Consider the following 54944-nt stretch of genomic DNA (forward strand, 5'->3'; position numbering starts at 1 on the left):
AACTCCGGACTCGTCAGAACGTTGAAGAATTCCACCGCCTGGGTCGATCTCGCCCGGCGTCCAATGCTGCTGCAACGTTGATGCAAGACGCTTTGGGCATTACGATCCATGGTGGCTGGCCTTTGGGAAGATGGTTTGGGTGCTTCGTAAACAACCATCCTATCGACCCTTTGGTCAGCCATCTCCCTTTGCTTTCAAGCACTTACGCACGTCGCCGAAGGCCAACCTGCCAAAGTAAGTGCCATTCGCATTAGCCCGACTTCCACCCCATGCAACTGTCAAAACCCGGAGAGTCCCGTATGAACAAACGCAATTTCCTCGCTGTGGCCGCTGCGGCCGGCATACTGCCGGCAACCTCGGCACCTGCCCTGGCCAAAACATCAGCAAGTGGTCCTGCGCTGCTCACGGTGGCTGGTGCCATCAAAAAGGGCAACCGCGGCCCGCTGGATGCGGCGCTTGACCAGATGATGGCCAAGCATGGCGTCAAGTTCTCCGAGGCGTTTACGCTGGATACCGCGGCGCTTCAGCGTCTGCCGAGCATCACCATCAAGCCCACGCTGGAGTACGACAACAAGGTGCACACTTTGACGGGCCCCTTGTTGACCACGGTGCTGAATGCGGCGGGAGTCAAGACTGATGCTGCGCTGCGTCTTGGCTTGCGGGCTGTCGACGGCTACAACGTGAATATCACTCTGGCTGACGTGAAAACGTACCGGATGATGGTGGCCACCCACATGGATGGCACGCCCTTGGCGCTGGGTGGGTTGGGGCCGCAGTGGGCTGTTTATGATGCCGACACGCTGACCGCATTCAAAGATAAACCCGTCAAGGAACGGTTTGCCCTGTGCCCCTGGGGGCTTTATTTCATTGACGTGAGCCCTGCGTAGAACGCTTCCTGGAACGCTTCGTCAGGCATCACGCAAACACCCTCACACCCTCACACCCTCGTGGCAAGGACTAAAAAAACATGGCCTCGTCTGCTCTCGAATCCTTCGTCTCACAAGCCATGGCGCACGCGCGCGATCTCCCTGAGCCTGCCGACTGCGTGCTGGCGCTCGCCCCGCTGATGCTCGAACTCATCGAACGGGCAACGACGTTTCTTGAACCGCAGCACTATCGAAGCGACCCGAACCACTACGCTCGCAATCTCGTCTACAACGCACCGGATGCAAGCCTCTCGCTCTACACCCTGGTTTGGTCGCCGGGGCAATGGACGCCGGTACACGACCACGGCAGCTGGGGTGTGGTTGGCGTATTGGAGGGCGTGCTGGAGGAGCGTGACTACGTGCGCCTGTCACCCGACAGCGGGGCCGATGAAGGCATTCATCTTGTGCGTGGTGGCGTCATCCTCTTGGGGCGCGGTGCGGTCACGAGCTTTGTGCCAAACCCCGACCACATCCACGTCACGGGCGTTCCACCGGAGAGGCCCCGCGCCGTGAGCCTGCATCTTTACGGCCGAACGATGAACAGCTTCAATACCTATGACATTGCCTCAGGCACACGCCGGCGTGTAAGCGTAGCGCACAACGAAAGTTGAACCGGGACCACGGGCCAGAACACCAAATCCAGGGGCTGCCTGACCCGGCCTGGGGGTTTTATTTCATCGACGTGAGCCCTGCGTAGAACGCGCTACAACACGCGGGCCGCCTGCTGTTTCTTTGAGTTCAGGCGTGGGTTGCCACCAGCACGGCGGCCCACGACAGCAGCGCAACACCAAGCGGCGTGCTGAGGCGTCGGCCCCAGGAAACGTTTTTTTCGATCGCCATCACGGCGGCAAGAACGAGCATCCAGCCGAGGCTGCCGGTGCCGACCGCGAACATCAGCAGCATCAGTGCCCAGCAGCAGCCCACACAGAACAGGCCGTGGTGCGCACCCAGCGCGAACGCCTGCCGCGCCTGCGCATGCCCACGCCAGTGCTCGATCACGAAGCTCAAGGGCGTGCGGCACTTTTCAAGGCACCGGTACTTCAGCTTGCTGAACTGAAAGGCGCCGGCCAGCGCAATCGTCGCTGCGCCAATCAGCCAGCCGTGCCAGGCCAGCGTGGGCACGCTGGCGAGCAGGGTCAGCACCGCGCTGTGCAGCGCATGCGCCAACAGCCCGAATGCGCCCCACACCGCCATGTAGCCCAGGCCGAGCAGCAGCAGCAGGCGCCCATGGTCCGGGCGTTCGGCCGTCAGCCGGTCGAAGGTGTTGAACAGGGGCAGGGTGGTGGGCAGCATCATGGCTGTCGTCATGAGTATCCACGCGGCGGCGTACAGCACCATGGGCACGACCACATCGCCAGCGGGCACGATGCGGCACAGAAACGCCGCCGGGCCGGAGGCTGTCCAGTCAGCGTGCTCGAGATAGCGCCCGTACGGGCTGCGCGCCCACGCCCACAGCGCCATCCACGCGAGCGCAACCAGCGCGACCAGCACGGGCAGGAACACGCGATGGTGGCGCGAGAGGATTGGCGGCGCCGGGCCTGCCACCGGGTTCATTGGGAAATCTCCGCGCTACGCGTTGTTGTATTGGCCCTGGGAGCGGCCCAATGGCTCATGCGTCGAAGACGAAGGTGCTCTGCAGGGCGTTGTGGTTCTTGATGTCGAGGTTAATGCCGAGCGCGGCGTTCTTGGATCGGTAGGTCGGGGCCTTGCCAACAAACACCGGCGCCCCCGGGACCGTCGAGAACACGGTGTCGGATAGCGTGGTCAGCCCACCCATCGCACCACGGTACGGCTCGAGTTCAGCGAAGTAGTTCTTGCCGATCTCGAGTATGCCCTTGCCTTCCTCGACGGTGAATCGGATTGGCGCCCGTTCCACCGACACCACCTCGCCTATGAGCTTGGCAAGATCGGCGACCGGGCCGCCGGCCTGGCCGGTGTAGACCTTGAGCAGTGCCTCTTCCTGTTCCTTGGAGGCCTTGTCGTCGACAAAGATCGCGGCCCTCCAGTTGCCTTCCAGGATATTGCCGGGCACATGGGCCACGGCTGCAATGGTGTTGCCGCCTACATCGACGCCGTCGACCGTTCCCTTGTCAATGCGCCATGCGACGATGGTGTCGCAGGTGCCGTTGTCCGGATCTTCACCGATCCAGCAGGGGCACAGGACGTTGCAGTTGCAAACCTCGAGCAGACGACCTTCCAGGTGATAGCTCATACGAACCTCCATGGGAGCCACATGAACAGGGACTTGTCGTCTTGGCTCGCGGCGGCAAGAGAAAATGATTCTCCGCCGCGGGATGTGCCAAGTCAAGGACGGTGATGGGTGATAAATAGTGATGAAAGGCGATGATGGCCAGCGCAGGGGGGTGAGGGCAGTCCGAGGGGCAGTCCGAGGGGCAGTGGGAGGCCTGCTCTGACGTTCAGGCGCTGACGTTCAGATATTCACCAACGAAACGCCATGCAGGGTTATCCTCCAATTAGAGGATGGACTGGCTGGCTCATCGCTCCCAGACTCGGCTCCTCACGACTGCCGGTTTCAACCAAAAGGAGAACTGACCTATGCGTACCCGAACCCTCATCGGCCGCTCATTGCAGCTGGCTCTGTTGTTTGTTTTGGGCCTTGTCGGCTCATTCGCGCTCGCCCAGGCGCCTGCCCAGGAGCAGGCGCTGACGCGGACGGCCCGTGATGCACAGCTGAAGTGGGGGCCCTGCCCGCCGTTCTTGCCCAAAGGATGCGCGATCGCCGTGCTTCATGGCGATCCTGCGAAAGAGAACGTGGATGTCTTCTTCAAGGTGCCCGCCAAGTCGACCATTCCGCTCCATTGGCACACGTCGGCGGAGCGCATGATCCTCGTGGCAGGTGAGCTTCATGTCACCTATGACGGCCAGAAAACAGCCGTTCTCAAGCCCGGAACTTACGCCTACGGCCCACCCAAGGCACCGCACAAGGGCTTCTGCGCCAGCACCAGTGCCTGCGTCCTCTTCATTGCCTTTGAATCGCCGCTGGACGCAGTGCCCGTCGAGAACAAAGAGAAGTAACGCACCGCTGCCCAATAAATCGTTCGAGCGGACGCGCTAAACGCGCGGATATTGAGGATCGCAAGCTGGGGTTGCGAGGTGGTGTGCTGGCCGCCTGCAGAGGCCGGCATCGGCCCGATATGAGCCGGATGGCCTTATGCGCCTTGCCCGTCTGTTGATCCAGTTGCACACCGTCCGAGATGAGCGCATCCTTCAACACCAGTTGCTACTGCCACGCAGTAAGGAGGTCGTATGAAGCCTGCAAGACTCACCGTAAAGGATGTGCGCGCCCGACCCGTGCTCGTGCCCTTGAAAAGGCCAATCGTCTCGCGGGTCGGCTTGTTCCAAGATTGGCCACTGATCCTCATCGATCTGGAAACGAATGAAGGAATCGTTGGCCGCAGTTATCTCGAACCTTATCTGAAGCATTCTGCGCGTTACATCGTGCCGATGATTGACGATCTTGTTCAGGCCATCAAAGGGCGCGCCGTAGTACCTTTTGATGAGTACCGCAAGGGAATCAACTCGCTCCACCTCGTTGGACGGGAAGGCCTCTCGATGATCGCGGTTTCGGGTCTCGATATGGCCGCCTGGGACGCGCTCTCACAGGCGGCGGGCATGCCGCTCGCCGAGTATCTGGGCGGATCCATAGGGCCCGTGCCTGCATATAACAGCAACGGTTTGTGGCTCACTCCGCTCGAATCCATTGGAGCCGAAGCTGACGAACTCGTACGAGAGGGTAACTTTTCAGCGCTCAAGCTTCGTCTCGGTCGGGACAAATTGGAGGACGACATTGCCTGCATTCACGCTGTTCGGGACGCGGTAGGCAGCGACGTCAAACTCATGTGCGACTTCAACCAGGGCCTGTCTTTCGGCGATGCGCTCCTACGCTGTCACGCATTGGACGATCATGGTCTGTATTGGTTTGAAGAGCCTATCACCTATGACAACATCTCGGGCTACGCGCAACTGGCTCGCGAGCTGAAGACACCGCTACAACTCGGCGAGAACTTCTACGGGCCGCGTCATATGTACCAGGCACTTCTCGCCGGTGCAGGCGACCTTGTGATGCCGGACATGATGCGAATTGGAGGCGTCAGCGGCTGGCTGCGTGCAGCAGCCATTGCGGGCGCCGCAGGTGTTCCCATGTCAACTCATCTGTATCCGGAAGTCGCGGCACACCTCATGCGAGTTACTGAAACGGCGCATTGGTTGGAGTGGCAAGACTGGGCAGATCCCGTGTTGACGGAGCCGTTCAAGATCGAGAATGGGTTTCTCTGCATACCGGACCGGCCTGGGCAGGGCATCACGTGGGACGAGAAGGCCGTTGCCAGGTACTTGTATTGAACGAGCCCCTGCTGCGTACCGCGCCTTAACCCTTGCTTATGTGACCGCAAAGGGCACCAGGCGGTCTTGCCCCGCTTGTTATTTGACCAGCAGCCCGTCAATCTGGCGCAAGTCCTCTGGCGTCAAGGTGCCGTTGGCTTGCCGCAGGCGCAGGCCGCCCAGCAGCACGTTGTAGCGCGCCTGGGCCAGGTCGCGCTTGGTCTGGAACAGCTGGCTTTGCGCGTTGAGCACGTCGATGTTGATGCGCACGCCGACCTGGTAGCCCAGTTTGTTGGCGTCCAGCGCGCTCTGGCTGGACAGCTCGGCCGCTTCCAGGGCCTTGACCTGGCCCTGGCCCGACAGCACGCCAAAGTAGGCGGTGCGCGTACTTTGGGACACGGTGCGTTTTGCCCCCTCGAGGTCGCTGCGCGCCTTGTCCTTCAGTGCGAGGGTTTCTTTCACGCGGTTTTGCGTGGCAAAGCCGGCAAACAGCGGGACATTGAGCAGCAGGCCGACATTGCTGGAATTGGTACGCGTGGACAGGATGCTCGTAGTAGTGCCTGACGGACTGCGGGTGACGTTGTAGCTGGCGGTGGCGTCGAGTGTGGGCTTGTGACCGGCTTCCGCTTTTTTGACTTCGAGCTCGGCAATGTCCAGCCCGCTTTGCGCCTGGCGGATGCTGGGGTGTACCGCTTCGGACTGCTGCACCCAGGCATTGACGTCGGCCGGCACCACCGGCGGCAAATTCACTGGGGCCAGCAGGCCCTTGGGCTGCGATTCGGTTTTGCCGACCAGCTGGTCCAGCGCGATTTTCTTGACGCGCAGGTCGTTCTCGGCGGCGATTTCCTGGGCAATCACCAGGTCGTAGCGTGCCTGCGCTTCCCGGGTATCGGTGATGGTGGCGGTGCCCACCTCAAAGTTGCGTTTGGCCGAGGCCAGCTGCTCGGCCACCGCGGCCTTTTGCGCCGTCACAAAGGCCAGCGTGTCCTGCGCGGCCAGCACATCAAAGTAAGCCTGGCTGGTGCGCACGATCAGGTCCTGTTCGGCTGTCTCCAGCTGTGCCTTGGCCAGATCCACCTGCCGGGCACCCTGCTCGTAAGTGGCCCAGTTGAAGGGACGGTACAGCGGCTGCGTGGCGGTCAGCGTGGCGTTTTGCGTGTTGAAGCTGCGGTCGACCACCGGGTTGGTGTTTTCGAAGCCGGTGCGTGACGCGCCCGCCGCAAGGCCCGCCGTCGGCAGGATCCCGGCCTTGGCCTGTTCGGCCCTGGCAAGGTTGGCGTCGTATTGCAACCGGGCCGACTGGTAGGTTGCGTCAAACGCACGGGCTGATTCGTACAGTTCTACAAGACTCTGGGCCTGCGCCTGCTGGGCAACAGCCATCAACGCCAGGGCGATTGCCATCGACAGGGGCGCTATCACAGGAGGCAACGCAAGCGCCTGAAGTTTCTTGGGCGTGGTCATAAGGGTCCTGAAGAAGTGATGAATCGGCAAATAAAAGGCGAGATGGAAGGCGAGAAGGCAGGGAAGGTGGGCAATCGGCTCAGCGGGCTGTCAGCCGGTCGGCAGCAGTCATCAGTAAATCGGCACGGAAGGGTCGACCTGCTGCGACCAGGCGTCAATGCCGCCTTGCAGGTTGACGACCTCGGTGAAGCCGCTTTGCGCCAGGTAGTTGGCCACCTGCAGGCTGCGCATGCCGTGGTGGCACAGGCAGGCGATCGGCTGGTCGGTGCCGCCGGCTTCCTGCAATTCGGCCAGGCGCGCTGGAATCTCGCGCATCGGGATGCGCATCAGCCGGAAGCCGTCCTCCTTGATCGATGCGGTCTGCAACTCCCAGGGCTCGCGCACGTCGAGCACCACGGGCGGGGAGCCGGGCGCGGCAGCCTGTGCGCTGTCACGCCAGGCGGCGAAGTCGGAAGGATTCAGTTGGGAAATCATTGCGGCGCCCTTGGTTCCTGATATTGCTGGTGTTGCAAGTGTTGCTGTTTGGCAGGTGGTGGCAAGAAAGCTTGTCAGAAGTTGAATTTCGAAGGCTCGGCGAAGTTCAGCAGCCGCGGCGCCACCGTGTCCCAGGCCTGGGTGGTGCGCCAGGATTCTTCGGCGACACGCGTGACCAGGGTGGCGCGCATTACGGGCTCAAAACCCACGATGGCGCTCAGGCGTCCGCCGACCTTGAGCAGCGACAGCAGCGAAGCGGGCACCTCGGCGACCGAACCGCTGAGCACAATCACGTCAAACGGCCCGCGCAGCGGATCGGTGCTGGACACAGCCTGCGCAATGTTGGCGGCGCCGTCGCCGGTGCGCACTTCGGCGTTGTAGATGCCGGCTTTTTGCAGGTTGTCCCGTGCCATCTGGGCCAGCGTGGGGTCGATTTCCAGCGTGATCACTTGCTGCGCGCGGTGCGCCAGCAGCGCCGCCATGTAACCGGAACCGGCGCCGATTTCGAGCACTTTTTCGTGCTTTTGCACGGCCACATCCTGCAGGATGCGGGCTTCGACCTTGGGCGCCAGCATGCACTGGCCGGGGTTTTTCTGCTGCGCCGCTTCGGCGGTCAGCGGGATTTCCATGTCCACAAACGCCAGCGCCCGGTAGGCGGCCGGTACAAAATCCTCGCGCTTGACCACGGCGAGCAGTGAAAGGACCTGGCTGTCCAGCACTTCCCAGGGGCGGATTTGCTGCTCAATCATGTTGAATCGGGCTTGTTCGTAGTTCATGGGGGACCTGTGGGTTGGCGGGGTAAGAAGGGAAGGGGAGTGCACGAGATAAACCCTTGATTTTAGCCGGGGCTGGAGACGGAAGCCGGGCCGGCGGGAGCCGCTTCAGCCGGGGCGGCCGCGTGCGCTTTTCGGCGGAATTTGCGCTTGAACCACTGGCCCAGGTCGTCCAGGTAGCAGTAGGTCACGGGCACCACCACCAGGGTGAGCAGGGAGGAGGTGATCACGCCGCCGATCACCGCCTGGCCCATGGGGGCGCGCTGCTCCGAGCCTTCGGTCAGGGCAAAGGCCAGCGGCACCATGCCGAAAATCATGGCCAGCGTGGTCATCAGGATGGGGCGCAGCCGCACCCGGGCCGCCTCCAGCAGGGCCTCGCTGCGGTCCAGGCCGGGCACCTGGCGGCCGTCTGCGCCGGTCCAGGGCCGGCGCATGCGGATGGCGAAGTCGACCAGCAGGATGGCGTTTTTGGTGACCAGGCCCATCAGCATCACCACGCCAATGACGGAGAACATCGACAGCGTGGAGCCAAACAGCAGCAGGGCCAGCACCACGCCGATCAGCGTGAGCGGCAGCGAGGTCATCAGGGCCAGCGGCTGCAGAAAGCTCTTGAACTGGCTGGCCAGGATCATGTAAATAAACACAATGGCCATCACCAGCGCCGAGACGGCATAGCCAAACGACTCGGCCATGTTCTTGGTGGAGCCGCTGAACTGGTAGCGGTAGCCCGGCGGAAGATCGATGCCATCCAGCACGGCCTTGATGTCGTTGGACACCTCGCCAGCCGAGCGGTTGTAGACGTTGGCGTTGATGGCTACCTCGCGGGTCAGGTCGCGCCGGTTGATCTGGTTGGGGCCGGTCGATGCCTTCACGCTGGCCACCTGGCTGAGCCGCACCACGCGCGTGGAGCCGTCTGCATTGCTGCCGATGGCGCTGCTCATGAAAGGCAGGCGCTCCAGGTCCTGCGGCGCGTTGCGCGCATCGGGCGCCAGGCGCACGTTCACGTCATAGGTCTGGTCGTCGGGTGCGCGCCAGTTGCCGACGGTCTGGCCGGCCACCAGCGTGCGCAGCGAGGCCGCAATCTGCGACACCGACAGCCCCAGGTCGGAGGCGGCATCGCGCCGCACATCCACTTCGATCACCGGCTTGTCGGCCTTGACGCTGGAGTCCAGGTCGACCAGGCCGGGAATGCCGCGGATTTTGTCGGTGACGAGGCGGCTCAGGCGTTCCAGTTCCTTGAGGTCGGGGCCCTGCAGCGAAAACTCGACCTGCTTGTTGCCGCCCACGGCGTCGAGCAGGCCAACGTGGGTCACGGTGATGCCGGGCACCTGCTTGAGACGCTCGCGCAGCACGCCCGACATCTGGTCGGCATTGCGGCTGCGTGCCTTCCGGTCGACCAGCCGCACATACACGCTGGCGTACATCTTGCCCTGTGCGCTGCCGGTGTTGAGGGTGGCCAGCGTGTAGTTCACCTCGGGAAATTCGCGGATGATGGCTTCCACCTGCCGGGCCTTCGCCTCGGTGGCTTCCAGCGATGAGCCCACGGGGGTGTAGAAGTTGAGCGAGGTCTCGGAAAAGTCGGCCTTGGGCACAAACTCCGTGCCCAGCAGCGGCACCATGACGAGACTGACGAGGAAAATCACCACGGCCAGCGCCAGCGTGGCCAGCTTGTGCAGCAGCGACCAGCGCAGGATGGCCTGGTAGCTGTTGCCCAGCGAGTCGGTGGCATGGTCGAACCAGCCGGTCACGCGGCCAATGGTCTTGTCATACCAGGTGACCGGCGCGCGGTGCCGGCCGTGCGCCTCGATGGACGGGTCATGCCAGATGCTGGAGAGCATCGGGTCCAGCGTGAAGCTCACGAACATCGAGATCAGCACGGCCGCGACGATGGTCACGCCGAACTCGTGGAAAAACTTGCCGATGATGCCGCCCATGAAGCCGATGGGCAGGAACACCGCGACGATGGAGAACGTGGTGGCCAGCACCGCCAGGCCAATTTCCTGCGTGCCATCCATCGAGGCCTGGTAGGGCGCCTTGCCCATCTGCACGTGCCGCACAATGTTTTCGCGCACTACGATCGCGTCGTCGATCAGCAGGCCCACGCACAGCGACAGCGCCATCAGCGTGATCATGTTGATGGTGAAACCGAACATGTTCATGAAGAGGAAGGTGCCGATGATGGAAATCGGCAGCGTCAGCCCGGTGATCACTGTGGAGCGCCAGGAGTTGAGAAACAGGAACACGATCAGCACCGTGAGCAGGGCGCCTTCGGTCAGCGTGCGGCGCACGTTTTCCACCGCGACGCGAATCGGCCGCGAGCCGTCGGTGATCAGCTCCAGCCGGGCGCCGGGCGGCAGCAGCGGCTGCATTTCCCGGATGGCCTTGTTCAGCCCGTCGACTACGGCAATGGTGTTTTCATCCTGGGCTTTTTGCACCGTCAGCAGCAGGGTGCGCTCGCCGTTGTAGAGCGCCAGGCTGTCGAGTTCCTGCGCGCCGTCGGCAATGCGCGCGACCTGCTCGACAGTGACAGGCGCGCCGCCGCCCGCGGCCATGCTCTTTCGTGCCACGATGATCTTGCCGAAGTCCTCGGGCCGTTTCATGCGGGCGTCGATCTTGACCACGCGCTCCTGCGCCAGCGAGCGGATGGCGCCGACCGGCAAATCCTGGTTTTCGCTGCGCACCGCGTTGACCACCTGGTCGGCGGTGATGCCCAGCGATTCCATGGCCTGCGGGTTCAGGTCGATATTGATTTCGCGTTTGGTGCCGCCTACCAGCGTGACCGAGCCCGCACCGCGCACGTTTTCCAGGCGCTTTTTCAGCACCTGGTCAGCCCAGTTGGTCAGGTCCACCGCAGACATGCCAGCCCCCACGCTTGTCGCTTCGCGTACTGCGCTGCCCCCCGAGGGGGCTGAACTTGCTTGGGGCGGCCCGGCGCTGCGTTCGGCTATTTTTGATCGGGCGGGGAGTACTGCTACCGACCAGATCGCGCGGCTGGCCGGGTCAAAGCGCAGCACGCGCGGCTCCTTCACCTCATCGCGGAAGCTGGGCCGGATCGCCGCTATTTTTTCGCGCACATCTTCGGCTGCCTTGCGCCCATCCACATACAGCTGGAACTCGATGATGACGATGGCCTGGCCTTCGAAGCTGCGCGAGGTCAGGGCATTGATGCCGGCGATCGAGTTGACGCCTTCTTCAATCTTCTTGGTGACTTCGCTTTCCACAATCTCGGGCGAAGCGCCGGGGTAGTCCGCCGTGACGACCACCACCGGGAAGTCGATGTTGGGGAACTGGTCCACCTGCATGCGCTGGTACGAGAAAAGCCCCAGCACGACAATGGCCAGCATGACCATGGTGGCAAACACGGGATTCTTGAGGCTGACCTGCGTGAACCACATGGTTTGTGCCGTTCAGGGGGCCAGTTTGGCGGGGGCTGGCGCAATGGCCGGTGCATTGCTGGCGGGATTCACCGCGGCGCCGTCCGGTGTGCCCGGCATCTTCGTGAACCGGACGCGGGTTCCTTCACGCAAGGCCGGAATTTCGCCCCGGATCACCAGCGTGTTTTCCGCCAGTCCCGTGATGGCCACGACCTCTTCATTACCGGACGTTCCGCGCGCGCCAGGCTCCACCGCCCGGTGCACCACCCGACCGTTTTCAATCGCCTGCACATAAGGGGCCGGCTTGTCGGTGCGCACCGCGCCGACCGGGACCGCCAGCAGCGATGCCCGCACCGTACCCAGCGTGCCCTGTGCGAACAGGCCCTGGCGCAAGGGCAAGGCACGGCCTTCGCCGGCGCCGGTGCCGGCTGATTTGTCAATGTTGTCAATGTTGTCGATCGCCAGGTAGGCCAGCACGCTGCGGCTGCCCGGCTGCGCACTGGGGTTGATGCGTACGACGCGGGCGCTGATGGGCCGCCTGCTGCCTTCGATTTGCAGCTCGGCGCGCTGGCCCACCCGCACGTTCAGGGAGTCGGTGGCGCTCAGGGTGGCCTCGAGTTCGAGCCGGCTCAGGTCGACCACTTCCACAATCTTCGCGTCGATGCCCACCCGTTCGCCCGGCTGCGCCAGTCGCTGCGACACCTGGCCCGAGATGGGCGACCTGAGCACCGTGTCATCCACCGATTTGGCCGCAACGTCGGTGGCTGCCAGCGCTGCCCGATAGGTGGCTTTGGCGGCATTGAGGTTGGCCAGTGAGGCGTCCAGCGCGGTTCTGGAAATAAAGCCCTGGTCTACCAGCGCCTTGTTGTTGTCGTACTGGCGCTGCACCACCTCGACCTGCGCCCGGGCCGATTCGGCCTGCTCCCGCGCCTGCCGCACGCGCGACTGGTATTCGCCGGCATCAATGCGCGCAATCACCTGGCCGGCCTTGACGAAGTCGCCTTCGCGCACTGCCAGGCCCTGCAGTTCTCCGGCCACGCGGGCCTTGATCACGGCGGAGTTGACGGCCTTGAGCGCGCCCGAGACCGCCAGGCCCTGCAGCACCTCGCGTGGCGCCGCCTTGACCACGTCGGTCGCCGCGAGTTCCACCAGGCTCTGGTCTTTGGCCGCGCTGGCGGCGGCCAGCGCCTGCTGCTGGGCCTTGCGGGCCGACAGGGCACGCAACACGCCGCCCGCGACAAGCAGGACGATGACGAGGGCCACAGCCCATTTGACCCAGCGTTTCGTCATCAGGCTGGTTCCAGGCTCCGACCCGACTCACCCGGGCGAGCGCTCACGCCGTACAGAATGGTGTTGACCTGCATGGCCACGTATTTTTTGGGGTCCATGTCAATGTCGTCGCGAACGCACACGCCCATGGAGTGCTTTGACAGCATCAGGAAAATCATGGGTGCGATCACGGTGTAGACGCCGTAGTCGAGGTCCATGTCGCGGAACTCGCCGCGCTCTATGCCTCTTTGCAGGATGCGGCGAATCAGGCTTTGCCCGGGCTGGATCACTTCCTGCTGGTAAAAAGCCGCGATCTCCGGAAAGTTCTTTGCTTCGCTCATCATCAGCTTGGTGATGCCCGAGGCTTTGGTGGCGCCGACGCGGTCCCACCAGACATTCATGCAATAGGTCAGCATCTCTGCGCTGGTGCCTTCGAAGTTCTCGAGTTCCTCGTTCCATTCCTTGAAGCGGCCCGAAATGTTTTCGCGCACCACCGCCTTGAGGAGTTCTTCCTTGCTTTGAAAGTACAGAAAGAGGGTGCCCTTGGACACGCCGGCACGCGCCGCCACTTCTTCAGCGCGGGTGGCGGCAAAGCCTTTTTCGACGAAAAGATCCAGCGCGGCGTCCAGCAGTTCGCCGGGCCGTGCTTCCTTGCGGCGTTCGCGCTTGGCGGCGACCGACGGAGTGGGTGGGCGGACGAGTTTGGAAAGTGGCATGATTACTGACTGACTGGTTAGTAATATAGCCACTTGCTTTCTGACCGTCAACCAGGTTGATCGGGTTGATTGGGTCAATCGGGTCAACCCGACGCCATCCCCGCACCCGGACGGGGCGGGTCGGTAGACGCCTCGGGTGTTAACTGCGCTTCAAAGGCGTGCCAGCGCGAGCGCCAGCCACTCGCGCAGCACCTGGCGCGAGGCCATCAGCCCCTGCGCAGAAGGCATCCATTCCAGGATATCGCGCTCCAGCGGGACCACGTAGCCCATGGGCGCTGGTGTGACCTGCAGGCCGACAGCCTCAAAAGCGGCGACGGAGCGCGGCATGTGCCAGGCGTGAGTGACCAGGGCGATGCGCTGCACGCCATCGCGCCGGAGCAGGGGCGCCATCAGGCGGGCATTGCCTGCCGTATCACGCGCCTCGGCTTCGTTCCACCGCAGTGTGATGCGGTAGTCCTGCAAGGCCGCGCGCCTTGCCACCTCGGCTTCAGAGTCCCGCTGTGCATCGCTGGCCGCCCAGCCCATGCCGCCGCTGAACCCGAGGGGCAAGCCCGACTGGCGTGCCAGCCAGACGCCATAGCGCAGGCGTGCCGCCGTGTGTGCATTGGGTTGGGCCTCGCCGTATTCAGGCGCCTGCGGCAGCGCCCCGCCGCCCAGCACGACCACAGCCTGCACCTTGCCGGTTTTCAGCGCGGCCACGGGGAGCGGGGCGAATTGCGGCAGGATGGTGCGCGCCAGCCAGACCGACGTGCCATGGCAACTGAGCAGCCCCAGCAGAATCAGCGACACCAGCGCCAGCGAGAGGCCGCCGCGCCGTCCCCGGAAGGCCAGCAGCAAACCGAGCAAGGCGAGCAGCAAGGGCGCCACGGGGGGCAAAGCCAGGCTGGCCAGCAGCGGTCTGAGGGTGCCGAATTCCATCAATTGCTATAAAAATAGAAACTGATGGTACCCCGCGCGCCGGGGCGGCCGTTCCTGAGCGCTCAGTAAAAGCTCAGTAAAAAGCCTGCAGGCCGGTTTGCGCGCGCCCCAGGATCAGCGCATGCACATCGTGCGTGCCTTCGTAGGTGTTGACGGTTTCCAGGTTGATCATGTGGCGGATGACGTGGTATTCGTCATGGATGCCGTTGCCGCCGTGCATGTCGCGCGCCATGCGGGCGATGTCGAGTGACTTGCCGCAGGAGTTGCGCTTGATCAGCGAAATCATTTCAGGCATGGCCTTGTCCTCGTCCATCAGGCGGCCTACGCGCAGGCAGGCTTGCAGGCCTAGCGTGATCTCGGTCTGCATGTCGGCGAGCTTCTTTTGAATGAGCTGGTTTTGCGCCAGCGGGCGGCCGAACTGCTGGCGGTCCATGGTGTACTGGCGGGCGCGGAACCAGCAGTCTTCGGCCGCACCTAAAGCGCCCCAGGCAATACCGTAGCGCGCCTTGTTCAGGCAGCCAAACGGGCCCTTGAGGCCGGACACATTGGGCAACAGGTTGGCATCGGGCACAAACACGTCGTCCATGACAATTTCACCGGTGATGGAGGCGCGCAAGCTCATCTTGCCCTCGATCTTGGGAGCGGAAAGGCCCTTCATGCCTTTTTCCAGCACAAAGCCGCGAATTGCTTCCTGGCCGCCGACCTTGCCGTCCTCATCTTCCAGCTTGGCCCAGACCACAAACACGTCCGCAATCGGGCTGTTGGTGATCCACATCTTGGAGCCCTTGAGGATGAAGCCGTCTACCCCGTCACGCGTCGCGGGCTTGGCCCGCGTCAACATGCTGGCCGGGTCCGAGCCGTGGTTGGGCTCCGTCAGGCCGAAGCAGCCGACCCATTCGCCGGTGGCGAGCTTGGGCAAATACTTCTGGCGCTGCGCCTCGCTGCCATAGGCATGGATCGGGTGCATGACGAGCGAGCTTTGCACGCTGATGGCGCTGCGGTAACCGCTGTCCACGCGCTCCACTTCGCGCGCCACCAGGCCGTAACTGACGTAATTGAGGCCGGCGCAGCCGTAGCCTTCAATGGTCGAACCCAGGAAACCCATGGCGCCCGCTTCATTCATGATCTCGCGGTCGAACTTTTCGTGGCGCGCGGCCATCAGCACGCGGGGCTGCAGTTTTTCCTGGCAGAACTCGTGCGCGGCGTGCACGATGGCACGTTCGTCGTCGCTGAGCTGCTCCATCAGGAACAGGGGGTCTTCCCAGTTGAATTTGGTTTTCATGGTGAGTCTCCTTCTGGATGCATTCGAGATGCGTTGAGGTGCGCTGAAGTGCGTTGGGGCTTTTGCAAAGTGTAGGACTTGGGGCGCCGCCATTGCGCCGCCTTTCGGCCCACCGTAAGTCACCCATTGTTTGACAAGCATGAATAGTTGTCTAATATCAAATAACGATCCAACGATACATTTTTCATATTCATGGAATTCCGCCACCTCCGCTATTTTCTGGTCCTGGCCGAAGAATTGCACTTCGGCCGGGCCGCGCAGCGCCTGTCGATTTCGCAGCCGCCGCTGTCGCTGAACATCCAGCAGCTGGAGGCCTCTGTCGGCGCGAAGCTGTTCACCCGCAACAGCAAGGCGGTGCAACTGACGGCCGCAGGGCTGGCCTTTGTGCCGGCGGCGCGTGCGCTGATTGACCAGGCCGCGCAGGCTGCCAGCCACGCGCGCGACGTGGGGCAGGGCATGGCCGGCAGCCTGGCCATCGGGTTTTCCGGCACCATGCTTTACAGCGGCTTGCCCAACATCCTGGAACGCTTCCAGGCAGAGCATCCTTTGCTGCGCCTGACGCTGAAGGAGCTCAGCTCCAGCGAGCAGCTCATTGAACTGGCGCATGACCGGCTGGACCTCGGCTTTGTGCACACCACGCGCGTGCCGCCCGAGTTGTCGCAGATCCTCGTGTCCAGCCAGGCGTTTGTGTGTTGCCTGCCGGCGGGCCATGCGCTGGCGCGCAAGCGCTCTTTGTCACTCAAGCAGTTGCATGGCGAGGCGTTTGCCGTGGTGTCGCGCGCGGTGTCGCCCGACTACCACGAGCGCATCCTGGCGATCTGCACCGAAGCCGGCTTTTATCCGGAATTCCGCTACGAACTGCGGCACTGGCTGAGCGTGGTGTCGCTGGTGTCGCAGGGCATGGGCGTGGCGCTGGTGCCGGCGGCGCTGCGGCAATCGGCCATGGCCGGCGCCGCCTTTGTCCCGCTGGATGCCGCCACCACGCCTTACGACACGCACTGCCTCTGGAAGACCGCGCGCGACCACCAGTCGCTGGCGGCCTTTGTGAAGGCGGTGCGCGCCATCGCGCCGCCTGTGTCTGAAAAGGCCTGAAAAGGCTTTCCATACCGGCAGGCGGCCGCCAAAAAGCAAAGAGCAAAAAGGCCCTTGCAAAAGTATGTCCCGCGCACGGGACCTAAAGCTGTCACCATAGGGCAGTTCATGGACTTCAAGGAGAACGGCATCAACCCGTATATCTGGTGTGTGGTGGGTGTGCTCCTTGGCGGGCTGGCCTGCCTGCTCGCGAACACCCGCGAAAAAATCATCATCCTCGAGAACCTGGGTGTCGGCGTATTCGGCGCCTACATTGGCGGTGACTTTGTGGCCTCCCTGCTCAGCCATGGCGCTACCAACGACAAGACTTTCAGCATGGGCTCGCTCGGCCTGGCTGTCGCGGGCGCGGTTGTCTCGCTGATCCTGCTGCGGCTGATGCGCCGCGCTGTCGGCCCCATGCACCAGACCAAAGGCCCGCGCCGCCGGGATTGAGCCGCTGCCCGGCAAGGGCAAGGGGGCCGCGCACGGCATTCGCGCGGCCTGCGGCGTAAGATCATCGCTCTCTTTACGACTAACGATGACCAACGGTTTCAAGCGGAGATTTCCATGCCCTCATCCCCCCAAACCATCACGCTAGGCGGCGGCTGCTTCTGGTGCACCGAGGCGGTGTACGTCAAGGTGCGAGGCGTCACCGACGTCGAATCGGGTTACAGCAACGGCCAGGCCGAGCGCCCCAGTTACGAGGACGTGTGCACCGGGCGCACCGGCTGCAACGAGGTCGTCAAGCTGACCTATGACCCCGAGGAAATCTCGCTGCGTGAAATCCTCGAAATCTTCTTCGTGATTCACGACCCGACCAGCCTGAACCGGCAGGGCAACGATGCGGGTACCCAATACCGCAGCGGCATTTATAACTCGACGCCCGAGCAAAAGCAGGTGGCCGACGACTTCATTCGCCAGGCCAGCCAGGACAAGCTGTTTGGCAATCCCATCGTGACGGAAGTGCTGCCGCTGGCCAATTACTGGCCGGCCGAGGCTTACCACCAGGACTATTTCGAGAACAACCCCAACCAGGGCTATTGCGCCTTTGTGGTGGGCCCGAAGGTGGAGAAATTCCGCAAGACCTTTGCCTCGCGCGTGAAGGACTGAGGTCCAGCTGAGGGGCACGCTGAGGGGTCAAGCGCATCGCTTGGTGATGTGGCTCCTTCCCCCGCTGGGGGAAGGCAGGGATGGGGGCTCCCTGCGCATGGGCACCCCGCACCGGTCAATCAGGCCGGAGGCCCCCATCCCAACCTTCCCCCAGCGGGGAAAGGAGTAAGAAGTAAGAAGGGGCGGGACATCAGGCGCCAGCTCACGGGCCGCATGGGCCGGGCGCCAAAAAACAAAAACCTGCAATCCCTAAACCCGGCGCTGTGCGAGATAAAACCACTCCTGGCCCGCGTCGCCGTGCGGATTGGGGAACACCACAAACCCGTCTGCCGGCGCCTTCACCTCCGAGCCGTCGTGGCGCACGCCAATCACCTCGCCGGCCTGCACCGCGTCGAAACTGCGCCACTCGCGGCTGAATTGGTCGTCGGCATGTTCGCGGTCGATGACGTCGACCAGACGCAGGATTTCCGGGTTCACGGACACCGGCGCGAGTGGCAGGGAAGCAATTCCGAGCAAGGCCAGCGTTTGCAAAATGGCATGCCGGGCGACCTGAACCGCCTGCGGGTCGTCGTGCTGGCCGCATTCCAGCGTCACCCCATAGCCGCCGCGTGAACGCATGTATTCGGTGGTGCCCACACCGTAGTTGGGGTCGATCACCAGCGTCTGGGTGCGGGCATTGCCGACCGCGACCGGAGCCGCGCCGCGCCGCTGTACGCCGCGCGCATAGGTTTCCAGCCAGCCCTCCACCATGCGAGGCGCTCCGGTGTGCAGCGCCAGCTGCATTTCCTCTTCGGCCCTGCTGAACGGCTCGAGCGTGCCGCTGTTGTTTTGCGGGCCAACCATCACAAAAGAAGCGCCCCCGGTGTGAAACGAGTGCAGGTCCAGCAGCGCGTCATGCGATTCGAGCAGCGGGCACAGCACATTGGCAATCCGGTCCTCGAAATCCTGCGGAATGGCGCTCGGCGCCATGTTGCGGTTGAGGTTGCGCTCGCCAGTGCGCTGCCTGAGCTGGTAGGCGAGCGGATTGGTGACCGGCACAAAGGTCACGCTGCCGCGTTCGATGGCGAATTGGCCGTTGTCGATTTCTTCCAGCAATTGCGCGATGGCCCGCGCGCCGCAGACTTCGTTGCCGTGCACCGCGCCAGTCACCAGCAGGCGCGGGCCGGGCGCCAGGCCGTGGTAAGTGTGGGCGCGCAGGTGGGTGGGGCGTTGTTCGCGCGCCTGCAATGTGCCGCTCTTGATCGTGTCATTCATGGGTTTGTTTATACAGCGGTTCGCATAAGGCGTGGGTCTCCATCACTGGCCAGTCCCTCATGCATTCAGGGGATAGGCGCTGCTCAGGTCCATCGACATACCCACACCGTTCGCCAGTTTCGATGACTACTGGCAACCGTTCCTGGGCGGCCAGGGTCCCGCTCCGGCCTATGCCATGTCGCTGACCGAGACGGCCAGGGCGGAACTCCGGGAATGCCTGCGAGAGCGCCTGCCCGTACAGCCGGATGGGTCCATTCCCTTAACTGCGCGCGCCTGGGCCGTTCGCTCATTCGTTCCCGCGAAGTGACGCCTGCAGCGGTCAGCGGGCAGTCGTGCCGCTACGGCTGAAAAAAAAACGGGCGAATGGCCGAAAGGCTTGCAAACCCGGTAATAATGCAACTCGATTGCGTTATTGCGCAAAAAAGCAGAACCGAAAAAAACCTACGGAACCATGGCCTCCGCGCTTCCCACCCTTGCCCGCACTGCGGACCCCATCGATGCACTGCTGTCGGCCCATGGCCTGCGCCGTACCAGCGGTGCCCGCCTGGTGCTGGGCTGGTTGCTGGCGCATCCCGATACCAGCTACACCCACGGCCAGCTGCAGGCGGCGCTGTCGGTGGCGAGGGACGGGGAGGGTGAGCAGGTTCAGGGTGGGGCACTGGACCGCGTGACGCTTTACCGCCTGATTGACCGCCTGACGCAGGTGGGCCTGTTGCTGTGCCGGGTGGATGTGAACCGGGTGCGCCGCTACCAGGCCATGCCCGCCAGCGTGCATGCCATCCCGCACTTTGAATGCCAGAGCTGCCACCGCGACAGCCCGCTCGCGGGTGCGCTCGAAGCCAATGCCAGAGACCTGGAACGCGCCGCGCAAACCGCACTGGAGGCGCTCCAGGCTTTGGGCTACCAGGGCACGAGCATGGACTTTGCCGTGCGGGGCGTGTGTGCCGACTGTGTGGCCGCTACTGCTACCGCTGATTCGCAGGGCATGACCGCGTGATCAGCACCCGCCAACTCGCCTACCGCTACTCCGGCGGCCCGGAATTACGGTTTGACGATGTGGACGTGGCGCAGGGTGGCGTGCTGCTGCTTCGCGGCGCGTCGGGTTCGGGCAAGTCGACCTGGCTGGCGCTGGCGGCGGGTTTGCTGAGCCCCAGCGAGGGCAACATGACCGTGGCGGGGCAGTCCATCCAGGCGCTGGGGAAGGCTGCCGGTGATGCGTGGCGCGCGCAGACCATCGGTTTCCTGCCGCAACGTCTTCACTTGAGCGCAGCACTGACGGTCCACGGCAACCTGGCCCTGGCGCAATGGGCGGCCGGCCAGCCGCTTCAGGAGGGCCGCATCGCCGAAGCGCTGGCAGCGCTGGATGTGCAGGCGCTGGCCGACCGCAGGCCGGCGCAGCTTTCGGGCGGGCAGGCCCAGCGGGTGGCGCTGGCCCGGGCGGTGCTGCTCAAACCGTCGGTGATCCTGGCCGACGAACCCACGGCGAGCCTGGACGATGAGGCTGCTGCGGCGTCGTTGGCCTTGCTGCAAAGCACGGCGCAGCAGCAGGGCGCCACGCTGGTGATTGCCACGCACGATGGCCGGGTGGGCACTTTTTTCAAGGATGAAAAAGGCCTTCAGTCCCTGAAAACCGGGGCTGGCAGGCCATGAAAACAATAGCACTTGCCTGGCGTTACCTGTGGTCGAGGCCGCTGGCCGCCACACTGAACCTGCTGCTCTTGAGCCTGGGGCTGGCCTCTGTCACTTTCCTGCTGCTGGTCAGCCACCAGATCAGCCGGGCCTTTGAGCGCGACCTCGCCGGCATTGATGTGGTGGTGGGCGCCAAGGGCAGCCCGATGCAGCTGATCTTGTCGGGCGTGTTTCACCTGGATGTGCCGACGGGCAATGTGCCGCTGGCCGCTGTCAAGGCGCTGGAGAGTCATCCGCAGGTGGCCAAAATCATCCCCATCAGCCTGGGGGACAGTTTTCGCGGCTTCCGTATTGTGGGCACCACGCCGGCCTATATCTCGCATTACGACGCCCGGCTGGCGCAGGGCGCGCTGTGGGCCCAGCCCATGCAGGCGGTGGTTGGCGCGCAAGTCGCCCGGCAAACCGGCCTGAAAGTAGGTGACACCTTTGCGGGGACCCATGGCCTCGGGGGTGGCGGGGATGTGCACGGACAAACTCCCTACACCGTGGCCGGGGTGCTGGCGCCCAGCGGCACCGTGCTGGACCGCCTGGTGCTGACCGCGACCGAGTCGGTGTGGAAGGTGCATGAAACCGACACGGCCCTCGATGAAGAAGACCAGAAGATTCTGGAAGAAGAGCGCGAGGTCACGCTGGCGCTGATCCAGTACAAGTCGCCGCTGGCGGCGGTGACCTTTCCGCGCTACATCAACAGCAGCACCGACATGCAGGCGGCGGCCCCGGCGCTCGAAATCACGCGCCTGCTCAACATGGTGGGCGTGGGCACCGATGTACTGCGCGCCCTGGCCGGCGTGCTGCTGCTCACCGCGGCCCTGAGCGTATTCATTGCCTTGTGGGGTGCCGTGCGCGAGCGCCGCGCCGACCTGGCCCTGCTGCGCATGCTGGGTGCGCCGCCGCGCAAGGTGGCCGGCCTGCTGTTGTGTGAGGCCTTGTGGCTGGCCATGCTCGCCACGCTGCTGGGTGTGCTGGCCGGGCAGGGGCTGACGGCGCTGATTGGCTGGACGCTGCAGCTGGAAAAATCGGTGTTGATCGGTGCGCTGTCGTGGCCGGTCGAGTTGGTCAGTGTGCCGGTACTGGCGCTGGGTGTGGCGCTAGCGTCCGCGTTGCTGCCCGCCTGGGAGGCCTACCGGGTCAACGTGTTTGAACTTCTTCAACCAAGGTGAAACTTCTTATGAAAAACTTTGCTTTCCTTCAGAACGTCCTTCAACAAACGCCGTCCATTCTTGCCGCCGTTGCGCTGGGTGCCGTGTTGTCAGTGGCTTCAGTGGCGTATGCGCAGCACAGCGACAAGGAAACCAAGGAAGACGTCCAGCGACACCGCGCGATGGCCGCGGCCCACGAAGCCGCGGCCAAGTGCCTGGAATCGGGCAAAAAGGAGGAGGTGTGCGAGAAGGAACTGCAGGCTGCTTGCAAAGGGCTGGCGGTAGGGAAATACTGCGGCATGAAACACGTTCATTGAGGCAGGTGAATAATCCGGCTTGGCACCGCGCTACAACTTCTGGAGCACCGCGTGAAAAATCGTCTTTGCATTGAACCTTCGACGGGCTCGTCGACAGGGCGTTTGGCGCTTCGACTGGCGTGCGCGTATTCGCTGGGTTCCGCACTGCTTCTGGCCGCAACCGGCCTGCCGGCGCAAACGCTGTCATCGCCGCTGGCTTCGGGTACTGCGAAATCCGCAGCGCCTGCTGCGCCCGGTTTTGAACTTCCGGCAGGTCGGGGGCCGGGGGTGCATGGCGTCAACAGCCCTTTCCCGAATCTCTCGGCCAGAGACGACGTGGTGCCCTGGTCGGTGTTGACGGCGGTCAAAACGAAGACCGAAAAAAACCGCATTCTGCCGGTCTTCAGCATGGACCAGCTGGCACTGAACCAGAAAACCCAGCGTATCCAGGGCTTCATGATGCCGCTGGACCCGGGCGAAAAACAGCGCCATTTCCTGCTGTCGTCCGTGCCCCTCACCTGCGCCTTCTGCACGCCGGGCGGCCCTGAAAGCATGGTCGAGGTCAAGACCAAAACGCCGGTGAAATACAGCATGGAGCCGGTGGTGGTGGAGGGCCGCTTCCTGGTGCTCAACGACGACGCCTACGGCCTGTATTACCGGATCACCGATGCGACCAGCATCAAGTAAGGTTTCGGGCCGGCTCGCATGACGCGGTTGCCACGCGCTCCGGCCAGGTCCCTGGCCTGGTTACTCGTGTTCGCGCTGTTGCTGGCGCAGATGCTGGGCCTGATGCATGGCGTGGTGCACGGGTCGCAGATGCAGGCAGTGGGCAGCGGGCAGGGGCACCATCATGCCCACGATCACGATCACGATCACGATCACGATCACGATCAAGGCCCACATGCCGACCATGGCAATGGCTGGCTGGAGTCACTTTTCTCCTCACATGACGCCGATTCGGATTGCCGCCTGTTTGACCAGGCCAGCCATGGCAATGCGGCGCCCACGCTGCCGGCATTGAGCTTGCCGATACTGCTGTCATCGTGTGTTGTTGATATTCCCCAGGGCGAAGCACTCGCCCGCTGGGCGGCGCTGTTCGACGCGCGCGGCCCGCCCTTGACCAGCTGAATCCCCCCAGGTTGCGATGCGCTGGCCTCCAGGCCAGGGCGCAGCTTTGCCCCTGCGCCTGAGCAGGTTCGCATTTTCCCGATTCAACAAGGTCATCATGAACCCATCATTTTTGAACGGTGCCGCCGGTACCGTCGTTTACGCCCGTCCGGGCGCTCCCTTTTTTCCGCATCACTTCGTTCAGCGGGCTGTGCTCATGCTGGGCGCCGCGGCTGCGCTGCAATGCGGCGTTGCAAGCGCGCAGACGCCTGCAACGCCTGTTATGCCTGCGATGCCTGAAGTGGGCAGCCTGAAAGAAGTCACCATCACGGGCAACCCGTTAGGTGCTACTGATTTAATAGCGCCTGCCGCCCAGTATTCGGGAACGGGACTGCTGTTGCGCTCCAAGACCACGCTGGGTGAGACGCTGGACGGCGTGCCCGGCGTGAGCAGCACCTACTTCGGGCCGAACGCCAGCCGGCCCATCATCCGCGGGCTGGATGGTGACCGCATCCGCATCCTGGGCAACGGTGGCGCCACGCTGGACGCGTCCAGCCTCAGTTACGACCACTCGGTCACGACCGATCCGATCAGCATCGAGCGCATCGAGGTCCTGCGCGGGCCCGGGGCCTTGCTGTATGGCGGCAGTGCCGTGGGCGGTGTGGTCAACGTGATCGACAACCGCATCCCGCGCGAGGCGCTGTTCGATGAAAAGGGCGGCGTGGGCGGCAAGGTCGACCTGGGCCTGGCGACCGGCAATCGCGAAAAAAGCAGCGGCGCTTTGCTCGAAGGCGGCAACGATCGCTATACCCTGCATGTGGACGCATTCAACCGCGAAACCGGTGATGTCAAGGTGCCGGCCGACCTGGCCTGCACCAAGGACGGCGTCAACACCACCACTAACCGCATCTGCAATTCAGCCAGCAAGGTTCGGGGCGGTGCGGTGGGGGGCTCGGTGTTTTTTGACCAGGGCTACCTGGGCGCGTCGGTCAGCACTTACCGCAGCAACTACGGCACCGTGGCTGAAGACGACGTGACCATCGACATGAAGTCCGACCGTGTCGCGCTGGAAGGCGAGGTGCGCAACCTGGGCGGGCCTGTCCAGAGCATCAAGGGCCAGTTGAGCCATACCGACTACATGCACACCGAGTTTGAAGGGGCCACGCCCGGCACGGTGTTCAAGAACAGGGGCAGCGACTTCCGCCTGGAAGCGCGCCACGCCCGCTTCGGAAACCTGGACGGGGTGGTGGGTTTTCAGGCGGAAAACAACCGATTCTCGGCGGACGGCGCGGAAGCATTTGCGCCTTACAGCAAGACCTCGCAAAACGCGGTTTTTGCGTACGAAGAATACGGCACAAGCTGGGGCAAGCTGAGCTTTGGCGGTCGGCTGGAATCGGTCAAGGTCGAATCGCTGGGCAACCCGCTCGTGGCGCGGTTTGCGCCCTTGACGCGCGACTTCACGCCCCACAGCTATGCGCTCGGCGCCCTGTGGAATACGGCGCCAGGTTGGCAGCTCACAACGAACCTGGCTTACACCGAACGGGCGCCCAAGGATTACGAGCTTTTCGCCCAGGGCCCTCATGTGGCGACCAACGCCTGGGAAACCGGCGATGCGACGCTGGGCAAGGAAAAGTCGACCAGCCTTGATGTGGGCACCAGCTGGAAATCGGGGGCCAACCGCTTTGCCGCCAACGTCTACATGCATCGCTTCAGGAACTACATCGGCCTGATGGCAACGGGCAACACCTATGGCCAGGAAGATGGCGCGCTCAATCCGGCCGATGCCGACGGTGATGGTGTGGATGACAACGATCCGGACAACAAGCTCCTGCCGGAGTTTGCCTACACCGGCGTGCGTGCGCGCTTTGTGGGCCTGGAAGCCAGCGGCAATATCCGCCTGCTGGAAGGCGCTTCCACGCTGGACCTGGCTTTGCGCGGTGACCTGGTGCGTGCCACCAACCTGAACAACGGCCAGCCGTTGCCGCGCATTGCACCGGTGCGGCTGGGTGCCAGCCTGTTGTGGGCAAGCGGGCCCTGGGGCAGCAGCATCGGTTTTGACCATGCCATGGCGCAGAACCGCGTGGCTGCGGGCCAGCGCGCCACATCGGCTTATACGCTATGGAACCTGGCGGCGACTTACCGCACGAAAGCCGGCCCTTCCAGCCTGCTCTGGTATGCCAGGGTGGACAACCTGACCAACCAGCTGGCCTACAGTGCTTCGTCGGTGCTGACCACCACAGCATTTCCCAAAGCGCCTTTGCCGGGTCGCAGCCTGAAGGTGGGATTGCAGGTCGCCTTTTAAGCGCAGGCAGATGGAGCACCAGGAGGCGGGACGCCAGGAGCGCGCACGGTGGAGGGCGCGCTAAGATTGCCCCGGATGAACCAGCCTGTCTTTGTGTCCCTGCTCCCGGTTGTCTTGTTGATTGCTGCAGGTTTTATAGCTGGTCGCGCAGGCTGGATAAGGCCTGTGGCCATTAAAGATCTTTCCAGCCTGGTTTTTCTGCTGCTCGCGCCGGCGCTGCTGTTTCGCACCATGAGCCGTGTGCGCGTCGAGCAACTTGACTTCAAGCCGGTCGCAGCGTATTTCCTGGCCGTCATCATCCTGTTTGCCGGCACGCTGCTGGTGCAGGGCTTCAATCGCCGCGCAGCCGTGCTGGCGCTGGCCAACACGTTTTCCAACACGGTCATGATTGGCATTGTGCTGGTCGGCCTGATGTACGGGCCCGTGGGCCTGGTCACGCTGCTCACGCTGGTTTCCGTGCATTCACTCGTGTTGCTCACCAGCGCCACGGTGGTGCTCGAGCTGGCTGTGGCCTACGAGCAAAAGCGGGGCACTTCGGACGAAGTCACAAGGGCACCGCGCCACCCGGTGACCACGGTGCTGATGGCCGTGAAAAACGCGTTGCTGCATCCGGTGCCGCTGCCCATCATCGCGGGCCTGCTGTTTGCGCAAACCGGGCTGGCGATTCCCGCCGCGATCGACAAGCCGCTGGAGTTGCTGGCCAATGCCTTCGGACCGCTCGCGCTGGTGATGGTGGGCGTGACGCTGGCCTACACACCCGTGGGGCCGCACTGGCGCCAGGCGCTGTTGCTGGCCGGGGTGAAGAACCTGTTGCATCCCTTGCTGGTGTTTGCCCTGTGCCATCTGCTGGGCGTGGGCGGCGTGCCCATGGCCGTGATGGTGGTGGCGGCCGCCTTGCCGATCGGCGCCAATGTATTTCTGTTTTCGCAGCGCTACAAGGTTGCCGAAGAACTGACCACGGCCAGCGTGGCGGTTTCCACTGTGCTGGCGCTGCTGACCCTGACCCTGGTGCTGCTGCTGGTCGGGCAGCCCGTATGAAGTATGAAGTATGAAGTATGAAGTATGAAGTATGAAGAATAGGAGTGTGATCTGATGCAATTCCTGCAATCGTTTCCGGTGTCGGCCCAGGCCATTGGATTGTTGCTGCTGTCCAATGTCTTCATGACCTTTGCCTGGTACGGGCATCTGAAAAACCTGGCGACCTCGCCCTGGTATGTGGCCGCGCTGCTCAGCTGGGGCATTGCCTTGTTCGAGTACCTGCTGCAGGTGCCTGGCAACCGGATCGGTTTTACCCAGTTCAGCGTCGGGCAACTCAAGATCATGCAGGAGGTGATCACCTTGGGCGTGTTTGTTCCTTTTGCCGTGTTTTATCTGAATGAGCCCCTCAAGCTTGATTACCTGTGGGCTGCGCTGTGCATGATGGGCGCGGTGTACTTCATCTTCCGATCCGCCTGAAAGGCTCTTCAGCCAGGCAGGGGCCGCGGAACCGGCTTAGCCGGGCCGCAGGCGCAGCGGCCCCTCGGGGGGGAGCGCAGTACACGAAGTGACGAGCGCGGGGACTCTGTAGCCAAGCAGGGGCCGCGGGACTGGCTTTGCCAGACCGCAGGCGCAGCGGCCCCCTCGGGGGGCAGCGCAGTACACGAAGTGACAAGCGTGGGGGCTCTATCCCACCCCGGTTAAACTCCCCCGCAGTTACAAAAACGTCATAGTTCTGACATATTCCCTGAGGATTCGATATGCTGTTTGGCAAATTGCTGCCGCGCGAAGGCAATTTTTTCGAGATGTTCAACCAGCATGCCAGCCGCATTGTCGAGGCTGCCCATGCCTTTTCGGACCTGGTGGCCAACTACAGCGACGTGCAGAAGCGGGAGTCCTACAACCTGGCCGTTGACAACGCCGAACGCGCGGCCGACCGGATTACCCAGGAGGTGAACCGGATGCTGCACAAGACTTTCATCACGCCGATTGATCGGGAACAGATCCATTCCCTGATCAACACCATGGACGACGTGGCCGACCTGATCCAGGACTCTGCTGAAACCATGGCGCTGTATGACGTGCGCCACATGACCGAAGAGATCGTGCGCCTGACCGACCTGAGCGTGAAGTGCTGCGAGCGGCTCAAGGATGCTGTGGCCCTGATCGGCAAGCTCAATGATGCGGCCACCGCCGAGGCGGCGCTCAAAACCTGTGAAGAGATTGACAAGCTGGAGTCCGATGCCGACCGTGTGATGCGTTCGGCCATGAGCAAGCTGTTCCGTGAAGAGCCGGATGTGCGCGAAGTCATCAAGCTCAAAGCCATTTACGAGTTGCTCGAAACCATCACCGACAAGTGCGAGGATGTGGCCAATCTCATCGAGGGCATCGTCCTCGAAAATTCCTGATCGCCGGCTCCGCTATGCAAACCGTACAGACCGCCCTGTGGGTCGTAGTGCTGCTGGTGTTCCTGGCCATTGCCTTTGACTTCATGAATGGCTTCCACGATGCGGCCAATTCGATCGCCACGGTGGTGTCCACCGGCGTACTCAAGCCGGCTCAGGCCGTCGTCTTTGCGGCCGCGTTCAACCTGATCGCCATTTTCATCTTCCACCTCAGCGTGGCCGCAACCGTGGGCAAGGGCATTGTGCAGCCCGGTGTTGTCGACACACACGTGGTGTTTGGTGCGCTGACCGGCGCCATCACCTGGAACTTCGTGACCTGGTATTACGGCATCCCGAGCAGCTCGTCGCATGCCCTGATAGGCGGCATTGTGGGCGCGGTGATTGCCAAGGCCGGGGCCGCTGCCCTGATTTCGGCGGGCATCCTCAAGACGGTGCTTTTTATCTTTATATCGCCATTGCTGGGTTTTCTGCTCGGCTCCCTGATGATGGTGCTGGTCGCCTGGGTCTGCCGGCGCGCAACGCCGTCAAAAGTGGATGGCTGGTTTCGTCGCCTGCAGCTGGTGTCCGCCGGGGCCTACAGCCTGGGGCACGGCGGCAATGACGCGCAGAAAACCATAGGCATCATCTGGATGCTGCTGATTGCCACCGGCTATGCGTCGGCGAGCGACGCCGCCCCCCCTGGCTGGACGATCGTGAGCTGCTACCTCGCCATTGCGGCGGGCACCATGTTTGGCGGCTGGCGCATCGTCAAGACCATGGGCCAGAAAATTACCAAGCTCAAGCCCGTGGGCGGCTTTTGTGCCGAAACCGGCGGTGCGCTGACGCTGTTCCTGGCGACCGGGCTCGGTATTCCTGTCTCAACCACGCACACCATCACGGGCGCCATCGTCGGGGTGGGTTCCACGCAGCGGGCTTCTGCCGTGCGCTGGGGCGTCGCCGGCAACATTGTCTGGGCCTGGATATTCACCATTCCCGCCTCCGCCTTTGTGGCGGCCATTGCCTACTGGTTCAGCCTGCAGATTTTCTGAACGGTTTTCCGCAGGGCCGCCCCAAGCAAGGTCAGCCCCCGGGAGGCATCCTTCGACAGGCTCAGGACGAACGGAGTTCAGTGAGCAAACCTTGGGGTCATCCCCCTTCAGCCGGGGCCGCGGAACCGGCTTTGCCGGGCCGCAGGCGCAGCGCCCCCTCGGGGGGCAGCGCATTACACGCAGTGAAAAGCGTGGGGGCCCATTTCGACGCCGGGCCGCCCCAAGGCGAAACCGCCCCCTCGGGGGGCAGCGCATTACACGCAGTGAAAAAGCGTGGGGGCCCTGTTTACTGGCTTATTTTCCTCGCCTCTTCCACCTGGTATTCGAAGTAGCGCTGGAAGCTGAACGCAATGCTGGACATCAATGAAACGGTGCCAAACAGCAAGGCAAACACCACGGCGCCTATGGTGAGCCAATTGGTGTAGCCGGCGGGGGCCTCGGGTGCCTCCGGATTGTGGCGTGCATTCCATTTTTCGAACGGCATCAGGCCGTAGTAAATGGCGGTCAGCGCGGTGCCGGCCAGCATGAAGCCCAGCAGCGGAATCAGCACCCAGGCGAGCTGATCGTCCTGGCCATACAAGCGCACGCGTTCAACACCCCACCAGCCCAGGGCTGCGGCGATGGGGTGCACCCACAGCCAGCGGTCTTTCATGCCAAACAGGTACAGGCGATGCAGCCCCAACTGGCCGCCGATGAAGGCCAGCCAGGCGGCGGCTGTTTTGTTTTTTGAGGTGAATGAGTGCATGCGGGGATTATGGAGCGGGCAGTTGGGCGGGCGGTTGCGTATCGCCCGCGCCCAGGGTTTTTTGCATGATGACGATGTCGCGCCAGGCGCCGAATTTCCAGCCACAGGACTCGATGAGGCCGACTTGCGTGAAGCCCAGCGCGAGATGGACGCCGACGGACCCGGCATTGGCCGAGTCACCAATAATGGCCATCATCTTGCGGATGCCCACAGCCTCGCAGCGTGCCAGCAGTTCGGTGAGCAGTGCGCGGCCCAGGCCCTTGCGGTGCAGGTCGGGAGCCAGGTAAATCGAATCTTCCACCGAATACCGGTAGGCCGGCCGCGGCTTGAACCAGTTGCCGTAGGCAAAGCCGGCGATCCTGCCGTCCTCCTCGGCGACCAGGTAAGGCAGGCCCTTGGACAGCACATCGGCCCGGCGGGCCGTCATGTCGGCCACGCTGGGGGGCTCGGTTTCAAAGGTGCCCGTGCTGTGGAGCACATGGTGCCCGTAAATGGCGGTGAGGGCGGGAAGGTCTTCGTCGCGGCTGGGGCGTATGAGAGGCATGGGGTGCGGTAATTCTGGCTAAAAAATCGGTTAGGCGGGTGCCGGGAGGAATCCATTTTCCGGTAAAACCGTCGGAAGCGGGTCAGCGGGTTATAATGTCAGGCTTTGCAGCATTTCGCTGGCCGGGTGGCCATGTCGTGTGTCTCAAGCGCTGCAGGAATATTTGGGGTGTGTATTACCCGTCACATCCCACCACCCGAAGGATAAATCATGGTCGTCATTCGACTTGCACGCGGCGGTTCCAAACACCGTCCTTTTTTCAATATTGTTGTGGCTGACAAACGCGTTCGCCGCGATGGCCGCTTTATCGAGCGCATCGGTTTTTACAACCCGATCGCCAAAGGCGGTGAAGAAGGTTTGCGCATTGCGCAAGACCGTCTGACCCACTGGCTCGGTGTCGGCGCTCAGCCGTCGCCTACCGTTGAGCGTCTGGTCAAGCAGGGCGCCGCCAAGGCTGCCTGATCTTTTCAGACGTCTTGATGTTGCCCGGCCGTGAGCCGTCTGCAGGCTTGACGCCGTCAAGCCTTCCGGACGACGCCATTGAGGTCGGGCGCATCCTGGACGCCTGGGGTGTCAAGGGCTGGGTGAAAATCCTGCCGCACAGCACCGATCCGGAGGCCCTTTTTTCGGCCAAATCCTGGTTTCTCCAGGCACCGGAGGCCAAATTCCGCCCGGGCTTCAACGCGTTCTCCGGAACCGTTTTGCTCAGCGTGGACGAAGCCAAAATCCACTCCGACACTGTCGTCGCCAAAATCAGCGGCCTGGACGACCGCAATGCCGCAGAGGCCTTGCGGGGCGCCCGCATTTTTCTGCCGCGCAGCAGTTTCCCGGCTGCCTCCAAAGACGAGTATTACTGGGTCGACCTGATCGGCCTGAATGTGGTCAACCGCGAAGGTGTGACCTTGGGGCAGGTGCGCGACCTGATGGCGACCGGTCCCCATTCGGTGCTGTGCGTGGAGTACACGGCGCAGCAGGAAGACGGCACGTCTGTAACCGCCGAACGCATGATTCCCTTTGTCTCCGCCTATATCGACACGGTCGATATTGCGGGCAAATGCATCACGGTTGACTGGCAGCCCGACTATTGACGCCGGTGCAGGCTCTCGGGGTGGATTGCCCTGAGTCGGCCGGTGCGCGCAAAATAGCCTTTCCATGCGCTTTGACGTCATCACCCTGTTTCCCGAGCTTTTTGCGCCATTTCTGGTCAGTGGCGTCACCCGCCGTGCCTACGAAACGGGCCTGGTCGAGGTCAAGCTCTGGAATCCCCGCGATTTTGCCGAGGGCAGCTACCGCCGTGTGGACGACCGGCCGTTTGGCGGCGGCCCCGGCATGGTGATGATGGCCGAGCCGCTCACGCTCTGCCTCGAACAAATACGTGCCGAGCGTACCGCTGGCGGCGTGGCAGATGTGCCCACCGTGCTGTTCTCCCCCATAGGCGAGGCGCTGAACCATGCGGGCGTCGAAACCTGGTCAGCCAGCAGCGGTGCCGTGCTGGTTTGCGGCCGCTATGAGGGCCTGGACCAGCGGTTCATTGAAACCCATATCGATCGGCAGATCAGCCTGGGCGATTTCGTGTTGTCCGGCGGTGAGATCGCCGCCATGGCCCTGCTGGACGCCGTGGCGCGTTTGCAGCCCGGCGTGCTGAACGACGAAGGCAGCCACCAACTGGACAGCTTCAATCCGGCGCTGGACGGCTTGCTGGATTGCCCGCATTACACCCGGCCGGAATCCTGGCGCGGCCAGCCCGTGCCGCCCATCCTGTTGTCCGGCAACCATGCCCAGATCGAGCGCTGGCGGCGTGAGGAGCGGCTGGCGCTTACCCAGCGCCAGCGTCCCGAACTGGTGCAAAAGGCGCGGGTGGCCGGCCATTTGACCGCTCGCGACGAAGCTTTTCTGGCTGATTTGTTCGAAAATCCTGAAAAAGATGCCTAGCTGCTATAATCAAAGGCTTTTCGATCCTCTGGCGGCCACTGCAACCATCTGAATCATCTGCGGATGAATCCTTGGATTTGCGGTCTTTAGCGTAGCGCGTGAATGAACGAAGAAGTTAGATGGAAAAATCATGAATCTGATTCAAACCCTCGAGCAGGAAGAAATTTCCCGCCTGAACAAAACCATTCCCGCTTACGCTCCTGGCGACACCGTCATCGTGAGCGTGAATGTGGTTGAAGGCACCCGCAAGCGTGTGCAGGCTTTTGAAGGTGTGGTGATTGCCAAGCGCAATCGCGGCCTCAATTCGAGCTTCATCGTTCGCAAAGTGTCGAACGGCGAAGGCGTTGAGCGTACCTTTCAGGTCTATAGCCCGCTGATCGCGAAGATTGAAGTCAAACGCCGCGGTGATGTGCGTCGTGCCAAGCTGTACTACCTGCGTAGCCGCAGCGGAAAGTCTGCACGTATCAAGGAAAAACTCGGCGCCTGATCAACCGGTCGGGTTGTGCTTGCAGCTCAACCCGGCGCGGGGCGGCCTCAAAGGCAACCTGAAAATTCCCTTGAAAAAGCCGCTCCGAGAGCGGCTTTTTTTATGTCTTGCCAGCTCCCGTGATCGCCTCATCAACAGTCCCTCAACCTCAGCCGATGCGCTCCCATGAAGTTCAGCAAGCCCTTGCCGAAATTTGACCCCCGCAGCATCCCGGTGCAGGGCGTTGATGACCATCTTGCGGGTGTGCCGCTGGAGCGCCTGACGCCGCCGGCCCTGCGCGAGCGCTTTCGGCATCCGCCGGTCTGGACCCCGGAGCACAGTGTCGAAAAGAAATTTGCCGACCGCGAGCCGGCGCTTGCGGCGGTGCTGTTGCCCCTGGTGATGCGGGACGAGCTCACCTTGCTGTTGACCGAGCGGGCGACCAATCTCTCCACACATTCCGGCCAGATCGCGTTTCCGGGCGGCCGCACGGACGAGTCCGACCAGGATGCGGTGGACACTGCCCTGCGTGAAGCCCACGAGGAAATTGGCCTGCCGCGCAACCATGTGGAAGTGCTGGGTACCTTGCCCACCTACGTGACGGGAACCGCGTTCATCATCACGCCGGTGGTGGCGCTGGTGAGGCCGGGGTTTGCGTTGCAGCCCAACCCCGGCGAGGTGGCTGATGTTTTTGAGGTGCCGCTGGGCTACCTGATGAACCCTGCCCACCACCGCCGCCATGAATTCGAATTTGACGGCATGCTCCGGCAATGGCTCTCGATGCCCTACACCGAGCCGTTGGACGAGGCTGACGGCGGCGAATCACGGGAGCGCTACATCTGGGGCGCCACGGCCGGTATGCTGCGCAATCTTTACCGCTTTCTAAGCGCCTGAGTTTATAAGCCCACCCCCGTCCAGGCTCACTGCGTGTAGCCTGTTCCCCCTCAAGGGGGAGGAGAAACAGCCCCACCCCCGTCCGGACTCACTTCGTGTAGTCCGTTCCCCCCTCTAGGGGGCGGTGCCTGCGGCCCGGCAAAGCCGGTTCCGCGGCACCCTGAAATACCCTTCCGCTGGGTTACGCCCACTGAACTCTTAAACCCAGCATGAGCCGCAGGACCGGCTTTGCCGGACTGCAGGCGGGCGGCCCCCTCGGGGGGGCAGCGCATTACACGAAGTGAAAAGCGTGGGGGCTCGCCTCACCGTGGGGGCAGTATGATTCCGCATGAGCTTTTTTGCCGTTTTGTTTGCACTCATCATCGAACAGGCCCGGCCCCTGGCCCGCGGCAACTGGGTTCATGCCGGATTTCGGGGATGGGCGCGCTGGGCCAACCGCAGCCTGGATGCCGGCAAACCACACCATGGCTGGATTGCCTGGACGGTCGCCGTGGTGTTCCCCGCGCTTGCAACGCTGCTGGTTCACTGGCTGCTCTGGAGCATCAACGCCTTGCTGGCCTTTGCGTGGAGTGTGGCGATTTTGTATGTCACGCTCGGCTTCAGGCAGTTCAGCCACTATTTCACCGACATACGCGACGCGCTGGACGATGGCGATGAGACCACGGCGCGCGAGCTGCTCGCGCAGTGGCGCCAGGTGGATGCCAGTGAATTGCCGCGCAGCGAAATCGTTCGTCACGTCATTGAATACTCGGTGCTCGCCGCCCATCGCCATGTGTTTGGGGTGTTGGGCTGGTTTTCGGTGCTGGCCGCACTCGGCCTGGGGCCGGCGGGGGCGGTTTTTTACCGCATGAGTGAGTTTGTGTCGCGTTACTGGGTCTACAAAAGCAAGCGGGCGGAAGCCGCCGGTGAGGGCGCCAGCCCCGCGCTCCAGCAGGCGGCCACGCGCGCGTGGGGCATCATCGATTTTCTGCCGGCCCGCGTCACCTCGCTGGGGTTTGCGGTGGTGGGCAGTTTTGAAGATGCCATTGACGCCTGGCGCAGCTACACACAGCGCTTTCCCGCCAATACACCTGTAGCCTCCGAGAATCGCAATGACGGACTGATTCTTGCCGCCACGTCGGGCGCCGTGAATGTGCGGCTGGGCGGCGAAGCGCTCAAGACCGCTTATTCGTCCGAGGCCTCCCGGGGCGGTGGACTGGATGCCGAAGTGGTGGAGGGGTCTGGAATCATCGAGACCACGTCGGGACGGGAACCTGAAGTGGCGCACCTGCGCAGCATTGTGGGCCTGGTGTGGCGCTCCGTGGTGCTGTGGATGGTGCTGCTCGCCTTGCTGACGCTGGCGCGCCTGCTGGGCTGAGAGGGTCCGAACGACCCCTGCAGCGCGATCCGATCTCGGGTCGATCGCCAAGTTCTGTCGGTGCCCTGAGGGCGCTGTTCAATAACGGGTCTGCGACAGCTCCGCAAACAATTCGCTATACAAACGATAGCGATTTGCGCTGATGCTGCTGGGGCCATCTGCCAAATTCACTTCTGAAATCACGCCGCAGCCGGGCTCATGAAGATGCGTGCAGTTGTAGAACTTGCAGTTCTGTGCGTGCGCCTTGAGGTCGGGCATATAGCCGGCCAGCTGCATCGGGTCGATGTGGTGCAGGCCGAACTCCTGAAAGCCTGGTGAGTCGATGAGTGCGGTGGTCTTGGCGCTGTCAACCCAGTACAGCGTGGTGCTGGTGGTGGTGTGCTTGCCGGAGTTCAGGGCTTGTGAAATCTCGGCCGTCAGCACCCGGGCCTGGGGCACCAGAAGATTGGTGAGGCTGCTTTTCCCGGCCCCGGAGGGCCCGAGCACCAGCGTCTTTTTGCCTTGCAGCAATTCGATGAGCCTGGCGGCCTGCGTTCCGTCGATGTCGGTGTCGGCCTCGGGCTGGGCGGCCTTGGGCTTGATGGCCAGCGGCAGCATCTGGTAGCCCATGGCTCGGTAAGGCGCGAGTTTGGTCCATGCGCGCTGGAACGGCTCGGTCAGGTCGCTTTTGTTCAAGGCAATGATGGGGGTGATGCGCTCGGCTTCAGCCGCGATCAGGGCCCGGGTCAGCTGGCTTTCCGAGAATTCGGGCTCAGCCGCGATCAGGATGAGCACCTGGTCCAGGTTGGCGGCAAACGACTTGGTGCGCATCTCGTCCTGCCGGTAAAACAGGTTGCTGCGCTCCTCGATTTTCTCGATGGTGCCTTCATCCTGCGAGGGCAGCCAGCGTATGCGGTCACCGACCACGGCCTGGCTTTTCTTGCCGCGCGGGTGGCAAATCACACGGTCGCCCGACTCGGTTTCCACCAGCACATGGCGGCCAAACCCGGCCACCACCAGACCCGGCCGGGTGCCCGAGACCGGCGCCGCCCCGGCGCGAGCCGGTTTGCTCAAGCGAGCAGGGCGTCAACCTTGGACGCGCAGAAGAAGTCGCTGGCGGAAATGCCGTTTACGTCGTGCGTGTTGAAGCGGACCGTGCATTTGCTGTAACTCACCGTCAGGTCGGGGTGGTGGTCTTCGGCATTGGCAATGAAGGCCAGTGCATTCACAAAAGCGATGGTCTCGTAGTAATTCTTGAAGCTAAAGGTCTTCTCCAGCGCGCCATCGATCAGTCGCCAGCCCAGTGGCTGCTCGCCATTGAGCTTGCTCAGTTGCGTGACGATTTCGGTGGCGCTCAGGGCACGGCGGTTTTGATGAACAGGATGGCTCATGATGCAACGCTTTGGGTTGAAGGGTTCATGCGTCCCAGCCGCTCGGAGGCGGGCGGGTGCGAGTAATAAAACTTCACAAACACCGGGTCGGGTGTCAGTGTGCTGGCATTGTCCTGGTAGAGCTTGAGCAGGGCGCTTTGCAGATCCTTGCCATCCGTCTGTGCGATCGCATAGGCGTCGGCCTCGAACTCATGCTTGCGCGAGAACTGGGCAAACAGCGGCGAGATAAAAAAACTGAACAGCGGAACCACCAGCATGAACAACAGCAGGGCCAGCGCGTCGTTGGCTCCGGTCATGCTCGGCCGCACGCCGAGCCCGGTATAAAACCAGGCCTGGGATGACAGCCACCCCAGCAGCGCAAAACCGACCAGGCTCAATGCAAACATCGAAACGATGCGTTTGATGATGTGTTTGTGCTTGAAGTGACCGAGTTCGTGGGCCAGCACCGCGTCCACCTCGCCGGGGGTCAGTTGCTTGAGCAGGGTGTCGTAAAAAACCACGCGCTTGGCCGCGCCAAAGCCGGTGAAGTAGGCGTTGGCGTGGGCCGAGCGTTTGCTGCCATCCATCACGAAAAGCCCCTTGGCTGCAAAGCCGCAGCGCTGCATCAGTGCTGTCACCCGCGCCTTCAGCACTTCATCTTCGAGTGGTTTGAATTTGTTGAAAAGTGGTGCGATCACGGTGGGGTAGAGCACTAAAACCAGCAGGTTGAAACCCATCCACGCCCCCCAGGCCCAGAGCCACCACCATTTGCCGGCGCTGCCCATCAGCCAGAGGATCAGCGCCACAATCGGCAGGCCGACGACGGCGCCGACCAGCGTGGATTTCACCAGGTCGGTCAACCAGAGCCGGAAGGTCATTTTGTTGAAGCCGAAGCGCTCTTCAATCCTGAAGGTGCTGTACAGGGTAAAAGGCAAGTCGAGCAGGCCGCTGATGACGCCGAATGCCGCCAGCAGTGCAAGCTGGGTCACCAGGCTGCCATAGGCTGCCAGGCCGGAGTGGAGCAGCGCCTGATTGAGCGCATCGATGCCGCCCAGCAGCGTCCAGCCCAGCAGCAAGGCGGCCGCGAACGCCGTCTCCAGCATGCCGAAGCGCGCTTTGGCGACGGTGTAGTCGGCTGCCTTCTGGTGCGCCTCCAGCGAAATGGTGGCCGCAAATGCCGCAGGGACGCTGCTCCTGTGCCGCATCACATGGTGTATTTGCCGGGACGCCAGATAAAACCTGACCAGCAACCCGATCACCAGCAAGGCGGCAAACACCAAGGTAAAGACAAGTGAATAGTCGGTCATGATTCGCAGTTTAGGCTATCGGCGAGAATCGGGAGATGTCTGAAATTGAATCCACACTCAAAAAATCCGACCAGAACCTTGTCTGGCTTGACTGCGAAATGACCGGCCTGGACCCGGAAAAAGAACGGCTGATCGAGATTGCCGTGGTCGTGACTGGTCCGCAGCTCACGCCGCGCATCGAAGGCCCGGTGCTGGCCATTCACCAGTCCGATGAGCTGCTGGACCAGATGGACAATTGGAACAAGGGCACGCACGGCCGCAGTGGGTTGATTGACAAGGTCAAGGCCAGCACGGTCACCGAGGAGGCTGCCGAGGCCCAGTTGCTGGCGTTTTTGGCCCAGTACGTACCCAAGGGCGGATCTCCCCTGTGCGGCAACAGCATCAGCCAGGACCGCCGCTTTCTGGTCAAGTACATGCCGAAGCTGGAAGCGTTTTTGCACTACCGCAACGTGGATGTCAGCACGTTCAAGGAGTTGGCCAAGCGCTGGCGGCCCGAGGTCTATAGCAGTTTCAAGAAACGCCAAAGCCATACCGCGCTGGCCGATGTGCATGAATCGATTGACGAGCTGGAACACTACCGGCAGCATTTTTTGAAGTGATGCTCTCAAGCGAGTTCTGGCCATTTCCCCGCATTGATGGCGTTTGTAGCTCCTGAAATAATAGCAAACAGCCTGGCGAGCGCCTCCCGCGGAAAGCCGTAATGGCCTTGGCTGAACCGGGGGACTGGTAGAAACCCGTAAACCGAGCTATAATCAAAGGCTTGCAGTTGCACAGGGTGCGCTGCATTTGTACATCTACCTCACACTTTTGGACTCTACCGACAGAGTCACCGCTTCGGGCTGATTCGCCTGAACCGCATATTCGTTTGATGGTTGGTGTTTTATTAACCATGAACGAATCCTCTCGCATCGCGGGGGGTGAAGTTTCCTGTCCTTCGCTAACAAAGCGTTGCGCACGGGTGATGATTGAGAATAAACATGACTGACTCTTTTGAGGCTCGCGGCGACTTTTTGCCTGAAGCAAACACCGATACCGACATCCTGGGCGTTCCGGATTTTTCCGATGCGCCTGCCACCGCCGCCACCTCGCTGGACGCCATTGCGCCCCAGCCCAATGGTTTCGTGAAGCTGGGCCTGGCCCAGGAACTGCTGCAGGCCGTGGCCGACATGGGTTTTACCCAGCCTACCGCCGTGCAACTCGCCACCATCCCCAAGGCCATGCAGGGCCTGGACGCAGACGGCACAGACCCGAAAGCCAAATTCACCGACCTGCTGGTTTCCAGCCAGACCGGCAGCGGCAAGACCGCCGCTTTCCTGCTGCCCGTGCTGCACACCCTGTTGATGCAGCAGGAAGAAGCCGAGCGTCAGGAACGCGCTGAATTTGAACGCCTGAGCGCGGAAGCCATCGCCAAAGGCGAAGCTCCTCCGAAAAAGCCCAAGCGCAAAGACCCGACCAATGCCCGCAATTTCAAGGCCGCCACCCCTGGCGCGCTGATTCTGTGCCCGACGCGCGAATTGGCCCAGCAGGTTTGCGCCGACGCGATTGACCTGGTGCGCCATTGCCGCGGCCTGCGCATTGCCAATGTGGTGGGCGGTATTCCTTACCAGCTGCAGATTGCCAAGCTGCAAAACGCCAATCTCGTGGTGGCCACGCCGGGCCGCCTGCTGGACCTGCAGCGCAGCATGCAGATCAAGCTCGACCAGGTGCAATTCCTGGTGGTTGACGAGGCCGACCGCATGCTGGACCTCGGCTTTGCCGACGACCTGACCGAAGTCAACCAGCTCACCATTGAGCGCAAGCAGACCATGATGTTCAGCGCCACGTTTGCGCCGCGCATCATGCAGCTGGCCACGCGCGTGATGCGCCAGCCGCAGCGCGTGGAAATTGATTCCCCGCACGAAAAACACCTGTCCATCACGCAGTCCCTGCTGTGGGCCGACAACATGACCCACAAGCGCAAGCTGCTGGACCATTGGCTGCGCGACACCACAATCAACCAGGCCATCGTGTTTGCGAGCACGCAGGTCGAGTGTGACGGCCTGGCCAATGACCTGGTGCAGGACGGCTTCAGCGCCGTGGCGCTGCATGGCGCCCTGGGCCAGGGTTTGCGCAACCGTCGCCTGATGGCTTTCCGTGACGGCCGCGTGCAGGTTCTGGTCGCTACCGATGTGGCCGCCCGCGGCCTGGACGTGCCCACCATCACCCACGTGATCAACTACGGCCTGCCGATGAAAGCCGAAGACTATGTGCACCGCATCGGCCGCACCGGCCGTGCCGGCCGCTCGGGCCAGGCCATCACGATTGCCGAGTTCCGCGACCGCCGCAAGATTCAGGATATCGAGCACTACACGCAGCAAAACCTCAAGCCCAGCGTCATTGCCGGTCTGGAGCCGCAGCAGCGTTTCGCGCCGACGTCCGAGCGTCCGCGCGGCAATTTCGGTGGTGATCGCGGCGGCCGCAGCTTCGGCGGCGGCGGTGGTGGCTACGCAGGCCGCAAGCCGTCAGGCGGCTTTGGCGGTGGTTCGGGTGGTGGGTTTGGCGGCAACCGCGATGACCGCGGCGGCTCCTTCCCGGCGCGTCCCGCGCCGCAGGGCAACGGGTATGCCGATCGCACCAGTTTCAATGATCGCGGCCCACGCCGCCAGGACGACCGCAGCTTTGGCAACAACAACGCTGGCTTCGCCCCACGTGACGATCGCAACTTCGGCGCCCGCAATGAAGGCTTCGCGCCGCGCCCTGACTTTGCAAACCGCAAACCCGCGTTCGCCAAGCCTGCGGGCAAGGTGTTTGTGCCGCGCGATGCTGCCAAGAAGGCTGGCAAGTTCTCCAAGCCTGCACGCGACTGATCGCGGACCGGCCTCGATAAAAGCCCCGGCGACGCCAAGTCGCCGGGGCTTTTTTTGTATATGATCCGCAGGCCGCGCGCCTTTCGGCGCGCATCCGGAAAACAGATGACCGCAGCCGCCTGGCCACCCCTCTCGAAGCACTGAACGCAAGCCACGGTCGCACGCCCTGAGCGCGCGGCCGCTGCCTTGCCTGAACGCCTGCCGGATCGTCCCGGCCGGGCGTTCCCTTTCGACCACGCACTCATCGCGAAGCGGCCCGGCGCCGCCCGATGTCTTGCGCCGTCCGCTTCATTCTTTTTTCGGAAAAAATCATGTCCCTGTTCAATACCCTGATGGCGTCGGCCATCTCCCTGGTTCCGCGCGCGTTGATCCGCAAGGTCTCGCGCCGTTATATTGCCGGCGAAACCGCGGCCGAAGCGCTGGCGCGCGTTCGCGCGCTCGATGCCCGAGGCTTCTCGGCCACGCTAGACGTGCTCGGTGAGACGGTCTCGTCGCTGTCGCAGGCCGACCGCACGACCGATCAGTACCTGCAGATGCTCGACGCAATCGGTCACCACGGCCTGCGCGCGAATATCTCGGTCAAGCCGACCGCGCTGGGCCTGTTGCTCGATGAGGCGCATTGCGAAAGCAACTTCCGGCGCCTGATTGCGGCGGCCGAGCGGCACGGGATTTTTGTGCGCATCGACATGGAAGACGCAAGCATTACCCAGAAGGAAATCAATCTGCTCGCGCGATTGAAATGCGATCATGACCGCGTCGGCATCGTGCTGCAGGCCTACCTCAAGCGTACTTACGGCGACATCGGGCCGCTGCTCGGCGAGCGTGAAAATCTGCGCCTCTGCAAGGGGATCTACGTCGAAGGCCGCGAGCACTTGGTCGACCAGGCATGGCGAGACCGGCGCGCCATCAACGCGCATTTCCTGAACCATGCGGCGCGTTGCTTCGACAGCGCGACCTTTGTCGGCCTCGCGACGCACGACGAAGAGTTGATCGACCAGTTGATCGAACTGTCGCGCCGCAAAGGTGTGGACAAGGACCGGTTCGAGTTCCAGATGCTGCTCGGTGTCTGCGAAAACCTGCAGGGCAGGCTGCTCGGCATGGGTTACGCAGTGCGCATCTACGTGCCTTACAGCAAGGACTGGTACGGCTACAGCATGCGCCGGATCAAAGAAAATCCGCAGATCGCGGGTTACCTGATGAAGGCCGCGCTGACCCGTTGAAGCTCAGCTCATGCCGTTGCGGCTGGCCAGTTCCACAAAGAGTCCCGACTGGTCGAGGTCTGTCAGGCCGTGTTCCACACCCTCGGCGTAGAGCTGCTCGAAGAGCCCGGTGATGGGCGCATCAAAGCCGATTTCCTGAGCGGTTGCCAGCGCATTGCGCATGTCCTTGAGCTGTATCGACAAGCGGGCGCGTGGCGCGAAGTCCCGCTCCACCATGCGCTGGCCGTGCAACTGCAACACGCGGCTGTCGGCAAAACCGCCGGTGATGGCTTCCTTGACCTTGGCCATGTCGGCGCCGCCCTTGGTGGCGAACAGCAAGGCTTCGGCCACCGCGCCAATCGTGATGCCGACAATCATCTGGTTGGCCAGTTTGGTGAGTTGCCCGCTGCCGTGCGGGCCGACATGCGTGGCGCGGCCAAACACCTGGAGCAGGGGCAGGGCGCGCTCGAAGTCGGCCGGCTTGCCGCCCGCCATGATGACCAGCGTGCCCTGTTCAGCGCCGACGGTGCCTCCGGACACCGGCGCATCCAGGTGCGCGATGCCCAGGGCGCCCAGCCGCGCGGCGTGGTCGCGTGCTTCACGGGGCGTGATGGACGCCATGTCAAGGAAGAGCGACCCTGGTTTCATCGCTGCTGCAACGCCTTGCGCGAACAGTACGTCTTGCACCACGGCGCCGTTTTCCAGCATGCTGACCACGATGTCGGCCCCGCGCGCTGCCGCACTGGCCTGGGCGTGAACTGTCGCGCCCAGGGCGGCCAGCGACGCGGCCTTGTCGGGGGTGCGGTTCCACGCCTGCAGCGCATGGCCGGCTTCACACAGACGCCTGGCCATGGGCAGCCCCATGCTGCCGGTGCCCAAAAAGGCGATTTTTTTTGCGTGCGGGTCGCTTTCAACGGTCATTCAGGTTCCTGGTTAATGGCGGATGTACCCATCATCCGGCACGCAGCGCAAGAAGGCTGTCAGGCGGCTTTCTTCATGGCCGGCGAGAACATGGTTTCCATCTCATGGCGCACCTTGTAGGCGGGTGTTGAGGTGTCCATGGCCACGTCGGCCCAGCTCAGGCTCTGGCCTTTCTTGACCGCCCGCACCACCTTGACCTGGTGCGCCAGGCCCAGGGGCAGGCCACCCATCTGCAGGGAGGTGTCGGCCGGCAGCAGCTTGCCCCAGACCGTGTAGCCGCCTTCGCCGTCCAGCATGTCGCCGGGTTTGAGGTCGCGCTTGGCGGTGGCCACCACGTCGGCGTTCCAGCAGGTCGCCACGCCGGTCGGTTCGCCGCGCAGCGCCACGCTGGCCACCGACACGCCGACCTCCAGCCCGATCAGGTGCCAGCGCTTGTACAGCGTGAAATAGCGGCCGCTCGGATCGGTATGTGCGTTGTACTCTTCAAAGCAGTTCTTGATGTAGTCGGTTTCGGCCTCGACCGTGACCCAGACCCCCATGCGGATGTCGTAGGGAATCTTGCGGCCATTGGCTTCCAGCGAGGAGATGACTTCGACCATGCCCTTGCGCTCCAGCACGCCGCCCTCTTGAATAGGTCGCGTCACAAAGGGAATGTCTTCGATGCTGGCGGGCGGGTAGAGCAGGCCGTTGCTGGGCACGGTGAGGCCGGTAGCGTTGGCCACGGCGGTGCATTCGATGGAGGGTTTGGAGCCATCGAGGAAGCTGTTGAACATTTTCGGGTTCAGTCCGCCACGCAGGGCCTGCTCGGGCGTGAGGCCGTAGTTGCCCCACACCGTATCGGGCGTGGATTCGCAAAAATGCGGCAGCCATTTGTGGCCACGGCCTGCCGCCACCACCGGAAACCCGCAGGTGCGGGCCCAGTCCACCAGGTCGCAGATCAAGGCCGGCTGGTCACCGAAGGCCAGCGAGTAAACCACCCCGGCCTCAGCCGCCTTGCGCGCCAGCAGCGGGCCGCAAAAGGCATCGGCCTCCACCGTGACGTTGACCACATGCTTGCCATGCGCAAAAGCCTGCAGGCAGTGCTCGACGGCCGCCACCGGGTTGCCGGTGCATTCCACAATGATGTCGATTTGCGGATGCATGACGACCGCCTGCCAGTCGTCCGTGATCCAGGTCGCGCCTGTTTTGATCGCCGTTTGCGCCGATTCCGCCTGGCTCATTTCGGGTTTCCAGCCGACGCGGGCGAGGTTGGTGCGGGCCGCGTTGGGCGACAGGTCGGCAATGGCGACGAGGTGTATGCCGGGGGTTCTGGGAATCTGCGCCAGGTACATGGAGCCGAATTTTCCGGCGCCTATCAGGCCGATGCGCACGGGTTGGTTGTCGGCGGCGCGTTGCTGGAGTTTGGTGTAGAGGTTCATGGTGTTTTGTTCGTGAAAACCGCTCTTGCCGAGCCTGTCGACGTGCCGCTTGCGCAGCGCGCTTCGACAGGCTCAGCCCGAACGGAAAGGGGGTGGAAAGTTCTCAGGCCGCCTTGCGTTCAGGGGCGATTTCGTCCGTCGACGTTTGCAGCGCGGTGGCCGGCACGCCATCTCTCCAGGGCAGGTCCACCGGGTAGTCAGCCAGCAGGCAGTCATCCGGCAGGCAGGTGATGGGGGTGAAGTCGCGGTGCGCAATGTACTCGGGGCGCTTGTGGCGGCGAATGTGGTTGCTGACGGCGCACAGGCTCAGGTAGACGCTGACGCGGTTGAAGGGCGACAGGTTGCTCCCCGAGGCGTGGACCAGGCAGGAGTGGAACAGGATCATCGAGCCGGCCGGGCCTTTGGGGCTGACAATGCCACCCTGTTTGCCGCCGGCACGCTGCACCAGCTGGCGAATCAGGTCGTTGTCCACCGTCCACAGCGGGTAGCTGGTGGTGGTGAGGTCATGTCTGGCGTCCACCACGCCCTTTTTGTGGCTGCCGGGAATGAACATCAGCGGGCCGTTGTGCTCGGTGACATCGTCCAGGAAGATCGCCACATTCATCGCACGTTCGGTCGGCATCATGTCGTCGTTCAGCCAGGTGCCGTAGTCCTGGTGCCACTGCCAGACATCGCCTTCAAAGGCCATCTTGCCGTTGATCTTGAACTGGTGCATGTAGAGTTTTTCACCCAGCAGGTCTTCCACCGGCTCGATCATGCGCGGATGCCGGCCCAGTTTGGCAAACGGCTCGCTGTACATGTGGGCGGCGAAGTTGGTGCGCACCGCGTCCTTGCCTTTTTCGCGCACGTTGTAGTCCTCGCGCCGGCTGTAAAGGTCGGGCACGGCGTTGTTGAGCGCCTGCGTTTCTTCCGGCGTAAAAAGGCCGGGGAAAAACAGGTAGCCGTCGCGGTCGAATTGGGCGAGTTGTTCGGGCGTCAGTTTCATCGTGTGTCTCCATGGCTTTGGCGGGGCAGAACGGGCTGGGCTGTGATGTTCGCGGAAGGGGCAGGCTGCTTGAGTGCGCTGGACAGCAGGCTCGCCAGGTTGTGGCTGGCGTCCTCGTCATGCTGGCGGATCAGGGTTTCGGCCGTGTCTTCATCTCCGCTGGCTATCGCCCTGGCAATCGCCTCGTGCTCATCCCAGATCGATTCGCGCATGGTCGACACCTGCAGCACCGCGCCCATGGCGCGGCGGATGTGGTGCCAATGCAGCTGCGCGCTCTGGGCGATCAGCGGGTTGCCGGATGCGGCATAAATCGCAGCATGAAACTGCGCGTCCGCCGCCATCATGGCCTTGACCTTGTTGCTCCGTGCGGCAGCGCGCCCCTGGCTGATCAGACGCGGATCCAGCGGGCTGCGGGCACGTGCAGCGAGCCGGGCGGCCAGCGCGTCCAGAGCGCCGCGTACCTGGTAAATCTGCACCAGCCAGGCCACGTCGAGCGGCGCCACCAGCACTCCGCGGCCGGGCGCGTCCAGCACAAAGCCATCTTTTTTCAGCAGCCGCAAGGCCTGCAGGACCGGCTGGCGCGACACCGCCAGCCGCTCCGCAATATCTTCCTGCATGATGCGCGAACCCGGCGCCAGGGAGCCGTCGCTGATGGCGTCCAGCAGGCTGCGATAGACCTGGTCCACCAAGTCGGGGGTTGATTCGATTTTGATGAGATGGGAAGTCATTTTTTGTACTCTGTATACAGAATACGCCGAATGGCAAAAAAGCTACTCCGGGTTTTCCCGTGGGGTCAGGGGCGTGCGCGACTGTGCCAAGATGGCGGCAGTTTGAGCAGTTTTGACGACTTGATTTTCAGGAGCATCCATGAACCAACCTGACCCTGCGTGGCTAGACAGCATGTACAACAACCGGGCGCGCGTGGCGGAGCACGAGGCGCATTTCACGCACTGGGCCGAGGCTTCGGCGCAGGCCAGGAGCACGCTGCCTTGCACGCTGGACGTCCCCTACGGCCAGGGCAGCGGTGAAAAGCTGGACGTGTTTCCGGCTGCGAAGCCCGGGGCGCCGGTGGTGGTGTTCATTCACGGCGGTTACTGGCGGTCGCTGGACAAGGCCGACCACTCCTTTGTCGCTCCTGCCTTCGTGGAGGCGGGCGCCTGTGTGGTGATTCCCAATTACGACCTGTGCCCGGCCGTGACCATTCCCGACATCGCGTTGCAGATGGTCAGGGCGCTGGCCTGGACTTACCGCAACGTGGCGCGGTTTGGTGGCGACCCGAAGCGCATCACCGTGATGGGGCATTCGGCCGGTGGCCATCTGGCCGCCATGCTGCTGGCCTGCCGGTGGCCGGTCCATGCCGGGGACCTGCCGGCCGAGCTGGTCAAAAACGCGCTGTCGATTTCGGGCCTCTATGAGCTTGAATCCATCATGCATACGCCGTTCCTGCAGGAGGCGCTGCGCTTGACCCCGGCGCAAGTCCTGCAGGCCAGCCCGGCGTGGATGCCGCCGCCTGCGCGGGGCGTGCTCTACACCGTGGCCGGGGCCGACGAGAGCGAAGAATTCCTGCGGCACAACGCGCTGATCGAGCAGGCATGGGGCCCCCGGGTGGTGCCTGTGCGCGAAGCCTTGCTGGGGCTGAATCACTTCAGCATCGTCGAGGCCCTGGTGCAGCCTGGTCACCGGCTGAACCAGCTGGCCCTGGATCTGTTGCGGGCTACGGCCTAGGTGTGATGTTTCAATAGGGTGAACAGGCCCTAAATATTGACGTCGTACTCCAGTGCGACGTCAGACGCCGGGATGCCGCCGCGAATCGCCCAGTTCTCGCGTGGCGCTTCCCGCACCACCACCTTGATGTGGTCGGCGGGGACGCCGCACAGGCCCAGGTTTTGCACGATGGCCTGGTACAGCGCGCGTTTGGTCTCGACGGAGCGCCCGATGAAGCAGTCGATGCTGACCAGGGTGTATTGGTCGCCCTTGTCTGGAGGCCCGACAAAGCGGTGCGGCTCGTGGACGAAAAGGCGAATCATCGTGGTCCAGTGCGGGACTTTAAGCACCGCAATCATCGCGGCCTGCACGGCATCGATGAGGGCCGTTTCTTCTTCGCGTGAATATTTTCGACGTATTTCAATGGCTGCAGTGGGCACGGATCCTCGCTTTCATGGTTTGGCGATGACTGTACTCCTGCAGCAGCCTGGACCGGCAAAGCCTCACATCAGCAGGTGTTCGCCTGCGTTGTCGCCGCCCAGGATCACGTAGTTGACCTTGCGGATGTCCATCAGTTTCTTGCCCCCGGCATAGCTGATGGAGCTCTGGATGTCTTCTTCCATCTCGCGCAGGGTGTCCGCCAGCGTGCCCTTGATGGGTTCCAGGATGCGTTTGCCTTCGACGTGCTTGTACTCGCCCTTGTTGAAGTCCGAGGCGCTGCCGTAATACTCCTTGAAGAGCTTGCCATCGACCTCCACGGTTTTGCCGGGGCTTTCTTCCAGGCCGGCGAGCAGGGAGCCTATCATCACCATGGTCGCGCCAAAACGGATGGACTTGGCAATGTCGCCATGCTCGCGTATGCCGCCGTCGGCAATGATGGGCTTGGTTGCCACGCGGGCGCACCACTTGAGCGCCGAGAGCTGCCAGCCGCCGGTGCCAAAGCCGGTTTTCATTTTGGTGATGCAAACCTTGCCGGGGCCAACGCCCACCTTGGTCGCATCGGCGCCCCAGTTTTCCAGGTCAATCACCGCTTCGGGCGTGGCCACGTTGCCGGCAATCACGAACGATGCGGGCAGCTTTTGCTTGAGGTAGCCGATCATTTTCTGCACGCTGTCGGCATGGCCGTGGGCAATGTCTATCGTGATGTATTCGGGGGCGAGACCCTCGGCCACAAACTGGTCCACCGTGTCGTAGTCGGGCTTTTTAACCCCCAGCGAGATTGACGCGTAAACGCCTTTGGCCGTCATGTCTTTGACAAACTGCAGGTTGTCCAGGTCAAAGCGGTGCATGACGTAGAAGTAGCCGTTCTTGGCCATCCAGGTGCAGATGTTTTCATCGACCACCGTTTTCATGTTGGCCGGCACCACCGGGATGCGGAAGGTGCGCCCGCCCAGCGTCACACCGGCATCGCACTCCGAGCGGCTTTCTACCCGGCATTTGCGGGGCAGCAGCAGCACATTGTCGTAATCGAAAATTTCCATGTTTCCCAAGCTCCTGAAGACTGTTGATAACCAGGGATGCTCTGCCTAACTCGCGCCGCGCGCGGCGGGGCTTTTGCGGGATGAGCCGCAAGGCGCAAAACCCAAGGCAAGGCTGGACGCCTTGCCTGGTTTTGCAACGCGGCGGATCGCCCGCAAAACCACGCCCCTTCGGGTTCGACCCAAAACGGGCGCTTTGCCCACCAAACCGCTTGCGTGTGCCTTCGGGCACACGACGCGCGGTGTTGGCGGACAAATCATCCCGTTTTGGACTCGAACGCGCATGGCGGGAGTTAGGCAGAGCATCCCCAGGCACTTGGACTGGACCGGTTCTTGTCCGCATTGTCCCCATGGAACGCAGAAACAAAAAACCGGGCGCAATTGCTTGGGCCCGGTAAGTGATTCTAGGCGCGCGGGTGTCCGGCGATGATGCCGTGACCTGTATACCCTTTATATGGGCAGTCCCATTCCGGGATGCTATTTCGAGCTCCTATTTCGGGCCCTGGCTGGGCGTCGGGGGGCTTGCCTCGCAGCGCGACTGGGCCGCAGCCCGCACCCGGTTTTTCTCATCCTCAACCCAGCCAATCACACGCAGCCGGCCCGCATTGGCGCCCTGTGCAATGGCCATGGAGCGCGCTTCGAAAAAGCGGTTCTGGTTCTGCTCTGTGTTTGACAGCTTTCGACCATCCCAGGAGACCTGGAGCAGGTTTCTGACAAGGTTCCGCTCGGTGGGCGAGCCCTCGGTGCCGGCTGGCAGGGTGTCAACCAATGCCAGCCAGGCCGTCCAGCGTTGCCCCTGCGCGGCGGGCGGGACGGGCTTGAGCTCTATCGAAGCACCCAGATAGTCGGCCAGCGGCAGGCCGTGGGCCACGCGCAGCGTGCTGCCCTTGAGGTGGTTGACGGAATGGGTGCGGCTGCTGCTCCTGGCGGGAACGGGTTGCCTCGAGGCCTCCAGACGGGCCAGCGCATCGCGCGTTGCTACCGCGGAAAGCGGCGCGTCGTCGCCTTTGCTACCGGGAACGACCCAATCCAGCGCGATCTGGCCGGCGCTTGCCCGCGGGGTGGCCGGGTCGATCCAGCAGCTGTCGCAGTCGGCGTTGATGAAGCGCTCGATGAGTTGAGTTGGCCGGGGCTGGCCGTCGCTGGCGCAGAACGATTGGGCCCAGGTGCCGGACGCGGCGCAACTGAACAAAGCGGTTAACAGAACAAGGTGTTTCATTTCAGGGGCTCCTGCAGCACAGGCATTTTCCCAGATGTCGTTTGGGGCGCCTGGCTCTTACACCCGTTACACAGCCTGGCCGAGCCTGAGCGCAGTCGCTATCAGGTGATCCCTGAAGTCGCTGGCCAGCGTGCCGGGTGATTGCCCCTGCAGCGTCAGCACTTGCAGGCTGCGCTGGCGAAATTGCGGTTCGCTCACCGGCACGGCCACCAGCTCACCTGCCCGAACGGCGTGCGCGGCGCTGACCAGGGCCGAGAGCGTCAGCACCTCGCCCTGCATGACCAGCGCCAGCAAGGTGGGGTAGTTGCCGGTGTAAGCCACCTGGTAGTGCAGGCCCTTGAGGCTGCAGCACAGGTCCAGCATCTGCCGCACCGTGGTGCCGGCCTCGGGCACGGCCAGCGGATGGCGCACGATGTCAGCCACCGACACACTGCGTCGCCGGGCCAGTGCATGGCCGGGTGCCGCCAGCACCATGATGGGCGCGGGCTGGTTGTGTTCGATCTTCAGGCCCTTGTCCGGGGCGACGGAAAACTTGATCCCCAGGTCCACCTCGCCGCGCAGCAGGTGCCGGCTCACTTCGTCGGGCGTACCCACCTGCAGGTGAATGCCGCAGCCGGGATGCGCTGCGCGAAAGGAAGACATCACCTCCGCCATGAAGCCGCAGGCCAGGCCTTCGGTGCAGGCGAGGCGGATGCGGCTGGCGCGTTGCCCGCCCAGCCCCTTGACCTCGTCGACCACGCGTTCAGCATCGAGCATGGTGGTGCGCACATAGGCGGCCAGCCGCTCCCCGGCAGCGCTGAGCGCCATGCCGCGGGCCTGGCGCTCGAACAAGGCACAGCCCAGGCTGTCTTCGAGTTTGGTGATCTGGCGGCTGACGGCCGATACCGCCACATGCAGCTGCTCCGCCGCCTGAGTCACCGAGCCGGTGCGGGCGACTTCCAGAAAGTAGCGGGTGGCTGTGCCCAGCAATGACAAGGACATCGTATGGCTTCCCGTGTGGCTTGCGTGCATTGCCGCCAGCGCAAGGCTGAGTTGCTTATTCTCAAATTGTGAAAGCTCTTTGAGTTTATTAGACTTTTGGCAATGCTCCAAGGAAGCCAAAACATGACGCGCGACCAATTACTCGAATCTGCCTCCGCCTGGTTTGACGCCGGGCATTTCCAGCGCGACCTGGCCCGCCGCGTGGCCTGGCGCACCGAGAGCGACAGTGGGCAGCCCGGCCCAGCCTTGGGCGACTATTTGCGCGATGACATCGTGCCGTCCCTGATCCGGCTGGGCTTTGACTGCGAGGTGAAGGCCAATCCGGTGGCTACCGGCGGGCCGCTGCTGGTGGCGCGCCGCGTCGAGGGCCAGGACCTGCCTACCGTGCTGACCTACGGGCATGGCGATGTGGTCAACGGCCAGGACAAGCACTGGCGCGAGGGCCTGAGCCCGTGGCAATTGACCGTGGAGGGCGACCGCTGGTACGGCCGCGGCACGGCAGACAACAAGGGCCAGCACACCATCAACTTCGCAGCGCTGGAGCACACCCTGGCCGCGCGTGGCGGCCGGCTGGGCTACAACGTGACGGTGCTGCTGGAAATGGGCGAGGAGGCGGGCAGTCCGGGCCTGCGTGAGCTGTGCGAGCGCGAACGCGAGCTGCAGCGCGCCGATCTGCTGATCGCCTGCGACGGGCCACGCGTGCAGGCGCAGCAGCCCACCTTGTTCCTGGGCTCGCGCGGGCTGGTCAATTTCTCGCTGCGCCTGCAAAGCCGCGAGCGCGCCTACCACTCGGGCAACTGGGGTGGCGTGCTGACCAACCCCGGCATCGTGCTGGCGCACGCCATTGCGTCCATGGTCGATGAACGGGGGCGTATCCAGGTCGAGGGTTTGCGCCCACCGGCACTGGCGGACAACATCCGGCGCGCGCTGCGCGACGTGCAGGTCGGCGGCGGCACGGACGACCCGCAGATCAATCCCGCCTGGGGTGAGCCCGGCCTGACGGCGGCTGAACGCCTGGTTGGCTGGAACACGCTGGAAGTGCTGGCGCTGGGGGCTGGCTCGGCCGAGCGTCCGGTCAATGCGATTCCGCAGCTGGCCGTGGCGCACTGCCAGCTGCGCTTTGTGCCGGGTACGCCGTGGCAGCAGTTGCCGGACATCGTGCGCGCCCATCTGGACGCGCACGGCTTTGACGCCGTGGAAGTGAGCGTTACCGCCGACTCACCCGCCACGCGGCTGGATCTGGACAACCCCTGGGTCGGCTGGGCCATGCAGTCCATGGCCGCCAGCAGTGGCAAGCCCGTCACCCTGCTGCCCAATCTGGCCGGCTCGCTCCCCAACGACGTGTTTGCCGATGTGCTGGGCCTGCCCACGCTGTGGGTGCCGCATTCCTACCCGGCCTGTGCGCAGCACGCGCCCAATGAGCACCTGCTGGCGTCGGTCGCGCGTGAGGGCCTACAGATCATGGCCGGGCTGTACTGGGACTTGGGCGCGCCAGGTCTGCCCTGGCAGCGCAGCGCGTCTGCCCACTGAATCTTGCGTTTAAATTTTTAACCTGAAAAGAGAACAGCATGACATCGACATCACGCCGCGCAACGCTGATAACTGTCCTGGCCGCTCTGGTGACCAGCCTGGCGAGCCCGCTGGCCTTGGCCCAGAGCTGGCCCAGCAAGCCCCTCAAGCTGATCGTGCCGTTCCCGCCGGGCGGCGCAACCGACACCGTGGCCCGCCTGATTGCTGAGCGCCTGGGGCCCCGCCTGGGGCAAGCCGTCATCATCGAGAACAAACCGGGCGCGGCAACCGTCATCGGTGTGGATGCGGTGGCCAAGTCCATCCCCGACGGCCACACGCTGCTGGTCTCAGGCGCCAGCAGTTTCACCGTCGTGCCGGGCTTGCGCAGCAAGCTGCCCTTCGATGTGCTCAAGGACCTGATCCCGATCGCTTTGGTCACCTATGCGCCCCTGGTGCTGGTCACGGCGCCGTCCAAGCCCTACCAGCGCCTGTCCGACGTCATTGCGCAAGCCAGGGCCAAGCCCAAATCGCTGACCTATTCCACCTATGGGCCCGGGACTGCGCCCCATCTTTCCGCGGAGCTGCTGGCCCACGCCGCCGGTGTCGAACTGGAGGCCGTGCCCTACAAGGGCAGCGCCGAAGCCCTGATAGGCCTGATGCGCGGCGATATTGATATGGGCGTGGAAACCCTCTCGGCCGCCAGTGCGCAGATCAAGGCCGGCAAGCTGCGCGTGCTGGCGGTGACCAGCGCCAAGCGCACGGCGTTCCTGCCCGAAACGCCGGGCATGGAGGAGTTGCGCCTGCCGCAGGCCAGCTTTGACGGTTTCTACGCCGTCGCCGCACCTGCAGGAACGCCTGTGGCGGTGGTCCAGCGGCTGACGCGGGAAATCAGCGAAATCATGGCCATGCCGGAGGTGAAGGAAAAATGCGCCCAGTTGTCGCTGGAAGCCGTAGCCCTGGGCCCCGACGCGTTGCGCGCGATCATGAAAACCGACATCGCCAGGTTTCGCGACCTGGGGGAGCGGATCAAGATCAGTCTGGATTAGAGCCGCTAACAAAACCCTCCTGGCGTCGTTGTGCCGCCTTGCCGTGCTGCAGCACTGTCTGCGGCGGCACGCCTAGCCAGGACCGCTTCGCTGGGTTTTGTGAGCGGCTCTCTTAACCCTTCCCCGGGTGCGGGGAGGGGGTGTGGGTGCCGGTTTTCTACAATGGACCCATGTTTCCACAAGTCACCCGAGATTCCCCGCTGCTGCACAACCTCAACCCCGAGCAACATGCCGCTGTCACCCTGCCGAATGAGCACGCCCTGATTCTTGCCGGGGCGGGCTCCGGCAAGACCCGCGTGCTGACCACCCGCATTGCCTGGTTGCTGCAAACCGGCCAGGTGTCGCCCGGCGGTATTCTGGCCGTGACGTTTACCAACAAGGCGGCCAAGGAAATGCTGGCCCGCCTGTCTGCCATGCTGCCCGTCAATGTGCGCGGCATGTGGATTGGCACCTTCCATGGCCTGTGCAACCGGTTTTTGCGCGCGCATTACAAGCTGGCCAATCTGCCGCAGAGTTTCCAGATCCTCGACACGCAAGACCAGCTGTCGGCGATCAAGCGGCTGTGCAAGCAGTTCAATGTGGACGACGAGCGCTTTCCGCCCAAACAGTTGGCGTGGTTCATTGCCAGCTGCAAGGAAGACGGCTTGCGTGCCAAGGACGTGCAGGTGCGTGACGAGGAAGGCCGCAAGAAGGTCGAGATCTACGCGCTGTACGAAGAGCAATGCCAGCGCGAAGGCGTGGTGGATTTTGGCGAGCTGATGCTGCGCAGCTATGAACTGCTGCGTGACAACGCCCCCGTGCGCGAGCACTACCAGCGGCGTTTCCGGCACATCCTGATCGATGAGTTCCAGGACACCAACAAGCTGCAATATGCCTGGATCAAGATGCTGGCGGGCCAGGGCCCCGAAGCCACGCAGGGCGCCGCCGCGATGCCGGGTGGCTCGGTGGTGGCGGTGGGTGACGACGACCAGAGCATCTACGCCTTTCGCGGTGCGCGCGTGGGCAACATGACCGATTTTGTGCGCGAGTTCGATGTGCAGCACCAGATCAAGCTGGAGCGCAACTACCGCAGCTTCGGCAACATTCTGGATTCGGCCAACGAGCTGATCAGCCACAACAGCAAGCGCCTGGGCAAGAACCTGCGCACCGAGGCCGGCCCGGGCGAGCCGGTGCGCGTCTATGAGGCCACTTCTGATTTTGCCGAGGCCCAGTGGTTTGTCGATGAAGTGAAGCAGCTGGTGCGAGACGGCGCCGAGCGCAAGGAGATCGCGCTGCTGTACCGCAGCAATGCGCAAAGCCGGGTGATGGAGACGGCGCTGTTCAATGCCGGTGTGCCTTACCGCGTGTATGGCGGCCTGCGCTTTTTCGAGCGCGCCGAGATCAAGCATGCGCTGGCCTACCTGCGCCTGCTGGAGAACCCGCACGATGACACCAGCTTTTTGCGCGTGGTCAACTTTCCGCCGCGTGGTATTGGTGCGCGCAGCATTGAGCAGTTGCAGGACATTTCGCGCGCCTCGGGTTGCTCGCTGCATGACGGTGTCAGTGCGGTGACTGGCAAGGCCGGAGCCAACCTGGGCGCCTTTGTGGCCAAGATCGATGTGTTGCGCGAGCAAACCACCGGCCTCACCCTGCGCGAAATCATCGAGCTGGTGCTGCAGCACAGCGGGCTGGAAGAGCACTATAAGACCGAAAAAGAGGGTCAGGACCGGCTGGAGAACCTGGCCGAACTGGTCAACGCCGCCGAGTCCTTCGTCAGCCAGGAAGGCTTTGGCCGCGATGCCGTGGCCTTGCCGGTGGACGAACTGGGTTCGCGTGCGAACCTGGCATTGGGCCAGTCGCCTGCCAGCCAGGGCCTCGATCCTTCCGCTGCGCTGCTGAGTGAGCCCTTGCCGGAATTGCTGGCGCCCGACACCGAGACCGGTGAAACGCTGTCACCGCTGGCGGCCTTTCTCACGCATGCCGCGTTGGAGTCCGGCGACAACCAGGCGCAGGCCGGCCAGGATGCCGTGCAGCTGATGACGGTGCACTCGTCCAAGGGGCTGGAGTTTGACTGCGTCTTCATCACCGGCATGGAAGAGGGCCTGTTCCCGCATGAAAATTCCATGAGCGACCACGATGGGCTGGAGGAAGAGC

At 63.2% G+C, this 54944-nt stretch carries 55 protein-coding genes (1 of these 55 running past the window's edge); 31 read left to right on the top strand and 24 right to left on the bottom strand.

The annotated features are described in order from the left end of the window. The first annotated feature begins 299 nt into the window (after positions 1 to 299). Both AC1DS5_RS12755 and AC1DS5_RS12760 read left to right on the top strand, forming a co-directional pair. Positions 300 to 887, top strand: coding sequence for a putative pterin-binding protein (locus AC1DS5_RS12755; protein WP_477718633.1), 588 nt, complete (start codon positions 300 to 302; stop codon positions 885 to 887). 80 nt (positions 888 to 967) lie between these two features. Then, on the top strand, positions 968 to 1537 hold the full coding sequence (locus tag AC1DS5_RS12760; RefSeq protein ID WP_477718634.1) for a cysteine dioxygenase family protein: 570 nt from the start codon (positions 968 to 970) through the stop codon (positions 1535 to 1537). 127 nt (positions 1538 to 1664) lie between these two features. Here AC1DS5_RS12760 and AC1DS5_RS12765 read toward each other — a convergent pair whose 3' ends face one another. Together AC1DS5_RS12765 and AC1DS5_RS12770 are read right to left on the bottom strand one after the other, a co-directional pair. Further along, entirely contained in the window at positions 1665 to 2480 is an 816-nt protein-coding gene (locus AC1DS5_RS12765; protein ID WP_477718635.1) for a DUF2182 domain-containing protein, read from the bottom strand. Between the two features lie 55 nt (positions 2481 to 2535). Continuing rightward, complete coding sequence (locus AC1DS5_RS12770) at positions 2536 to 3138, bottom strand: DUF1326 domain-containing protein (protein ID WP_477718636.1); 603 nt, start codon at positions 3136 to 3138, stop codon at positions 2536 to 2538. A gap of 344 nt (positions 3139 to 3482) precedes the next feature. Here AC1DS5_RS12770 and AC1DS5_RS12775 point away from each other — a divergent pair, with 344 nt between their 5' ends. Together AC1DS5_RS12775 and AC1DS5_RS12780 are read left to right on the top strand one after the other, a co-directional pair. Then, the gene (locus AC1DS5_RS12775; protein ID WP_477718637.1) at positions 3483 to 3962 is read left to right on the top strand and encodes a cupin domain-containing protein; all 480 of its coding nucleotides are present in this window, start codon (positions 3483 to 3485) and stop codon (positions 3960 to 3962) included. A 231-nt stretch (positions 3963 to 4193) separates the two neighbouring features. Next, entirely contained in the window at positions 4194 to 5288 is a 1095-nt protein-coding gene (locus AC1DS5_RS12780) for an enolase C-terminal domain-like protein (RefSeq protein ID WP_477718638.1), read from the top strand. A gap of 78 nt (positions 5289 to 5366) precedes the next feature. On the opposite strand, the gene AC1DS5_RS12785 is transcribed toward AC1DS5_RS12780, so the two are convergent. The 8 genes from AC1DS5_RS12785 to AC1DS5_RS12820 all read right to left on the bottom strand — a co-directional run bounded on the left by AC1DS5_RS12785 (position 5367) and on the right by AC1DS5_RS12820 (position 15534). Then, complete coding sequence (locus tag AC1DS5_RS12785; RefSeq protein ID WP_477718639.1) at positions 5367 to 6728, bottom strand: TolC family outer membrane protein; 1362 nt, start codon at positions 6726 to 6728, stop codon at positions 5367 to 5369. Positions 6729 to 6839: 111 nt separating this feature from the next. After that, positions 6840 to 7202, bottom strand: coding sequence for a rhodanese-like domain-containing protein (locus AC1DS5_RS12790; RefSeq protein WP_477718640.1), 363 nt, complete (start codon positions 7200 to 7202; stop codon positions 6840 to 6842). 74 nt (positions 7203 to 7276) lie between these two features. Then, positions 7277 to 7978 carry a protein-L-isoaspartate O-methyltransferase family protein gene (locus AC1DS5_RS12795; RefSeq protein WP_477718641.1) on the bottom strand — a complete coding sequence of 234 codons (702 nt, stop codon included), beginning with the start codon at positions 7976 to 7978 and terminating at the stop codon, positions 7277 to 7279. A 62-nt stretch (positions 7979 to 8040) separates the two neighbouring features. Next, the gene (locus AC1DS5_RS12800) at positions 8041 to 11370 is read right to left on the bottom strand and encodes an efflux RND transporter permease subunit (protein ID WP_477718642.1); all 3330 of its coding nucleotides are present in this window, start codon (positions 11368 to 11370) and stop codon (positions 8041 to 8043) included. Between the two features lie 12 nt (positions 11371 to 11382). Then, complete coding sequence (locus AC1DS5_RS12805) at positions 11383 to 12639, bottom strand: efflux RND transporter periplasmic adaptor subunit (RefSeq protein WP_477718643.1); 1257 nt, start codon at positions 12637 to 12639, stop codon at positions 11383 to 11385. Further along, positions 12639 to 13334: a TetR/AcrR family transcriptional regulator gene (locus AC1DS5_RS12810; protein ID WP_477718644.1), complete on the bottom strand. Its 696-nt coding sequence runs from the start codon at positions 13332 to 13334 to the stop codon at positions 12639 to 12641. Before AC1DS5_RS12810 ends, AC1DS5_RS12805 begins: the two co-directional genes overlap by 1 nt. 150 nt (positions 13335 to 13484) lie before the next feature. Beyond that, positions 13485 to 14252 (bottom strand): YdcF family protein, encoded by a 768-nt coding sequence (locus AC1DS5_RS12815; protein WP_477718645.1) that lies wholly within the window; start codon positions 14250 to 14252, stop codon positions 13485 to 13487. Positions 14253 to 14325: 73 nt separating this feature from the next. Next, the gene (locus AC1DS5_RS12820) at positions 14326 to 15534 is read right to left on the bottom strand and encodes an acyl-CoA dehydrogenase (RefSeq protein ID WP_477718646.1); all 1209 of its coding nucleotides are present in this window, start codon (positions 15532 to 15534) and stop codon (positions 14326 to 14328) included. A gap of 192 nt (positions 15535 to 15726) precedes the next feature. Here AC1DS5_RS12820 and AC1DS5_RS12825 point away from each other — a divergent pair, with 192 nt between their 5' ends. The 3 genes from AC1DS5_RS12825 (at position 15727) to msrA (ending at position 17715) form a co-directional block, all read left to right on the top strand. Beyond that, positions 15727 to 16626 (top strand): LysR family transcriptional regulator, encoded by a 900-nt coding sequence (locus AC1DS5_RS12825; protein ID WP_477718647.1) that lies wholly within the window; start codon positions 15727 to 15729, stop codon positions 16624 to 16626. A gap of 54 nt (positions 16627 to 16680) precedes the next feature. Next, positions 16681 to 17058, top strand: coding sequence for a GlsB/YeaQ/YmgE family stress response membrane protein (locus AC1DS5_RS12830; RefSeq protein WP_477718648.1), 378 nt, complete (start codon positions 16681 to 16683; stop codon positions 17056 to 17058). Between the two features lie 114 nt (positions 17059 to 17172). Further along, entirely contained in the window at positions 17173 to 17715 is a 543-nt protein-coding gene (gene msrA, locus AC1DS5_RS12835; RefSeq protein ID WP_477718649.1) for a peptide-methionine (S)-S-oxide reductase MsrA, read from the top strand. A 249-nt stretch (positions 17716 to 17964) separates the two neighbouring features. Here the strand turns inward: msrA and AC1DS5_RS12840 are convergent, their stop codons facing one another. Next, complete coding sequence (locus AC1DS5_RS12840; RefSeq protein WP_477718650.1) at positions 17965 to 18969, bottom strand: succinylglutamate desuccinylase/aspartoacylase family protein; 1005 nt, start codon at positions 18967 to 18969, stop codon at positions 17965 to 17967. A 451-nt stretch (positions 18970 to 19420) separates the two neighbouring features. Here AC1DS5_RS12840 and AC1DS5_RS12845 point away from each other — a divergent pair, with 451 nt between their 5' ends. From AC1DS5_RS12845 to AC1DS5_RS12895, 11 genes are all read left to right on the top strand, one after another. Beyond that, complete coding sequence (locus AC1DS5_RS12845) at positions 19421 to 19966, top strand: Fur family transcriptional regulator (protein ID WP_477718651.1); 546 nt, start codon at positions 19421 to 19423, stop codon at positions 19964 to 19966. Then, positions 19963 to 20619 (top strand): ABC transporter ATP-binding protein, encoded by a 657-nt coding sequence (locus AC1DS5_RS12850; protein WP_477718652.1) that lies wholly within the window; start codon positions 19963 to 19965, stop codon positions 20617 to 20619. The genes AC1DS5_RS12845 and AC1DS5_RS12850 overlap by 4 nt, the downstream gene beginning before the upstream one ends. Next, entirely contained in the window at positions 20616 to 21818 is a 1203-nt protein-coding gene (locus AC1DS5_RS12855; protein ID WP_477718653.1) for an ABC transporter permease, read from the top strand. The genes AC1DS5_RS12850 and AC1DS5_RS12855 overlap by 4 nt, the downstream gene beginning before the upstream one ends. A gap of 8 nt (positions 21819 to 21826) precedes the next feature. Beyond that, on the top strand, positions 21827 to 22114 hold the full coding sequence (locus AC1DS5_RS12860; RefSeq protein ID WP_477718654.1) for a hypothetical protein: 288 nt from the start codon (positions 21827 to 21829) through the stop codon (positions 22112 to 22114). Positions 22115 to 22165: 51 nt separating this feature from the next. Continuing rightward, the gene (locus AC1DS5_RS12865) at positions 22166 to 22780 is read left to right on the top strand and encodes a DUF3299 domain-containing protein (protein ID WP_477718655.1); all 615 of its coding nucleotides are present in this window, start codon (positions 22166 to 22168) and stop codon (positions 22778 to 22780) included. Positions 22781 to 22798: 18 nt separating this feature from the next. Beyond that, positions 22799 to 23221 (top strand): hypothetical protein, encoded by a 423-nt coding sequence (locus tag AC1DS5_RS12870; RefSeq protein ID WP_477718656.1) that lies wholly within the window; start codon positions 22799 to 22801, stop codon positions 23219 to 23221. 97 nt (positions 23222 to 23318) lie between these two features. Continuing rightward, the gene (locus tag AC1DS5_RS12875; protein ID WP_477718657.1) at positions 23319 to 25502 is read left to right on the top strand and encodes a TonB-dependent receptor; all 2184 of its coding nucleotides are present in this window, start codon (positions 23319 to 23321) and stop codon (positions 25500 to 25502) included. Positions 25503 to 25577: 75 nt separating this feature from the next. Further along, positions 25578 to 26540, top strand: coding sequence for an AEC family transporter (locus AC1DS5_RS12880; RefSeq protein ID WP_477718658.1), 963 nt, complete (start codon positions 25578 to 25580; stop codon positions 26538 to 26540). 54 nt (positions 26541 to 26594) lie between these two features. Further along, positions 26595 to 26957, top strand: coding sequence for a DMT family protein (locus tag AC1DS5_RS12885; protein WP_477718659.1), 363 nt, complete (start codon positions 26595 to 26597; stop codon positions 26955 to 26957). Between the two features lie 281 nt (positions 26958 to 27238). Further along, the gene (locus tag AC1DS5_RS12890; RefSeq protein ID WP_011482621.1) at positions 27239 to 27886 is read left to right on the top strand and encodes a DUF47 domain-containing protein; all 648 of its coding nucleotides are present in this window, start codon (positions 27239 to 27241) and stop codon (positions 27884 to 27886) included. 14 nt (positions 27887 to 27900) lie between these two features. Further along, complete coding sequence (locus AC1DS5_RS12895) at positions 27901 to 28911, top strand: inorganic phosphate transporter (protein WP_477718660.1); 1011 nt, start codon at positions 27901 to 27903, stop codon at positions 28909 to 28911. Between the two features lie 286 nt (positions 28912 to 29197). On the opposite strand, the gene AC1DS5_RS12900 is transcribed toward AC1DS5_RS12895, so the two are convergent. Together AC1DS5_RS12900 and AC1DS5_RS12905 are read right to left on the bottom strand one after the other, a co-directional pair. After that, positions 29198 to 29656 carry a hypothetical protein gene (locus tag AC1DS5_RS12900; RefSeq protein ID WP_477718661.1) on the bottom strand — a complete coding sequence of 153 codons (459 nt, stop codon included), beginning with the start codon at positions 29654 to 29656 and terminating at the stop codon, positions 29198 to 29200. Between the two features lie 7 nt (positions 29657 to 29663). After that, positions 29664 to 30200 carry an N-acetyltransferase family protein gene (locus AC1DS5_RS12905; protein ID WP_477718662.1) on the bottom strand — a complete coding sequence of 179 codons (537 nt, stop codon included), beginning with the start codon at positions 30198 to 30200 and terminating at the stop codon, positions 29664 to 29666. A 210-nt stretch (positions 30201 to 30410) separates the two neighbouring features. Between AC1DS5_RS12905 and rpsP the strand changes: the two genes are divergently transcribed. The 6 genes from rpsP (at position 30411) to AC1DS5_RS12935 (ending at position 34849) form a co-directional block, all read left to right on the top strand. Then, positions 30411 to 30662, top strand: coding sequence for a 30S ribosomal protein S16 (gene rpsP, locus AC1DS5_RS12910; RefSeq protein WP_011482625.1), 252 nt, complete (start codon positions 30411 to 30413; stop codon positions 30660 to 30662). Between the two features lie 17 nt (positions 30663 to 30679). Continuing rightward, a complete protein-coding gene (gene rimM, locus AC1DS5_RS12915) occupies positions 30680 to 31288 on the top strand; it encodes a ribosome maturation factor RimM (RefSeq protein ID WP_477718663.1) in 609 nt (202 codons plus the stop codon). A 64-nt stretch (positions 31289 to 31352) separates the two neighbouring features. Further along, the gene (gene trmD, locus AC1DS5_RS12920; RefSeq protein WP_477718664.1) at positions 31353 to 32132 is read left to right on the top strand and encodes a tRNA (guanosine(37)-N1)-methyltransferase TrmD; all 780 of its coding nucleotides are present in this window, start codon (positions 31353 to 31355) and stop codon (positions 32130 to 32132) included. Between the two features lie 130 nt (positions 32133 to 32262). Continuing rightward, entirely contained in the window at positions 32263 to 32619 is a 357-nt protein-coding gene (gene rplS / locus AC1DS5_RS12925) for a 50S ribosomal protein L19 (protein WP_305635523.1), read from the top strand. Between the two features lie 165 nt (positions 32620 to 32784). Beyond that, positions 32785 to 33492 carry a CoA pyrophosphatase gene (locus AC1DS5_RS12930; protein WP_477718665.1) on the top strand — a complete coding sequence of 236 codons (708 nt, stop codon included), beginning with the start codon at positions 32785 to 32787 and terminating at the stop codon, positions 33490 to 33492. A 328-nt stretch (positions 33493 to 33820) separates the two neighbouring features. Then, complete coding sequence (locus AC1DS5_RS12935) at positions 33821 to 34849, top strand: CobD/CbiB family protein (RefSeq protein ID WP_477718666.1); 1029 nt, start codon at positions 33821 to 33823, stop codon at positions 34847 to 34849. Between the two features lie 78 nt (positions 34850 to 34927). Here AC1DS5_RS12935 and rsgA read toward each other — a convergent pair whose 3' ends face one another. Genes rsgA through AC1DS5_RS12950 form a run of 3 tightly spaced genes read right to left on the bottom strand, consistent with a single transcriptional unit; the run spans position 34928 to position 37505 of the window. Further along, complete coding sequence (gene rsgA, locus AC1DS5_RS12940) at positions 34928 to 35902, bottom strand: ribosome small subunit-dependent GTPase A (RefSeq protein ID WP_477718667.1); 975 nt, start codon at positions 35900 to 35902, stop codon at positions 34928 to 34930. After that, entirely contained in the window at positions 35899 to 36219 is a 321-nt protein-coding gene (locus AC1DS5_RS12945) for a 4a-hydroxytetrahydrobiopterin dehydratase (protein WP_477718668.1), read from the bottom strand. The genes rsgA and AC1DS5_RS12945 overlap by 4 nt, the downstream gene beginning before the upstream one ends. Beyond that, positions 36216 to 37505 (bottom strand): M48 family metallopeptidase, encoded by a 1290-nt coding sequence (locus AC1DS5_RS12950; protein ID WP_477718669.1) that lies wholly within the window; start codon positions 37503 to 37505, stop codon positions 36216 to 36218. Before AC1DS5_RS12950 ends, AC1DS5_RS12945 begins: the two co-directional genes overlap by 4 nt. 35 nt (positions 37506 to 37540) lie before the next feature. On the opposite strand from AC1DS5_RS12950, the gene orn reads away from it, so the two are divergent. From orn to AC1DS5_RS12965, 3 genes are all read left to right on the top strand, one after another. Further along, the gene (gene orn, locus AC1DS5_RS12955; protein WP_477718670.1) at positions 37541 to 38104 is read left to right on the top strand and encodes an oligoribonuclease; all 564 of its coding nucleotides are present in this window, start codon (positions 37541 to 37543) and stop codon (positions 38102 to 38104) included. Between the two features lie 378 nt (positions 38105 to 38482). Beyond that, a complete protein-coding gene (locus AC1DS5_RS12960) occupies positions 38483 to 40351 on the top strand; it encodes a DEAD/DEAH box helicase (protein WP_477718671.1) in 1869 nt (622 codons plus the stop codon). A 311-nt stretch (positions 40352 to 40662) separates the two neighbouring features. Continuing rightward, positions 40663 to 41571, top strand: a complete 909-nt coding sequence (locus AC1DS5_RS12965; RefSeq protein ID WP_477718672.1) for a proline dehydrogenase family protein — start codon at positions 40663 to 40665, stop codon at positions 41569 to 41571. Between the two features lie 3 nt (positions 41572 to 41574). On the opposite strand, the gene AC1DS5_RS12970 is transcribed toward AC1DS5_RS12965, so the two are convergent. From AC1DS5_RS12970 to AC1DS5_RS12985, 4 genes are all read right to left on the bottom strand, one after another. Further along, entirely contained in the window at positions 41575 to 42471 is an 897-nt protein-coding gene (locus AC1DS5_RS12970) for an NAD(P)-dependent oxidoreductase (RefSeq protein WP_477718673.1), read from the bottom strand. Between the two features lie 59 nt (positions 42472 to 42530). After that, positions 42531 to 43889 carry an NAD(P)H-dependent oxidoreductase gene (locus tag AC1DS5_RS12975; protein ID WP_477718674.1) on the bottom strand — a complete coding sequence of 453 codons (1359 nt, stop codon included), beginning with the start codon at positions 43887 to 43889 and terminating at the stop codon, positions 42531 to 42533. Between the two features lie 103 nt (positions 43890 to 43992). Continuing rightward, the gene (locus tag AC1DS5_RS12980) at positions 43993 to 44874 is read right to left on the bottom strand and encodes a phytanoyl-CoA dioxygenase family protein (RefSeq protein WP_477718675.1); all 882 of its coding nucleotides are present in this window, start codon (positions 44872 to 44874) and stop codon (positions 43993 to 43995) included. Further along, a complete protein-coding gene (locus tag AC1DS5_RS12985) occupies positions 44871 to 45602 on the bottom strand; it encodes a GntR family transcriptional regulator (protein WP_477718676.1) in 732 nt (243 codons plus the stop codon). Before AC1DS5_RS12985 ends, AC1DS5_RS12980 begins: the two co-directional genes overlap by 4 nt. Positions 45603 to 45741: 139 nt before the next feature. On the opposite strand from AC1DS5_RS12985, the gene AC1DS5_RS12990 reads away from it, so the two are divergent. Beyond that, entirely contained in the window at positions 45742 to 46599 is an 858-nt protein-coding gene (locus tag AC1DS5_RS12990) for an alpha/beta hydrolase (protein WP_477718677.1), read from the top strand. Positions 46600 to 46628: 29 nt separating this feature from the next. Here the strand turns inward: AC1DS5_RS12990 and AC1DS5_RS12995 are convergent, their stop codons facing one another. From AC1DS5_RS12995 to AC1DS5_RS13010, 4 genes are all read right to left on the bottom strand, one after another. Beyond that, positions 46629 to 47018, bottom strand: a complete 390-nt coding sequence (locus AC1DS5_RS12995; RefSeq protein WP_477718678.1) for a tautomerase family protein — start codon at positions 47016 to 47018, stop codon at positions 46629 to 46631. Between the two features lie 63 nt (positions 47019 to 47081). After that, positions 47082 to 48059, bottom strand: a complete 978-nt coding sequence (locus AC1DS5_RS13000; protein ID WP_477718679.1) for a GMP reductase — start codon at positions 48057 to 48059, stop codon at positions 47082 to 47084. Between the two features lie 487 nt (positions 48060 to 48546). Then, complete coding sequence (locus tag AC1DS5_RS13005) at positions 48547 to 49275, bottom strand: hypothetical protein (protein ID WP_477718680.1); 729 nt, start codon at positions 49273 to 49275, stop codon at positions 48547 to 48549. A 66-nt stretch (positions 49276 to 49341) separates the two neighbouring features. Then, positions 49342 to 50256, bottom strand: coding sequence for a LysR family transcriptional regulator (locus AC1DS5_RS13010; protein ID WP_477718681.1), 915 nt, complete (start codon positions 50254 to 50256; stop codon positions 49342 to 49344). A 123-nt stretch (positions 50257 to 50379) separates the two neighbouring features. Here AC1DS5_RS13010 and AC1DS5_RS13015 point away from each other — a divergent pair, with 123 nt between their 5' ends. The 3 genes from AC1DS5_RS13015 to AC1DS5_RS13025 form a co-directional block, all read left to right on the top strand. Beyond that, the gene (locus AC1DS5_RS13015; protein WP_477718682.1) at positions 50380 to 51786 is read left to right on the top strand and encodes a M20 family metallopeptidase; all 1407 of its coding nucleotides are present in this window, start codon (positions 50380 to 50382) and stop codon (positions 51784 to 51786) included. Between the two features lie 38 nt (positions 51787 to 51824). Continuing rightward, on the top strand, positions 51825 to 52811 hold the full coding sequence (locus tag AC1DS5_RS13020) for a Bug family tripartite tricarboxylate transporter substrate binding protein (RefSeq protein ID WP_477718683.1): 987 nt from the start codon (positions 51825 to 51827) through the stop codon (positions 52809 to 52811). Between the two features lie 170 nt (positions 52812 to 52981). Continuing rightward, positions 52982 to 54944: the 5' portion of a UvrD-helicase domain-containing protein gene (locus AC1DS5_RS13025; protein WP_477718684.1), read on the top strand. 491 nt of this gene lie beyond the right edge of the window; the window shows 1963 of its 2454 coding nt (coding positions 1–1963); its start codon is at positions 52982 to 52984; the stop codon falls past the right edge of the window.

Source organism: Polaromonas sp. P4_H1 (genome assembly GCF_056400945.1).

Bases quoted from the DNA above. Each gene is read 5' to 3' on its own strand.
- AC1DS5_RS12755 (WP_477718633.1), top strand. From the start codon at position 300: ATGAACAAACGCAATTTCCTCGCTGTGGCCGCTGCGGCCGGCATACTG.
- AC1DS5_RS12760 (WP_477718634.1), top strand. From the start codon at position 968: ATGGCCTCGTCTGCTCTCGAATCCTTCGTCTCACAAGCCATGGCGCAC.
- AC1DS5_RS12765 (WP_477718635.1), bottom strand. From the start codon at position 2,480: ATGAACCCGGTGGCAGGCCCGGCGCCGCCAATCCTCTCGCGCCACCAT.
- AC1DS5_RS12770 (WP_477718636.1), bottom strand. From the start codon at position 3,138: ATGAGCTATCACCTGGAAGGTCGTCTGCTCGAGGTTTGCAACTGCAAC.
- AC1DS5_RS12775 (WP_477718637.1), top strand. From the start codon at position 3,483: ATGCGTACCCGAACCCTCATCGGCCGCTCATTGCAGCTGGCTCTGTTG.
- AC1DS5_RS12780 (WP_477718638.1), top strand. From the start codon at position 4,194: ATGAAGCCTGCAAGACTCACCGTAAAGGATGTGCGCGCCCGACCCGTG.
- AC1DS5_RS12785 (WP_477718639.1), bottom strand. From the start codon at position 6,728: ATGACCACGCCCAAGAAACTTCAGGCGCTTGCGTTGCCTCCTGTGATA.
- AC1DS5_RS12790 (WP_477718640.1), bottom strand. From the start codon at position 7,202: ATGATTTCCCAACTGAATCCTTCCGACTTCGCCGCCTGGCGTGACAGC.
- AC1DS5_RS12795 (WP_477718641.1), bottom strand. From the start codon at position 7,978: ATGAACTACGAACAAGCCCGATTCAACATGATTGAGCAGCAAATCCGC.
- AC1DS5_RS12800 (WP_477718642.1), bottom strand. From the start codon at position 11,370: ATGTGGTTCACGCAGGTCAGCCTCAAGAATCCCGTGTTTGCCACCATG.
- AC1DS5_RS12805 (WP_477718643.1), bottom strand. From the start codon at position 12,639: ATGACGAAACGCTGGGTCAAATGGGCTGTGGCCCTCGTCATCGTCCTG.
- AC1DS5_RS12810 (WP_477718644.1), bottom strand. From the start codon at position 13,334: ATGCCACTTTCCAAACTCGTCCGCCCACCCACTCCGTCGGTCGCCGCC.
- AC1DS5_RS12815 (WP_477718645.1), bottom strand. From the start codon at position 14,252: ATGGAATTCGGCACCCTCAGACCGCTGCTGGCCAGCCTGGCTTTGCCC.
- AC1DS5_RS12820 (WP_477718646.1), bottom strand. From the start codon at position 15,534: ATGAAAACCAAATTCAACTGGGAAGACCCCCTGTTCCTGATGGAGCAG.
- AC1DS5_RS12825 (WP_477718647.1), top strand. From the start codon at position 15,727: ATGGAATTCCGCCACCTCCGCTATTTTCTGGTCCTGGCCGAAGAATTG.
- msrA (WP_477718649.1), top strand. From the start codon at position 17,173: ATGCCCTCATCCCCCCAAACCATCACGCTAGGCGGCGGCTGCTTCTGG.
- AC1DS5_RS12840 (WP_477718650.1), bottom strand. From the start codon at position 18,969: ATGAATGACACGATCAAGAGCGGCACATTGCAGGCGCGCGAACAACGC.
- AC1DS5_RS12845 (WP_477718651.1), top strand. From the start codon at position 19,421: ATGGCCTCCGCGCTTCCCACCCTTGCCCGCACTGCGGACCCCATCGAT.
- AC1DS5_RS12855 (WP_477718653.1), top strand. From the start codon at position 20,616: ATGAAAACAATAGCACTTGCCTGGCGTTACCTGTGGTCGAGGCCGCTG.
- AC1DS5_RS12860 (WP_477718654.1), top strand. From the start codon at position 21,827: ATGAAAAACTTTGCTTTCCTTCAGAACGTCCTTCAACAAACGCCGTCC.
- AC1DS5_RS12870 (WP_477718656.1), top strand. From the start codon at position 22,799: ATGACGCGGTTGCCACGCGCTCCGGCCAGGTCCCTGGCCTGGTTACTC.
- AC1DS5_RS12875 (WP_477718657.1), top strand. From the start codon at position 23,319: ATGAACCCATCATTTTTGAACGGTGCCGCCGGTACCGTCGTTTACGCC.
- AC1DS5_RS12880 (WP_477718658.1), top strand. From the start codon at position 25,578: ATGAACCAGCCTGTCTTTGTGTCCCTGCTCCCGGTTGTCTTGTTGATT.
- AC1DS5_RS12885 (WP_477718659.1), top strand. From the start codon at position 26,595: ATGCAATTCCTGCAATCGTTTCCGGTGTCGGCCCAGGCCATTGGATTG.
- AC1DS5_RS12890 (WP_011482621.1), top strand. From the start codon at position 27,239: ATGCTGTTTGGCAAATTGCTGCCGCGCGAAGGCAATTTTTTCGAGATG.
- AC1DS5_RS12895 (WP_477718660.1), top strand. From the start codon at position 27,901: ATGCAAACCGTACAGACCGCCCTGTGGGTCGTAGTGCTGCTGGTGTTC.
- AC1DS5_RS12900 (WP_477718661.1), bottom strand. From the start codon at position 29,656: ATGCACTCATTCACCTCAAAAAACAAAACAGCCGCCGCCTGGCTGGCC.
- AC1DS5_RS12905 (WP_477718662.1), bottom strand. From the start codon at position 30,200: ATGCCTCTCATACGCCCCAGCCGCGACGAAGACCTTCCCGCCCTCACC.
- rpsP (WP_011482625.1), top strand. From the start codon at position 30,411: ATGGTCGTCATTCGACTTGCACGCGGCGGTTCCAAACACCGTCCTTTT.
- rimM (WP_477718663.1), top strand. From the start codon at position 30,680: ATGTTGCCCGGCCGTGAGCCGTCTGCAGGCTTGACGCCGTCAAGCCTT.
- trmD (WP_477718664.1), top strand. From the start codon at position 31,353: ATGCGCTTTGACGTCATCACCCTGTTTCCCGAGCTTTTTGCGCCATTT.
- rplS (WP_305635523.1), top strand. From the start codon at position 32,263: ATGAATCTGATTCAAACCCTCGAGCAGGAAGAAATTTCCCGCCTGAAC.
- AC1DS5_RS12930 (WP_477718665.1), top strand. From the start codon at position 32,785: ATGAAGTTCAGCAAGCCCTTGCCGAAATTTGACCCCCGCAGCATCCCG.
- AC1DS5_RS12935 (WP_477718666.1), top strand. From the start codon at position 33,821: ATGAGCTTTTTTGCCGTTTTGTTTGCACTCATCATCGAACAGGCCCGG.
- AC1DS5_RS12945 (WP_477718668.1), bottom strand. From the start codon at position 36,219: ATGAGCCATCCTGTTCATCAAAACCGCCGTGCCCTGAGCGCCACCGAA.
- AC1DS5_RS12950 (WP_477718669.1), bottom strand. From the start codon at position 37,505: ATGACCGACTATTCACTTGTCTTTACCTTGGTGTTTGCCGCCTTGCTG.
- orn (WP_477718670.1), top strand. From the start codon at position 37,541: ATGTCTGAAATTGAATCCACACTCAAAAAATCCGACCAGAACCTTGTC.
- AC1DS5_RS12960 (WP_477718671.1), top strand. From the start codon at position 38,483: ATGACTGACTCTTTTGAGGCTCGCGGCGACTTTTTGCCTGAAGCAAAC.
- AC1DS5_RS12965 (WP_477718672.1), top strand. From the start codon at position 40,663: ATGTCCCTGTTCAATACCCTGATGGCGTCGGCCATCTCCCTGGTTCCG.
- AC1DS5_RS12970 (WP_477718673.1), bottom strand. From the start codon at position 42,471: ATGACCGTTGAAAGCGACCCGCACGCAAAAAAAATCGCCTTTTTGGGC.
- AC1DS5_RS12975 (WP_477718674.1), bottom strand. From the start codon at position 43,889: ATGAACCTCTACACCAAACTCCAGCAACGCGCCGCCGACAACCAACCC.
- AC1DS5_RS12980 (WP_477718675.1), bottom strand. From the start codon at position 44,874: ATGAAACTGACGCCCGAACAACTCGCCCAATTCGACCGCGACGGCTAC.
- AC1DS5_RS12985 (WP_477718676.1), bottom strand. From the start codon at position 45,602: ATGACTTCCCATCTCATCAAAATCGAATCAACCCCCGACTTGGTGGAC.
- AC1DS5_RS12990 (WP_477718677.1), top strand. From the start codon at position 45,742: ATGAACCAACCTGACCCTGCGTGGCTAGACAGCATGTACAACAACCGG.
- AC1DS5_RS13000 (WP_477718679.1), bottom strand. From the start codon at position 48,059: ATGGAAATTTTCGATTACGACAATGTGCTGCTGCTGCCCCGCAAATGC.
- AC1DS5_RS13005 (WP_477718680.1), bottom strand. From the start codon at position 49,275: ATGAAACACCTTGTTCTGTTAACCGCTTTGTTCAGTTGCGCCGCGTCC.
- AC1DS5_RS13010 (WP_477718681.1), bottom strand. From the start codon at position 50,256: ATGTCCTTGTCATTGCTGGGCACAGCCACCCGCTACTTTCTGGAAGTC.
- AC1DS5_RS13015 (WP_477718682.1), top strand. From the start codon at position 50,380: ATGACGCGCGACCAATTACTCGAATCTGCCTCCGCCTGGTTTGACGCC.
- AC1DS5_RS13020 (WP_477718683.1), top strand. From the start codon at position 51,825: ATGACATCGACATCACGCCGCGCAACGCTGATAACTGTCCTGGCCGCT.